This is a genomic window from Pseudomonas sp. GM55, from assembly GCF_000282395.1.
In the GTDB taxonomy this organism is placed as follows: Bacteria; Pseudomonadota; Gammaproteobacteria; order Pseudomonadales; family Pseudomonadaceae; genus Aquipseudomonas; species Aquipseudomonas fluorescens_CC.
The window spans coordinates 1-57,671 of the sequence record NZ_AKJJ01000063.1 but is presented as its reverse complement, the minus strand read 5'-3'; the positions used below and the strand labels follow the sequence as shown (position 1 = coordinate 57,671).

Below are 57,671 nucleotides of genomic sequence, written 5' to 3'. Positions count from 1 at the left end.
GGGTACATCTCGATAATCGCCGCCAGCCGAGCGGCAGCCTCAACGTCCAGATGAATCGAGTAGCCGGTGTCGGTCAGGCGACCCTTGGCGTTTTCTTCCCAGTGTCGGGCAAGCTCGCGGATTTTCATATTGACCTCATGGCGCTCCCGCTCGTGGCAGGCAGACAGGGTGAGTGTCCGGCGTTGGCCGGTGACAACCGTTGTACGGCTTATCTTCAGACTAGCTTCAACAGGCAAGGTTTAAAGGCCCTTCGTCGTCTTGCTTGTAAGAACCTGTCTGGGGCGGCACTCTCTAGGGTACTAGCCGCCCGGATTTTTGCTGGAGACCTGCTGATGACCGATATTGATGCACGCTTGCGCGAGGACGTTCACCTGTTGGGTGAGCTGTTGGGCAATACCATTCGTGAACAATATGGCGACGATTTTCTCGACAAGATCGAGCAGATCCGCAAGGGCGCCAAGGCAGACCGGCGCGGCTCCATGGACGCCGAACTCAGTGCCAGCCTCAACCAGTTGAGCGAAGACGAATTGCTGCCGGTAGCGCGGGCGTTCAACCAGTTTCTCAACCTGGCCAACATCGCCGAGCAGTACCAGTTGATTCACCGCCGCGAGGAATCCCAGCAAGCGCCGTTCGAAGCCCGGGTGCTCCCGGAATTGCTCGCCCGCCTGCGCGCCGAGGGGCATGGCGCCGAAGCGCTGGCCCGGCAACTGGGGCGACTGGAAATCGAGCTTGTACTCACCGCGCATCCCACCGAAGTCGCGCGCCGCACGCTGATCCAGAAGTACGATGCAATCGCCGCGCAACTGGCGGCTCAGGATCACCGTGACCTGACCAGTGCAGAGCGCGGGCAGATCAAGACCACCTTGCAGCGCCTGATCGCCGAAGCCTGGCACACCGAAGAAATTCGCCGCACGCGTCCGACGCCGGTGGACGAAGCCAAGTGGGGTTTCGCGGTGATCGAGCATTCGCTGTGGCAGGCCATTCCCAATTATCTGCGCAAGGCCGATCAGGCCCTGCACGCCGCCACCGGCCTGCGCTTGCCACTGGAGGCGGCACCGATTCGCTTTGCCTCGTGGATGGGCGGTGATCGCGACGGCAACCCGAACGTGACGGCGGCGGTGACCCGAGAAGTCTTGTTGTTGGCACGCTGGATGGCGGCTGATCTGTACCTGCGCGATGTCGATCACCTGGCGGCTGAACTGTCGATGCAGAAGGCCAGCGATGAATTGAAAGCCAAGGCGGGAGACAGCGCCGAACCTTACCGGGCAGTGCTCAAACAGCTGCGCGAACGCCTGCGGGCGACGCGCAACTGGGCGCACGCCTCGTTGTCGACGCCAACGCCGGCACCGGCCGATGTGTTGCAAGACAACCGCGAACTGCTCGATCCACTGGAGCTTTGCTATCACTCTTTGCACGAGTGCGGCATGGGCGTGATCGCCGACGGGCCGTTGCTCGACTGCTTGCGCCGGGCAGTGACGTTCGGTCTGTTCCTTGTTCGTCTGGATGTGCGTCAGGACTCCGCGCGGCACACCGCCGCCATGACCGAAATCACCGACTACCTTGGCCTGGGCCGCTACGAGGACTGGAGCGAAGAAGAGCGCATCGCCTTCCTGATGCGCGAATTGAGCAATCGTCGTCCCTTGCTGCCGACGTACTTCAAGCCCTCTGCCGACACCGCCGAAGTGCTGGCGACCTGCCGGGAAATCGCCGCTGCGCCGCAGGCATCCCTCGGTTCCTATGTGATTTCCATGGCCGGTGCGGCTTCCGATGTCCTGGCCGTGCAGTTGTTGCTCAAAGAGTCCGGCGTGTTGCGGCCGATGCGCGTGGTACCGCTGTTCGAAACCCTGGCCGACCTCGACAACGCAGGTCCGGTGATCGAGAAGCTGCTGCTGTTGCCGGGCTATCGCGCGCGCCTGCAAGGGCCGCAGGAAGTGATGATCGGCTACTCCGACTCGGCCAAGGACGCCGGCACCACCGCAGCGGCTTGGGCGCAATACCGGGCGCAGGAGCGACTGGTGGATATCTGCCGCTCGCACGCCGTTGAACTGCTGTTGTTCCACGGTCGCGGTGGCACCGTGGGGCGTGGCGGCGGCCCGGCTCACGCGGCGATCCTGTCACAGCCACCGGGTTCGGTGGCGGGGCGTTTCCGTACCACCGAACAGGGCGAAATGATTCGATTCAAATTCGGCCTGCCGGACATCGCCGAACAGAACCTCAACCTGTACCTGGCCGCCGTGCTCGAGGCGACCTTGCTGCCTCCGCCGCCACCGACGCCTGAGTGGCGCCATTTGATGGACGAGCTGGCTGCAGACGGTGTCAGCGCTTACCGCGCCGTGGTGCGGGAAAATCCGCAGTTCGTGGAGTATTTCCGCCAGTCCACGCCGGAGCAGGAACTCGGTCGTTTGCCACTGGGCAGTCGTCCGGCCAAGCGTCGGGCCGGGGGGATCGAAAGCCTGCGGGCGATTCCGTGGATCTTCGGCTGGACTCAGACGCGCCTGATGCTACCGGCGTGGCTGGGTTGGGAAGCCGCCCTGAGCAAGGCGCTGGAGCGTGGTGAAGGCGAACTGCTGGGGCAGATGCGTGAGCAGTGGCCGTTCTTCCGCACCCGCATCGACATGCTGGAAATGGTGCTGGCCAAGGCTGACGCAGATATCGCCCGGTCCTACGATGAGCGCTTGGTCGAGCCTGACTTGCTGCCATTGGGTGCGCACTTACGCGACCTATTGTCGCAGGCATGCTCCATCGTCCTCGGCTTGACCGGTCAGTCGCAGCTGCTGGCACATAGCCCAGCCACCCTGGAATTCATCCGTCTGCGCAACACCTACCTCGACCCACTTCATCTATTACAGGCCGAGTTACTGGCCCGTTCGCGGCAACCGGATGTGGCGCAGGACAGCCCGGTGGAACAGGCGCTGCTGGTGTCTGTGGCGGGGATTGCCGCCGGTTTGCGAAATACCGGCTAAGGTTTTTGCCGTGGGGACAGGCATCCGGTGCAGGTGTCGGATGCCATTCAATGGTGGGCAAAAAAGTGCTGCCAGGCGACAGTTAATGATGGGGTTGCGACTTGGGGAGCCGTGCCAAAAGGTCACATCAGACCACGGTTTCTCCGACTTTTGGCGGCTTGTGTGGGCGCAGCCTGCTGTGTATCTTGAGCAGCCTTTGGCCGTTTGGGCGGCCACGACCCTATTTTTGAGATTGGCCCCACGAGGCGAATCTGACGTTATCCATATAAAAAATTGAGGAGCACATCGATGCGCGTCATTCTGCTGGGAGCTCCCGGGGCCGGTAAAGGTACTCAGGCTAAGTTCATCACCGAAAAATTCGGCATTCCGCAAATCTCCACCGGCGACATGCTGCGTGCCGCGGTCAAGGCCGGCACCGAGCTGGGCATCAAGGCCAAGAGCATCATGGATGCCGGCGGCCTGGTGTCCGATGACCTGATCATCGCACTGGTCAAGGACCGCATCGCCCAGTCCGACTGCGCCAACGGTTTCCTGTTCGACGGCTTCCCGCGCACCATTCCCCAGGCTGAAGCCCTGGTGACCGCCGGCGTCGAGCTGGATGCAGTGGTTGAAATCGCCGTCGAAGACGAAGAAATCGTCCAGCGTATCGCCGGTCGTCGTGTTCACGAGGCCAGCGGCCGCGTGTACCACATCGTCTACAACCCGCCGAAAACCGCGGGCATTGACGACATCACCGGTGAAGAGCTGGTACAGCGCAAGGACGACACCGAAGAAACCGTGCGTCATCGCCTGTCGGTCTACCATTCGCAGACCAAGCCGCTGGTGGACTTCTACCAGAAGCTGTCGGCTGCCAATGGCAAGCCGCAGTACAGCCATATCGAAGGCGTCGGCTCGGTTGAAGCGATCACCGCCAAGGTACTTGAAGCGCTGAGCTGAAAAACCTGATCCGCTGCATCATCCACGGCCCGCTTGCGGGCCGTAGTTGTTTATACTGGCGCACTTTTTCTGACCTCTTTTACGGAAACATCGATGAGCACCTTGCTGGCCCTGGACACCGCGACTGAAGCCTGCTCCGTTGCCTTGCTGCATGACGGCAAGGTCACGAGCCATTACGAGGTGATCCCGCGCCTGCATGCGCAGAAGCTGTTGCCGATGATCCAGCAATTGCTGGCTGATGCTGGCACCACCCTGCAAGCGGTCGATGCCATCGCGTTCGGTCGTGGCCCGGGTGCCTTCACCGGTGTACGCATCGCCATCGGCGTGGTGCAAGGGCTGGCGTTTGCCCTGGATCGCCCGGTGCTGCCGGTGTCGAACCTGGCCGTGCTGGCGCAACGCGCGTTGCGCGAACACGGCGCCACCCAAGTCGCCGCCGCCATCGATGCGCGCATGGATGAAGTGTATTGGGGTTGCTACCGCGAAACGGCCGGGGAGATGCGCCTGGTGGGTGCGGAAGCGGTACTGCCGCCGGAGTCCGCTGCACTGCCGGCCGATGCCAGTGGCGAGTGGTTTGGCGCCGGGACCGGTTGGGGCTATGGCGAGCGTATCGCCGTCAGCCTGAGCGGGCAGGACGCGGGCATGTTGCCCCACGCCGAAGACTTGCTGACCCTGGCGCGATTTGCCTGGGAACGCGGTGAGGCGATCGTGGCCGACGAAGCGCAGCCGGTTTATCTGCGGGATAAAGTGGCGACGCCTAAAGCACGATAGATTCTCAGGATTGAGTTGGTTCAATCGCGGGCAAGTCGGATCGCCGTCAATTGTCATTTTCTAACCCCGGCTTTTAAACCTTTTGCCTTTTATGTGTTCTAGTTATCACTCGGCGGTTTGCGAAGTGGATATTGCGCCACTAAACTGCCATCACTGATTCCGAGTATGCACATATGCGTATAGACGGCGTTTCCTCTCAGTCCTACCCCATCAAGCGCAAACCGCGCAAAGACCGCGTGGTGGAAGACGATGCCATCGATATCGAAGGCGAACTGGAATTCCCGACTGAAGAGCAACTGGCTGCCCGCGCCGCCAAAGCCTCTGCGCAAAAACTGAGCAATCTTCCCGCCCGTCAGCAAGACTTGATTTACCACCGTGCCATGAGCAAAAGCGTGGCGACAGCCTTGGCCAGCTACCTGAGCACTGCCGGTTTCGTCGATTGGGAAGCGGATGTGCTGAGGCTCGACCTGTACATCTGATGTTGCTGCCGTATTACCTCGGTTGTCCGTCCTGGAGCGAGAACGCCTGGCGCGATTACCTGTATCCGCCAGACGCCAAAACCGCTGATTTTCTTGACCTCTATTGCCAGGTATTCAATGCCGTAGAAGGCAACACGACCTTCTACGCGAGCCCGGCTGCCAGCACCGTGCAGCGTTGGGCCGACACCATGCCCGAACATTTTCGTTTCACCGCCAAGTTTCCCGGCGAGATCAGCCACGGTGGCGATCTGCGCGAGCAACTGACCGCCGCCGACACCTTCCTGCAATTACTCAGCCCGCTCGGTGAACGGGTGTCGCCATTGTGGCTGCAGCTGTCGAAAAGCTTCACGCCGCAACGCTTGCCCGAACTGGCCGGATTTATCGATGCCCTGCAGCGGCCGCTGGCCGTGGAGGTGCGGCATGACGACTTTTTCGCCAGGGGAGACAGCGAGCGCATGCTCAATCGCCTGCTACTGGATCGCGGTGTCGAACGCATCTGTCTCGATCCCCGCGCACTGTTCAGTTGCACGTCTACCGAGGCTTCGGTGCTGCACGCCCAGTCGAAGAAACCCCGTGTGCCACCACGTCCGGCGGCATTCACGCAGTTCCCGCAGGTGCGTTTTATCGGCCACCCGATGCTGGAGGCCAACGATACGTTTCTGGAGCCATGGGTCGAGAAAATCGCGCTATGGATCGAAGAAGGCCGCACGCCGTACATCTTCCTGCACACGGCCGACAACCTGCTGGCGGCGAAACTGGCGCAGCGTTTTCATGCCCGACTGATGCTGCGTTTGCCTGGCTTGCCGGCGCTGCCTGAGCTATACAGAGAACCCGTCGCCGAGCAACTTGGCCTGCTCTGAGGCGGATTCTTTCCCCCTCTCCAGGAGCCTGCCCAATGGATGCGCAAACCCTTCGAGCCCAGGCGTTCAAAGCCCTTCATGAGCGCACCGGCGTTTTTGTGATTCCCAATCCGTGGGATGCCGGTTCGGCGAAAATGCTTGCCAGCCTCGGCTTCGAGGCGTTGGCGACCACCAGTGCCGGTTATGCCTTTTCCCAAGGTCGTGCCGATGGCGGATTGACCCTCGACGATACCCTGTTGAACGTTCGGGCAATTGTCGCCGCCAGCGACTTGCCGGTTGCCGTCGACCTGGAAAACGGCTTTGCCGACAACCCCGCGGATTGCGCCAAAAGTATCCTGCGTGCAGCAGAGGCCGGAGCCGTCGGTGGTTCGATTGAAGATGCCACCGGTCGCGAAGAAGGCCCGATCTATTGTTTCGAACACGCCGTGGCGCGAATCGAGGCCTCTGTCGCTGCCGCTCGCCGTTTGCCGTTCCCCTTCACATTGACCGCACGGGCCGAAAACTTCCTGCACGGCAATCCCGATCTGGACGACACCATCCGCCGCTTGCAGGCATTCGCCGAGGCCGGTGCCGATGTGCTTTACGCGCCTGGTCTGCGCAGCGCCGAGGAGGTGTTGGCCGTGGTGCGCGCCGTGGCGCCAAAGCCGGTGAATGTGTTGATGTCGGGCGGCTTGAAGCTGACGGTCGCGCAGTTGGGTGAAATGGGCGTCAAACGCATCAGCGTGGGCTCGGCGCTGGCTCTGGCGGCGTATGGAGAATTCTTTCGCGCCGCCGAAGAGATTCAGAAATCAGGCACGTTCGGTTTCACTTCGCGGTCGATGCCGTATCAGAAGGCCAATCAATTCTTCAAAGGCTGAACACGGGATTTGCAAGGGCGGCTGAGGATCAGGCGGCGATGCGCAGGTTCTGCAGGATGATCGGGCGGGCCCAGCCATTGTCGAAATCGAGTTGTTTCTGCTGTTCCACCCGTTCTTCTGGCGAGAATGGCGGGAACGGCTTGTCGAGCAGATCGAGTTCGAATTCGGCGATCGGCAGGTGCAGCGGACGTGGTTGCGGGGCAGGGCCGGCTTCTGGCAGCGGCTGACTGGCGTTCAGCACGATCGGGCGCACCCAGCCGCTTTCGAAGTCCTGTTGTTTTTGCTGGGCGACGATTTCATCCGCCGGGAACGCTGGGCGTGGTTTGTCTGCCAGGTCCATTTCGAATTCGGCAATCGGCAGGAACAGCGGCTCGGGCGGGCGGGCCGGGGTGTCCTTCACGTCGCATTCGCGCTGGGACACGATGTGCGCCAGCAGGTCGCTGCCAACGGTGGGTTCAACCGGGCTTTCGAGATCGACCGGTGGAAAGTTCAGCGATTTCGGCAGCACTTCACCCGACTGTTCGGCCAGCGCCCGGGCAAAGAAATCCTGCCAGATGTGGCTGACGCCGCTCAGTGCCTGGGTGTTTCGCAGGTTGTAGTCGCCGTAGGGCGAGATAAAACCTGTGATTGTGGGTTGAATGTCTGACATTTCTCTCGGTCGACGCTCAGCTCTGGCAAAATGCTCGATAGTTTTGTTATCGGCCGTTTTTGCCGATCATTAATTTTTTGAGCGTGTTTTCCGATGATTGATCAACCTGCGGCCTGCCGCATCCATGTCCAGGCCCTGGACGCGGCTTTCGAGCCACAAGCCGAGCAATGGGCCGAGCGTCTGGGCTTGCCGATGCAAGTGGCGGACGGCGAATTTGCCTTGCAGGTGGGTGACCAGGGTTTGCAGCTGCAACAGCTGGGGCCGGATGCACCGGGGCCGGTGCGGGTGGATTTCGTCGAGGGCGGTGCGGCCCATCGCCGGTTGTACGGCGGTGGCAGCGGGCAGATGATCGCCAAGGCCGTTGGCGTCGCCCAAGGCGTGCGTCCGCGGGTACTGGATGCCACGGCGGGGCTGGGCAAGGACGCGTTCGTGTTGGCCAGCCTTGGTTGCGAGATGAGCCTGATCGAGCGTCAGCCGCTGATCGGTGCCCTTCTGGAAGACGGCCTGGCCCGTGGCGCGGAAGATTTCGACGTGGCGCCGATCGTGGCGCGCATGCGCTTGCTCAAGGGCAATTCGATCGAGGTGATGCGCAACTGGGAGGGCGAGCCGCCGCAGGTGATCTACCTCGACCCGATGTTCCCGCACCGCGAGAAAACCGCGCTGGTGAAGAAGGAAATGCGCCTGTTCCGGCCGCTGGTCGGCGATGACCCGGATGCACCGGCATTGCTCGAAGCCGCGTTGGCCCTGGCCAGCCACCGGGTGGTGGTCAAGCGTCCGCGCAAGGCGCCTTGCATCGAAGGGCCGAAGCCGAGCCATGCGCTGGATGGCAAGTCCAGTCGGTATGACATCTATCCGAAGAAGGCGCTCAAGCCTTAAGACCGAGTCGCCTTCATCGCTGGCAAGCCAGCTCCTACAGAAAATCCGGCCCCCCGTAGGAGCTGGCTTGCCAGCGATGGCGTCAGTCCAGACACCAACAATCCATCAGGCTCACTCAGGCCGATAAGCCCGCATAAACAACCCCACCACCTCCCGCACATGGCTCTCCGCTGCCTCACCAACCGGTGGCTCGCCGCAGCCATACAGCAGTCGAAAATTCCCCGCGCCCTTGAGCAGGCAGAAGAAATGCTCGGCGGCGTTGTGCGGCTTGTCGATGCTCAGCACACCACTTTCATCGATCTTGCTCAGCAGGCGCTCCATGCCATGCAGCATGCGCTGTGGGCCGGCTTCAAAGAAGATCTGCGCGAGTTTCGGGTCCTGGCTGCCCAGGGTCATCATCAAGCGGTGCAGGTTCACTGATTCATCGCTGTTGATCAGCTGATGAAAACCGCGCGCGATGTTCAGCAGCACGGTTTCCACTGCCACGCCTTCCGGCAATTCGAAGAACAGCGGTGGCAACTGCTCCTCGCACTTGGCCATCACGGCAGCGGAGAACAGCGTCTCCTTATCGTTGAAGTGGCTATAGACCGTCAGCTTCGACACACCGGCCTCGGCTGCGACAGCATCCATGCTGGTATTGGCATACCCCTTACTCAGAAACAGCACTTTCGCTGCATCGAGAATTGCCTGGCGCTTGACCAGATCCTTGGGTCTGCCTGGGCCATTGGGTGCTGAAAGATTGTTTGGCATATTCGTTTTTATTACTGGACTGGTGAGTTTGCTATTAATAACATACTGCTCAGTATAATTATTCAAAGCACCATTAGCGAAAGGTCCTTCACCATGTTCCGCTATGCCTTGCCCCTCGCGTTGCCAGTCACCCTGGCTTTTTTATTGTCTGCGTGTGGTCACGAAGAGGCGCCGCAAGTCAGTGTGCGCCCGGCCATGGTGGTCCAGCCAGAGCCTTCGGCGCAGTCCATGGAAAGCTATCCAGGTGAAGTTCGTGCGCGTTATGAGCCGGATCTGGCGTTCCGTATCGGCGGCAAAGTCAGCCGACGACTGGTCGAGGAAGGGCAGCGGGTCAAGGCCGATCAACCATTGGCGGAGCTCGACCCTCAGGACGTGCGCCTGCAACTGGAGGCCACTCGCGCCCAAGTCGCCGCCGCTGAAGCCAATCTGAACCTGGTGCGTTCCGAGCGTGATCGCTACAAGACCCTGATGGAGCGCCAACTGGTCAGCCGCTCACAGTACGACAACGCCGAAAACCTCTATCGCTCCGGTGAAGCGCGCCTCAAGCAAATCAAAGCCGAATTCAACGTTTCCAATAACCAGGCCAGCTACGCCGTGTTGCGTGCGCCGCAGGACGGTGTCGTGGCCAAGCGTTTGGTGGAAGTCGGGCAAGTCGTGGCCGCCGGGCAAACGGTGTTCACCCTGGCCACCGATGGTGAGCGTGAAGTGTCGATCAGCCTGCCGGAGCAGAATTTCGGCCGTTTCAAGGTCGGTGAGCCGGTGTCGGTGGAGCTCTGGACTCAACCCGATCAGCGCTTCGAAGGGCGTATCCGTGAATTGTCGCCAGCGGCTGATCCCAAGTCGCGCACCTTTGCGGCGCGCATCGCTTTCAACACCGGCAAGGTGCCTGTCGAACTGGGCCAGAGCGCCCGAGTCTTCGTGCAGGCTGCCGACGCGGTCCCTCTGTCCGTTCCTCTCTCGGCGCTGACGGCGGAAAACGGCGTGACCTATGTCTGGGTCGTCAGCGCCAACAACACCTTGAAGAAGACTCCGGTGCGTGTCGGTGCCTTTGGCGAGAAAAGCGTACCGGTGCTTGAAGGGCTCAACGCCAGCGACTGGGTGGTGGCCGCGGGTGTTCATGTACTTCTCGAAGGGCAGCAGGTACGCCCGGTGGATCGTTCGAACCGCGTGGTCAATCTGGCGGACAAGGAGTAAGCCCCGATGCGCTTCAACGTTTCCGAATGGGCGCTGCGTAATCGCCAGATCGTCCTGTTTCTGATGCTGTTGCTGGCCATTGTCGGCGCACTCTCCTACACCAAGCTCGGCCAGAGCGAAGACCCGCCGTTCACTTTCAAGGCCATGGTGATTCGCACCAACTGGCCGGGAGCGACCGCCCAGGAAGTCTCGCGCCAGGTTACCGAACGCATTGAAAAGAAACTGATGGAAACCGGCGAGTACGAGCGCATCGTGTCGTTCTCCCGTCCGGGCGAATCCCAGGTGACCTTCATTGCACGCGACTCCATGCACTCGGTGGAGATCCCGGAGCTCTGGTATCAGGTACGCAAGAAGATCAGCGATATCCGTCACACCCTGCCGCCGGGGATTCAGGGGCCGTTCTTCAACGATGAATTCGGCACCACGTTCGGCAATATCTACGCCCTGACCGGCGAGGGTTTCGACTACGCCGTGCTCAAGGATTACGCGGACCGCATCCAGATCCAGCTGCAACGGGTCAAGGATGTGGGCAAGGTCGAGCTGCTGGGATTGCAGGACGAGAAAATCTGGATCGAACTCTCCAACGTCAAACTCGCCACGCTCGGTTTGCCGCTGGCTGCCGTCCAGCAAGCCCTTGAAGAACAGAACGCAGTGTCCACGGCAGGTTTCTTCGAAACCAGCAGCGAGCGATTGCAGCTACGGGTGACGGGGAATTTTCAGACGGTCGACGAGATCAGGAACTTCCCGATCCGCGTCGCTGATCGCACCTTCCGCATCTCCGATGTGGCCGACGTGCGGCGTGGTTTCAATGACCCACCGGCGCCGCGCATGCGCTTCATGGCGCAAGACGCCATCGGCCTGGCGGTGGCGATGAAAGACGGCGGTGACATTCTGGTGCTGGGCAAGGCTCTGGAAGTCGAATTCGCCCGCATTCAGAAAAACCTCCCGGCCGGCATGCAACTGCGCAAAGTCTCCGACCAACCGGCCGCAGTGAAAACCGGTGTTGGCGAGTTTGTGCAAGTGCTGGTCGAGGCGCTGGCCATTGTGTTGCTGGTGAGCTTCTTCTCCCTCGGCGTGCGTACCGGCATGGTGGTGGCCCTGGCGATTCCGCTGGTGTTGGCGATGACCTTCGCCTGCATGTATTACCTCGGTATAGGCCTGCATAAGATCTCCCTCGGCGCGCTGGTACTGGCGCTGGGCTTGCTGGTGGACGACGCGATCATCGCCGTGGAAATGATGGCGATCAAAATGGAGCAGGGCTTCGACCGGGTCAAAGCGGCGAGCTATGCCTGGACCAGTACCGCGTTCCCGATGCTCACCGGTACGCTGATCACCGCGGCCGGCTTCCTGCCGATTGCCACGGCGCAATCGGGCACGGGCGAATACACCCGTTCGATCTTCGAGGTGGTCACCATCGCGCTGTTGGCGTCGTGGGTCGCGGCCGTGGTCTTTGTGCCGTACCTGGGGGAAAAACTCCTGCCGGACCTGGCGAAAATTCACGCCGCCAAGCACGGTGCCGGCCAGCCCGATCCGTATGGCACGCCGTTTTATCAGCGCGTCCGGCGGCTGGTGGAGTGGTGCGTGCGCTGGCGCAAGACCGTGATCGTGGCGACCGTGCTGTTGTTCATCGCCTCCATCGTGCTGTTCCGTTTTGTCCCGCAGCAGTTCTTCCCGGCATCGGGTCGCCTGGAGTTGATGGTTGACCTGAAACTGGCCGAAGGCGCTTCGCTGAGCAACACCGCGGACGAGGTCAAACGCCTCGAAGCGCTGCTCAAGGACAAGGCGGGGATCGACAATTACGTGGCCTACGTCGGCACCGGTTCGCCGCGTTTCTACCTGCCGCTGGATCAGCAACTGCCGGCTGCGAGCTTCGCCCAGTTTGTCGTCCTGGCGAAAACCATTGAGGAACGCGAGGCCCTGCGCAGCTGGTTGATCGCAACCCTCAACGAGCAATTCCCTGCTCTGCGTTCGCGGGTCACGCGTCTGGAAAACGGTCCGCCGGTTGGCTATCCGGTGCAGTTCCGCGTGACCGGGGAGCACATCGAGGAGGTGCGGGCGCTGGCGCGCAAAGTCGCGGCCAAGGTTCGCGAGAACCCGCATGTGGTCAACGTCCACCTGGATTGGGAGGAGCCGAGCAAGGTGGTGTACCTGAACATCGATCAGGACCGCGCGCGGGCGCTGGGCGTGAGCACGGCGAACCTGTCGAGGTTCCTGCAAAGCTCCCTGACCGGTTCCAGCGTCAGTCAGTACCGCGAAGACAACGAGTTGATCGAGATCCTGTTGCGCGGCACCTTGCATGAGCGCACCGAGTTGTCATTGCTGCCGAGCCTGGCGGTGCCGACCGATAACGGTCGCAGCGTCGCGCTGTCGCAGATCGCGACCCTGGAGTACGGCTTCGAGGAGGGCATCATCTGGCACCGCAACCGTCTGCCCAATGTGACGGTTCGTGCCGACATCTATGGCAAGGAGCAGCCGGCGACGCTGGTGCAGCAGATCATGCCGACCCTCGATCCGATCCGCGCCGAACTGCCTGATGGCTACTTGCTGGATGTCGGCGGTACGGTGGAAGACTCCGCGCGCGGGCAGAATTCGGTGAAGGCCGGCGTGCCGTTGTTCATCGTGGTGGTGCTGACCCTGCTGATGCTGCAGCTGCGAAGTTTCTCGCGCACGGCGATGGTGTTTCTGACGGCGCCGCTGGGGTTGATCGGGGTGACGTTGTTCCTGTTGGTGTTCCGCCAGCCGTTCGGTTTCGTGGCCATGCTGGGGACCATCGCGTTGTCCGGGATGATCATGCGCAACTCGGTGATTCTGGTGGATCAGATCGAGCAGGATATTGCAGCGGGGCTCAAGCCCTGGCAGGCGATCATCGAGGCGACGGTGCGGCGGTTCCGGCCGATTGTGTTGACGGCGCTCGCGGCGGTGTTGGCGATGATTCCTCTGTCGCGCAGTGTGTTCTTTGGGCCGATGGCGGTGGCGATCATGGGGGGGTTGATTGTGGCTACGGCGTTGACGCTTTTGTTTTTGCCCGCCCTTTATGCCGCTTGGTTTCGGGTTCGCAAAGAGTCGGTTTGAGGGGTTGACCTTGGCGGCCTTCGGGCCGGCCAGGCTGTTTTTTGATGGTGTACATATCCGTTCCTGCGGTAACGGCGGCTGGCGGTTTCGCCCTTACGGCGAGTCACTTTTAACAAGCGCCTTAAAAGTAACCAAAAGCGCTCGCCCCGAACGTACGGCCCCTCGCCAGGGCTCGGGGTTCCTTCGCTCCGGCATTCATCCGGGGGCATTGCCCTCCGGTTGGCTTCGCTGCACCTACATGCAATGTGTTCGACTGCGTCGAACGGCGCTGCGCGCCCATCCCCGGATGAACACCTCCACTCAGCCTGCCGAGGGGGCGGGTGGATCAAGATCAAGAGCTGCAGGCGAGCTAACGCTCGGCCTGATGAGTGGTGAAGAGCATGGGTGTACGCCGATCAACTGTAGGAGCTGGCTTGCCAGCGAAGGCGGCCTGCCAGCCGACCAATCTCTTGCAGGCATACCCGGATCAACTGTGGGAGCGGGCTTGCCCGCGAAGGCGGCCTCACAGCCAACCAATCCCTCACAGATGTACCCAAACCCCGGTAGGAGCTGGCTTGCCAGCGATGGCGGCCTGTCAGCCAACCCATTCCTCACAGATGTACCCAGCCCAATTGTGGGAGCGAGCCTGCTCGCGATGACGGACTTACAGTCAACATTGTTTATCGCCCAAGCCATTCATTCAGACCATTCCCACAAGATTTTCAGCTTGCTCGTCGGAAGCCCGATCTCTAGCCTTTGCTCGTCGCTGTCAATTCAGCGACCGGGACTGCAAGCCCGCCAATAGTTTGTTAGGCGCCCACTGGCGCACCTATAATCGTGGCGCTTTTTTAGCGACCACCGATTTATGGTGGCTGTGTGCGGGAGATCTTCGGGTCTGCCGAGGTTGCCTAACGACTCGGTCTTGCAGACCTGCACACAGCTGCCACCCATCATCTGCAAGTGATGCTGGCTGCTCCAACTTTCGTTAGGAGCTTCACAATGATCAAACCCAGCCCAAACCCCCCGGGTTCAGAAACCGCAGAACCTATCGGCACTTCAAGTCACCCCTGCCCAATTTTCACCATCCGCCCAGGCGTCGATTCCGAAACCCTGCTGGTCCATGCCTATGAAACTCTCGCCTCAGCGAATGTAATGGCAACTGAATTGCCGTCCATCCTGACCGGCCCGACCTGCAATCTGGCACTCGGTATTCAGCAGATGATTGTCCTGGCGCAGTTATCAGTGAATCGCGTCCTGGATCAGCTGGATCCGCAGCAATAGCCAAAGGCAGAAGCCCGCTGAACCTTTACCAACCAGCAGGCCTTCATTGTTCCTACATTGATCTCGGACCCGTCTGATATTGAGGCTGAAAAACACAGGTGTTGTACTCAGAGCCCGGTTTTAAGCATGTTTGGGACAGCGCCATGAAAAATCCACCTACGTTGAGGGGGCGGTCCGATCCGGTGTTTGATCGGCTGTTGCGATCACCCCACAAGGAACGCCTTTCGCAATACCTCGCCTTGCTCAAGCCCCTGGACGATCAGGGGCGTTACCTGCCGTTCGATTCATTGCGCTACCGCTGGGCACCCGGGCTGGATTCGAACCTGTGCTGGGCCTTGGTCAAGAAAGCGCGGACTGCACAGTATTCGAGCCTTTTGCCATTGGGCGAGCCGGCAAGCTGGCTGAAATTCATGCTGACGCCGCAGGCGCAAAAAGCCATTTCCGTCGTGGATCGTCAGGCGACAACCGCAGTGCTGGAATACATGACTGGCCAGATTGGCGAGCGCGCTCATTTCAGCTTTTTGCTCAATGATCTGATCGAAGACGAGGCCATCAGCAGCAGCCAGCTTGAAGGTGCGGCCACCACGACGCGGGTGGCCAAGGACATGCTCAAGCGCCATCGCTCGCCGCGCACGCCGGATGAGCGAATGGTCATCGGTAACTTCAAGATGATGAACTTCGCCTGGGAGCAGCGTTACGAGCCACTGAGCGTTGAGCTGATTGCAGCCATGCATCGAGTTGGCGTTGAGGGTATCGACGATTCGCAGTATTCGCCTGGAGTCTTCAGGATCAACGATGACGTCGTAGTCCAGGATGGCGAGGGCAACACCGTGCATTCGCCACCGCCTGCAACAGGGCTCGTGTCCCGTTTGCAGTTGCTGGCCAAGTGGATCAACCAACCCCACAACAACCCTCATCAAGCGAACTACCTTCATCCATTGATCAAAGCCATCGCGCTGCATTTTGTCTTGGGTTACGAGCATCCTTTTCGCGACGGCAACGGTCGGGTCGCGCGCGCGTTGTTTTACTGGTTCATGTTCAAAAATGACTTCTCGGCGTTTCGCTACATCGCCATCAGTGTTTTGTTGCGCAATGCGCCTTTGAAATACGGGCGGTCGTATCTGAATACTGAGGCGGATGACCTGGATCTGACGTACTTCATCGATTTCCAGTGTTCGGTGGTGTTGCGGGCTGTGGGCAGTTTTACCGAGGCGTATCGGAAAAGTCTGGACGATGTGCAGCAATTTGATTGCTGGTTGCGTGAAAGTGGTTTTCTCGACCAGCTCACCGAGAAACAGCGGGCGTTGTTTCAAGTGGCCAGGAGCGGAATGGCCAAGGAGTTCACGGCGGTCAACGTGAAGGCGAATCTGGGTTGTTCCTACAACACAGCGTCAGCCACGCTAAATGGGCTGGTCGCGTTGAAGTTGTTCGAGAAACGCAGGATGGGGCGGGAGTGGGTGTTCTTTCTAAGGCCCGTATCAGCAGCCTGAACCTTTGTGGGAGCAAGCCTGCTCCCACAGGTTTTGTATTGCGACTCAGAGCGTACCAAACACCTTCTTCGCCAAACTGGTCGCCGCCGCCGCCGGGTTCTGGCGGATGGTTTCTTCCTGTTTGCCGATCATCTCGAACAAGCCATTCAGCGCTTGCTCGGTGACGTAGTTTTCGACGTTGGCGTTTTTCGCATCCACTACGCCCATGGTCGCCGCTTGCCCGGCGAACGAGTTGTACTGCTGGGCCAGGCCAACCTTGTCGGTGGCTTGCTTGACGATGGGCAGGAACTTGGCGCGGATCTGTTCGCGGCTGGTCTTGTTCAGGTATTGGGTGGCCGAGTCATTGCCGCCGCTGAGGATGCCCTTGGCGTCTTCCACGGTCATTTTCTTCACGGCATCGACGAGGATCGGCTGGGCCTGGGTGACGGCGGTTTCCGCCGCTTTGTTCATGCTGGCTTCCAGCTCATCGACCTGGTCACCCATGCCGAACTGTTTCATCTTGCTCGCGACTTTACCCAGTTTGCCCGGCAGTTCGATTTTCACGTCCGGGTTGTTGCTGAAGCCACCCGGGGTACCAAGTTGTTTGACGGCCAGTTGCGCGCCTTGGGTCAGCGCGTCCTTGAGCCCGCCGGTGGCGTCTTTCTGCGACAGGTCGCTGAGGGACAGTGCGAGTGCGCTCGCGGAAATCATCAGGCCTGCGCACAGGCCGGCAAAGCGAAGGGTAGGGCGGAACATGGCAACTTCCTTTTTCAAAAAGACACTTAACGGGCCGCGTCGACGCGAACCTTCAATGGCTGTGGATCGGTGCCGTCCAGACGCACGGCGTGATTCTCTGTGGTGATGAACAGCAGTTTGCCATCGACTTCAATGCGTGCGTTCACCGAGTAACGATGGTTGGGCTCGACCTGCAACGGGTCGTAGCTGAGGTGAAACGGCAGGGGCACCTGGCCTTTGACCGGGCCGCGTTGTTCGTCGATGACCTTCGCCGGGGCATCGGCGAGTGAGATGTCTTGCAGGCTGACACTGAGGACCGCCGTTGGTGGCAGTGCGATGCGTTGCAGGTAGAAGACTTCACCATTGAGGGTGGCCTTGGGCGCCGGTGTCGGGTGCTGGCAGGCTGCCAGTAGCGCGGCGGCTGCGATCAGGGACAGTTTTTTCATCGGACTATCTCCATGTCTGGGGCACCAGAACCGACTGGTGCCCTGATCAATCTAGACGGTTTGAATGGGTTGGTCGGCTGCATCCTCACTACGATGCAACGCCACCTGCCGGATCGACAGACGAATCTCCGCCGGCAACACCCGCTTGGCCGCGCCTTCGGCCAGTTCGCCGAGCAGTTCGTGATAGCCCAGTTTGCCAGCCTCGTCACGCTTGAGCACTTCGAGATCGAGCATGGTCTGGATGAAGTGGCGGAACAGGCTTTTGTCGAAGAATTCCGGAGCGTTCAGGCCATGCAGGATCGACAGGCGCTGGGCCATGACCGTGCACAGATCTTCCAGTTCTTCGGCGCTGATGCTGTTCTGGCCGCTGTTGAGCAGCAGGGACACGGTCATGTAGAAGCGCTGCAGGGTCTGGGCGATGCTTTTCGACAGCAGCGTCAGCAGCACGAAATGCCGTGAGCTTGGTGCCGGACGCAGGTACACAGCGTTCTCGAAACGCAGCAGGCCTTGCTCGACGAACGCTTCCAGCCACTGGTCGATCACGGCATCCAGTTCGTCCAGCGTCCAGCGGATGAACAGCTCTGCTTGCAGGTACGGATACAACGCGCGGGTGTAGCGCAGGATCTGTTCGCGGCTCATGCGCGAGGCGCTCTGGAAGAAGCTCGCCAGCAACGCCGGCAGCGCGAAGATGTGCAGCACGTTGTTGCGGTAGTAGGTCATCAGGACGGCGTTCTGCTCGTCCAGATACAGGATCTTGCCAAGGGCGTCACTCTGCTCGGACAGCAGGTGCATGTCCTTCACGTGCTCGATCAATGCTCGGCCATCACCTTCCGGCAGGGTGGTGTGCGGCGAATACGGCACCTTGCGCAACAGCGCCAGATACAAGTCGAGGACCCGTGCCATGGCGCGATCGTCCAGGGCCAGACGGCTGGTGGACAACAACGCCAACGCCACCAGGTTGACGGGGTTGATCGCTGCAGCCTCGTTCAGATGCTGTGCAACTTTCTCGCCGAGACGGTTGGTGGTTTCGTTGAGCCAGGCGGGTCTGAACTGCGGGCCGAGTTCCTGTTTGCGCCAGTCAGGTTGTTCGCTGTCGAGGAATTCCGCCAGTTTGATCGGCTCGCCGAAGTTCACCGCCACCTGGCCAAAACGCTGCTTGAGCGCGCCGATGACTTTGAAGATGTCGAAGATCGATTCTTTCTTCTTGCTCGCGCCGCGCAGTTCGCCGAGGTAGGTGCGGCCTTCCAGCACGCGCTCGTAGCCGATGTACACCGGCACGAAGACGATGGGCATGCGCGACGAACGCAGGTAGCTGCGCAGGGTGATCGCCAGCATCCCGGTCTTCGGTTGCAGCATGCGCCCGGTGCGCGAACGGCCGCCTTCGACGAAGTACTCCACCGGGAAGCCTTTGGTGAACAGGGTGTGCAGGTATTCGTTGAACACCGAGGTGTACAGCGGGTTGCCCTTGAAGGTACGGCGCATGAAGAACGCGCCGCCGCGACGCAGCAGGCCGCCGATCCCCGGCATGTTGAGGTTGATCCCGGCGGCGATGTGCGGCGGGGTCAGGCCATTGCGGAACAGCAGATAGGACAGCAGCAGGTAGTCGATGTGGCTGCGGTGGCAGGGTACGTAGATCACTTCGTAACCCGGTGCGACCTTCTGTACGCCTTCGATGTTGTTGACCTTGATGCCGTCGTAGATCTTGTTCCAGAACCAGCTCAGCACAACTTCCATGAAGCGGATCGCGGTGTAGGTGTAGTCCGAGGCGATCTCGTTGCCGTAGCGCAGGGCCTGGGCCTTGGCTTTTTCCGCGGAAATGTTTTCGCGCTCGGCTTCGTCGAGGATCGCTTGCTTGACCAGCGGTTGGTTGACCAGGCCCTTGACCAGGTTGCGCCGGTGGGAAATGTCCGGGCCGATCACCGCAGCCTTCAGGTTGCGGAAATGCACCCGCAGGATGCGTTGGGCCATGCGCACGGTGCGCTCGTGGCCCTTGTCGTGTTCGATCAGCTCGCGCAGGTGGATCGGCGCGGAGAACTGCACGCGGGTCTTGCGTCCCAGCACGATGATGCTGAGCAGGCGACGCAGGCGCCCGGTCACCGCCCAGCTATCGGCGAACAGCAGTTTCCATGGGCTGTTTTCGCTGTCCGGCGACTGGCCCCAGAACACGCTGACCGGAATGATCTGCGCATCTTCAGCGGCGTTCTGGCTCAGGGCTCTGACCAGGCGGGTCAACGTCGGCGGCGCGCCGCGCTTGTCCTGGCGGCCGAGCCAGTCCGGGTCCGGCGTCAGGTAGAAGAACGCGGCAGGTTCCAGCAGGTTGCCCACCGAAACCGGCAGCACCGGACGTGGCAGTCCGGCCTTGCTGCACTCGGTATCGACCACGGCGAGGTCGGTCAGCGAAGGGTTTTGCAGGACGTAGAACACCGGACGACTGCGGTCGAGGTTAAGGGTGAACGACGACTGGTTGATCGTCTCCGAGCGAACCCAGAGGTACAACAGTCGGCGCAGGGTGCCAAACACAAGACGGCGGAACGGGGAACGGGTCATACGGCTTCTGCGTGAGTGGATAAAACCAAGCGTTTGCTCGGGAGGCCGATAGTGTGCCGGATTCGCTGAAAATCGGCAAAAAAGCGGCAATCAAAGTGCTATTGAGAGATTAAATGTCTGACATATACTCGGCGCACTGTCGCCGTTGCCCTCATGGGACCGGTATGCGCAGGCTGACGTTCCCGAGGCTTTCCTGCGAAAAGCCCGATCAATAATAAAAAGGGAGTATGAACAAATGGCAACACGCGAAACCGGCAACGTGAAGTGGTTCAACGACGCCAAGGGCTACGGCTTCATCCAGCGCGAAGACGGGGTGGACGTGTTCGTGCACTACCGCGCGATTCGTGGCGAAGGCCACCGCTCGCTGACCGAAGGCCAGCAGGTCGAGTACGCGGTGGTGCAAGGGCAGAAGGGCTTGCAGGCTGAGGATGTTGTAGGTCTGTAATACGGTCCTGTAGGAGCTGGCTTGCCAGCGAAGGCGGCAATCCTGATGCACCGAGGTGCATGGATCGCCAGCAAGCCGGCTCCTACAGGTTCACGTTACATCCAACAATGTCAGGCAGTCTTCCAGGTAATTTCTTCTTCACCATCGGCGCTGATGCGAATCCAGCGGTCTGCTGTTTCCTCACCTTCCTCCTCGACCCAGCTACCCGGTGCGCAACGCACTTCGACGTTGAGCGCGGCAAAGGCTGCGCGGGCGCAGGCGATGTCGTCGTCCCATGGGGTCTGGTCGCTTTCCAGGTACAGGCTGTTCCACTTGCCGACCGCTTTTGGCAGCCAGGTCACGGGCACGTTGCCAGCCTTGCACTTGTAGGTCTGGCCCTTCTGGACCCAATCCGTGCACGGACCCAATGCCGCACCGAGCCAGGTGGAAATGGCTTTGTGGTCGACGTCGGCGTCTTTCAGGTAAATCTCGATATCGGGCTGGCGCATGGATGTCCTCGCTGCGGGTCTGAAAAATCCATTCGCGGATTTAGCCGGTCTTGAGCCGTTGCCCAAGACCAAAAATTAAAGTTGGTCTCTAGTGGCTACTGCAGAACGAAATAATCGTAGCGCATCGACACGGTGACCTCGAACGGCTCGGCCTGCTCGATAACGGCCGCACGGCGTTCGGCACTGGCGCGCCAGCCGTGAGGCGTCATGGCCAGCAGATTCGCCCGGTCCTGACCGCTTGCCAGCGTCAGTTTGTATTCCAGGGTTTCGCTGTGTTCAAGCGCCATGCCTTCTGGCACCAGGGCCAGATGCTTGTCGTCGGTGTATTCACGGACTTCGTCGTACAACCGCTCACGCAGTTCCATCAGGTGGCCGCTGGTCGGCCCGACTTTCATCAGGCCGCCGCCGACGCTGAGCAGGCGTTTGGCCTCTTCCCAATCCAGCGGGCTGAAGACGCTCGCCAGGAATTGGCAACTGCCGGAAGCCAACGGCACCCGCGCCATGCTGGCGATCAACCAGGTGAGCTTCGGGTTGCGTTTGCAGGCGCGCTTGACCGCTTCACGGGAGATGTCCAGGGCATAACCTTCGGCATCAGGCAGCGCCTCGGCGATTTGTGCGGTGTAGTAACCCTCGCCGCACCCGATGTCCAGCCAGCGCTGTGGTGCGTAACTGGCCGCCAGTTCCGCCAGACGCCTGGCCACCGGGGCATAGTGCCCGGCATTCAGGAAGTCGCGGCGGGCTTCGACCATCGCCTGGTTATCCCCAGGATCGCGGCTGTTCTTGTGCTGCACCGGCAACAGGTTCAAGTAACCCTGGCGCGCACGGTCGAAACGATGCCCGGCGGGGCAGACCACGCCGTTGTCGACCGCATTCAGCGGTTCACTGCAGATCGGGCACGCCAGCATCAGGCGAGCAACTTGATCAGGGTCTGGTAATAGATCTCGGTCAGTACGTCGAGATCCGCTGCCAGCACGCGCTCGTTGACCTGGTGGATGGTCGCGTTGACCGGGCCCAGCTCAACCACCTGGGTGCCCATGGTCGCGATGAAGCGGCCGTCGGAGGTGCCACCGCTGGTGGACGCCTTGGTTTCACGACCGGTGATGTCCTTGATGCTCGACGATACGGCGTCCAGCAGCGCACCCGGTTCGGTGAGGAACGGCAGGCCGGACAGGGCCCAGTCGACGTGCCAGTCCAGGCCATGCTTGTCGAGGATGTCGGCGACGCGCTTTTGCAGGCCTTCGACGGTGGACTCGGTGGAAAAGCGGAAGTTGAACACCGCCACCAAGTCACCCGGGATCACGTTGGTCGCACCGGTGCCGGAGTTGACGTTGGAGATCTGGAAACTGGTCGGCGGGAAGAAATCGTTACCGTGGTCCCAGTGCTCGGCAGCCAGTTCGGCCAGGGCCGGGGCAGCGAGGTGGATCGGGTTCTTCGCCAGGTGCGGGTAGGCCACGTGGCCTTGCACACCGCGCACGGTCAGCTTGGCGCCGAGGGAGCCACGACGGCCGTTCTTGACCACGTCACCCACCAGGGTGGTGCTCGACGGTTCGCCGACGATGCACCAGTCCAGACGTTCCTTGCGCGCGGCGAGGCGTTCGACCACCGCCTTGGTGCCGTGATGCGCCGGGCCTTCTTCGTCGCTGGTGATCAGGAACGCGACTTTGCCCTTGTGATTCGGGTAGTCGGCGACAAAGCGCTCGGACGCGACAGTCATGGCGGCGAGGCTGCCTTTCATGTCGGCGGCGCCACGGCCACAGAGCATGCCGTGTTCGTCGATCAGCGCGTTGAACGGTTCGATCTGCCAGGCTGCCACCGGACCGGTCGGGACCACGTCGGTGTGGCCGGCGAAGCACAGCACCGGACCGTCGTCCTGGCCGTGGGTGGCCCAGAAGTTATCCACATCTTCGATGCGCATCGGTTCCAGAGTGAAACCGGCATCGCCCAAGCGTTGCATCATCTGCTTCTGGCAATCGGCGTCGATCGGCGTCACGGACGGACGGCGGATCAGGTCGATGGCGAGTTGGAGGGTCGGCGAAAGGTCGGCGTGGGCCGTCATGGGAGAACTCCGGTGCAAGGCATTTCGTAGGAGCCGGCTTGCCGGCGATAGCGGTGCATCAGGCGAACCGCGTGGTTTTGATCGCTGGCAAGCCAGCTCCTACAGTGTTGGGATGGCGCGCGCAAAATGGCGGTTATCTTAAAGCAAAACGACGGCCATTGGCCGCCGTTTAGTGCATCCGCAGAGATTTAGACGACAGGTGCCGTTTCAGGCTCGGCGGCCGGTTTCGGCAGCGATGACAGGAACGCCATGATCAGCGCCGCGACGTACGGCAGCGACTGCACCAGCAGCATGGTGATCCAGAAGCGCATGTCGTTGCTCGGCAGGCCCTGCACCAGGAAGATCCCCAGCGCCGCGCCCCACAACAGCAGCATGATGAACATCTCTTCCCGGGCTTCCGAAATCGCTACCCAGAAGCCGTGGTTATCGGCGTTTTTCGGGGTGCGGAAGAACGGAATGCTGCTGGTGAAGAAACCGTACAACACCGCTTTGGCGATGGTATGGGACAACGCCAGACCGGCCAGTGCCGCGCAGAAGGCATCCTTCAGGTTGACCCCGACCGCACGACGGTAGAGGAAGATGATCTTGGCGACCTTGAACACAAACAGCGCCAACGGCGGGATCGCGAAAATCAGCAGCGGTGGATCGACCCGGTGCGGCACGATGATCATGGCCGCCGACCACAACAGGGCGCCGACGGTGAAGAAGATGTTCATGCCGTCCGCCACCCACGGCAACCAGCCCGCGAGGAAGTGATAACGCTGGCCACGGGTCAGCTCGGTGTCCTTGCCGCGCAGCAGGCTGGCGGTATGACGCTTGATGATCTGAATCGCTCCGTAGGCCCAGCGGAAACGCTGTTTCTTGAAGTCGATGAAGGTATCGGGCATCAGGCCCTTGCCGTAGCTGGAGTGGTAATACGCCGCCGACAGGCCTTTCTCGAATACCCGCAGGCCCAGTTCGGCGTCTTCACAGATGCACCAGTCGGCCCAACCCAGCTCCTCGAGCACCGAGCGGCGGGTCATGGTCATGGTGCCGTGCTGGATGATCGCGTCGCGGTCGTTGCGGGTGACCATGCCGATATGGAAGAAGCCTTTGTATTCCGCGTAGCAGAGCTTCTTGAAGGTGCTTTCGTTCTGGTCGCGGTAATCCTGCGGCGACTGCACCACGGCGATTTTCGGGTCGGCGAAGTGCGGCACCATGTGCTTGAGCCAGTTTCGGTCGACGCAGTAGTCCGAGTCGATCACGGCAATGACTTCGGCATCCTTGGCAGTGTGCGGTATCAGGTAGTTCAGCGCGCCGCCCTTGAAGCCGGCCAGGGGTGCCACGTGGAAGAACTTGAAACGCGGGCCGAGGGTTGCGCAGTAGTCACGCACCGGTTCCCAGACCGCCGGGTCCTTGGTGTTGTTGTCGATGATCAGGACTTCGAAGTCCGGATAGTCGAGGTTGGCCAGGGCGTTGAGGGTCTGTTTGACCATCTCCGGCGGCTCGTTGTAGCAGGGTACGTGAATCGACACTTTTGGGCGGTAGCCGGAATCGCCCACCACCGGCAGGAATTCGCGACGACGCTTGTGTACCCACACGGCTTCAGCCAGTTCGTGGGCTTCGGTCAGCAGCACGATAAACACCCCGAGCGCACCGAGGGCGAGCAAAAAGCCCACCGTCAGGCTGAACCAGGTGCTGTATTGCTGGCTGTAGTCGTAACCGATCCACACCAGCACCGAACCGCACAGGAACGCAATGAAGGTCAGGAAGGTACGGCCACGCTGGCGCAGGGCCGAGCCGTCGATCATCAGCAGGGTCAGCGACAACAGCGCCAAGACCACCGAACCAATGGCCAGTACGCGCCACTGCGGAATCGCCACTACCGGGCCTTCGAAGTTGAACTTCTGCTGGCGTGCGGCGTTGAACACGCCCCAGTAGGCGCCGACGGAACCTTCGTCACTGGCTTTCCACGGTTGGTCAAACGCTTCGATCACGAAGTAGTTGAAGCCCTGGCGGTTGAGCTTGTTGACCAGGGTTCGCAGGTAGATCGCCTGGTCCGCCGGTGAGGCATCGGCGCCACCGCGCATGCGGCCGTTGCTCGGCCAGCCCACTTCGGACAGCAGCAGCGGCTTTTTCGGGAACATCTTTTTCAGGTCGCGGGCGCGGTCGAGGACGAACTGCCCGGCCTTGTCCATCGGGATGAATTCCCAGTAAGGCAGGATGTGCGCGGCGATAAGGTCGACGTGTTTGGCCAGTTCCGGGTGTTCTTCCCAGACGTGCCACTGCTCGGACGTGGTCACCGGAACCTTCACGGCGGCACGCACGCGATCGAGCATGACGCTGAGTTCCTGGGCGGTAATTTCCTTGCGGAAGATCGCTTCGTTGCCGACCACCACACGAACCACGCTGCGTGAGGAGTTGGCAATTTCAATGGCGCGGGTAATTTCCCGTTCGTTGCGTTCCTGGTCCGGGCTGATCCAGATCCCCAGGGTCACCCGCAAGCCGAACTCTTCCGCCAGTTTCGGGATGTCTTGCAGGGTGCCATCGACCGAGTAGATGCGGATGTTGTCCGTCAGCTTGCTCATGATTTCCAGGTCGCGACGCATCTCATCGTCGGTCGGATACTGTTCCTTCTGTGGGAATTGTCCTTGCTGGAACGGTGAGTAGGAGAAACCGGAGATCTGCTCCGGCCAGTTGGGGGCTGTGACCGGGCGATTGATCAGCGCCCAGAAGCCGGTAAACAAGGCAGCGATGGCGAGCACCACGACCAGGTTGAGTCCAAATTTACGCGATGACATGGTTATTTCTGGTTCCAAAGGCTGTGGAACGAAGGAACGGTTGGCTACCGCCAAGGGGCGCGCATCCTACACCGGGCCTTCCCTGACCGTACAGCAGACAGGGAAATGCCTGACGTTGGGCAATTGGCTTTCACATAAGTTCTTGCACTTGTCGCTTGAAACTTAAATCTTGTTGCTGCGTAGGTGTCCTGCCTCGCAGACACGTTTCTTTTTTGACGAGTGGCTGTTGTCGTCAGGCAACGCAGCATGAGGGCAACAGACGCCGTCAAAAAGGAACAGTGTTTGTGAGGCAGGACACCCTTTATAATGCGCGCCGGTTTTTGGGGTAATGGTCATGAGTACAGAAGATCCGCGGTTTGCAGGCATCGCCCGTTTGTATGGCATTGAGGGCCTTGAGCGCCTGCGTGCTGCCCATGTGGCGATCGTCGGCGTCGGTGGTGTCGGTTCCTGGGCGGCGGAAGCCATGGCCCGCTGTGGCGTGGGCGAGATTTCGCTGTTCGACCTGGACGACGTTTGCGTCAGCAACGCCAACCGCCAGCTGCATGCGCTGGACAGCACGGTGGGCAAGCCCAAGGTCGAGGTGATGGCCGAGCGTCTGCGCGGGATCAACCCGGACTGCACGGTGCACGCGGTGCCTGACTTCGTTACCCGCGACACCATGGCCGAGTACATCACGCCGAACATCGACTGCGTGATCGACTGCATCGACAGCGTCAACGCCAAGGCTGCGCTGATCGCCTGGTGCAAGCGGCGCAAGATCCAGATCATCACCACCGGCGGCGCGGGCGGGCAGATCGACCCGACGTTGATCCAGGTCTGCGACCTGAATCGCACGTTCAACGACCCGCTGGCGTCGAAAGTGCGCTCTACCTTGCGCCGCGACTACGGTTTCTCCCGTACCGTGACCCGCCACTACAGCGTGCCGTGTGTGTTTTCCACCGAGCAACTGCGCTACCCGAAACCGGATGGCAGCATTTGCCTGCAGAAGAGTTTTGTCGGCGATGGCGTGAAGCTCGACTGCGCGGGCGGGTTTGGCGCAGTGATGATGGTGACGGCGACCTTCGGCATGGTCGCGGCGACCAAGGCGGTGGACAAGATCGTGGCGGGCGTGCGGCGGCCGGCGGATCGGGTCAAGCCTGAGGCCTGAAACACAGTCCCTGTAGGAGCTGGCTTGCCAGCGAAGGCGGCATCCCTGACACACCGCGGTGTCTGGATCGCCAGCAAGTCGGCTCCTACAGAGTTAACTCGCGCATGCGCTGTAATACGGCATTCAAGCCGTTACTGCGAGACTCGGACAACTGCCGTCCCAACCCCAGCTGATTGAACCAGTCCGCCAAATTCACCTGCCGCAACTCAGCCGCCGATAACCCGTTGACCCGCGCCAGCAGCAACGCCACCAGCCCGCGAATCAGGCGTGCATCGCTGTTGGCGCTGAACTGCCAATGACCGTCGCGCAGTTCGCCCACCAGCCACACCTGGCTTTCACAGCCGTGCACGCGGTTGGCGTCGCACATCTGCGTATCACTCAACGCTGGCAGACGCTCGCCCCATTGCATCAACAGGCGTGCGCGTTGTTCCCAGCCGGCAGCTTTCTGAAAGGTGTCCAGTGCCGTCACGGCATCGGCAGGCAAGCTCATCGCAGCAACTCCAGCGCCTGATCCAGGGCTTCAAAGAACCGCTCCAAATCTTCGGAATCGTTGTACAGCGCCAACGACACCCGAATCGCCCCAGTCAGTTCGAAGTGTTTGAGCAGCGGCATGGCACAGTGATGACCGGCGCGCACCGCGATCCCTTGTTCGGTGAGCAAATGCGCGAGATCGGAGTTATGCACACCCTCGACGGTAAAACTGGCCAGTGCCACTTGCGGCCTGGCCAGCAGGCGAATGCCATTACGCGCCTCAAGGCCCTTGAGCAGACAGGCATGCAGCGCCGCTTCATGGGCGGACACGGCGTCCTGATCGAGTCCGGCGAGGTAATCCAGGGTCGCTCCGAGGCCGATCACACTGGCAATCGGCGGTGTCCCGGCCTCGAAACCCAACGGTGCCGGGCGAAAGCGTGCGTCGTGATAATTGGCATCGAGCACCATTTCGCCGCCGAACTGCCAGGGACGCAGCTGTTGCAGCGCTGTATTGCGCCCGAACAGCACGCCCAGGCCATCGGGGCCGTAGAGCTTGTGGCTGGAGAACACATAAAAATCGCAGCCCAGCGCCTGCACGTCGTGGCGGCCATGGACCACGCCCTGGGCGCCGTCGATCACGGTCAGTGCGTTGTGCGCCTTGGCCAGCGCCAGCAATTGCGGCAGAGGCTGCCATGCGCCAATCACGTTGGACAGTTGACTGACCGCCAACAGCCGTGTGCGCGAGCCAATCAGGCTGGCTGCGGCTTCAAGGTCGATCACGCCGTCGGCATCCAGCGGCAGAATCACCAGTTTCAGGTCGCGGCGGTGCGCCAGTTGCTGCCACGGCAACAGGTTGGCGTGATGCTCCAGGGCGCTGATGACAATCTCGTCGCCCGGATTGAAAAGATGTTCCAGGCCGTAAGCCAGGAGATTCAGCGCGGATGTCGCGCCATGGGTAAAGATGATCTGACCGCAATCGCCCGTATTGAGCCATTGCGCGACTTTGCGGCGGCTGTCCTCGAACGCCTGGGTGGCGTGAGCGCCGGGCAAGTGTTGCGCCCGATGCACGTTGGCCGCGCCGTTGGCGTAGTAATGCGCCAGGGCATCCAGCAGGGCTTGAGGTTTTTGCGTGGTGGCGGCGTTGTCCAGATAGGTCTGGCCTTGCCGTTGCAGGGCGGCGATGGCCGGAAAATCGGCGCGCCAGGGAGAGAGAATCATCATGTTGTTCGCCTGTACGCCTGCCCCCTTGTAGGAGCGAGCTTGCTCGCGATGGACGTCAACGATAACGCGTTGCACCAGACAGCACGTGTCGCCTAATCGTCCTTCGCGAGCAAGCTCGCTCCTACACAGGTGCGGGTGGTCGTGTGGCTTAGTTGTGAGCGTGCAGCGCTTCGTTCAGTTCGATGGCCGATTTGTGGGTTTTGCATTCCACGGCACCGGTCTCCGAATTGCGACGGAACAGCAGGTCCGGCTGGCCGGCCAGTTCACGGGCCTTGACCACTTTGACCAGCTGATTGTTCTCGTCCAGCAGCGCCACTTTGGTGCCAGCGGTCACGTACAGGCCCGACTCGACGGTGTTGCGGTCGCCCAACGGGATACCGATACCGGCGTTGGCGCCGATCAGGCAGCCTTCGCCGACCTTGATCACGATATTGCCGCCGCCCGACAGGGTGCCCATGGTCGAGCAGCCGCCGCCCAGGTCCGAGCCCTTGCCGACGAATACGCCAGCGGATACGCGGCCTTCGATCATGCCCGGGCCTTCGGTGCCGGCGTTGAAGTTGATGAAACCTTCGTGCATCACGGTGGTGCCTTCGCCCACGTAAGCGCCAAGGCGCAGACGTGCGGCGTCAGCGATACGCACGCCGGCCGGAACCACGTAGTCGGTCATTTTCGGGAACTTGTCCACCGAGAACACTTCCAGCAGCTCGCCGCGCAGGCGGGCTTCGAGTTGCAGTTCGGCCAGCTCGCTCAGGTCGACCGCGCCCTGGCTGGTCCAGGCCACGTTCGGCAGCAGCGGGAAGATCCCGGCCAGGTTCAGGCCGTGTGGCTTGACCAGGCGATGGCTCAGCAGGTGCAGCTTGAGGTAGGCCTCCGGGGTGGACGACAGCTGGGCGTCTTCAGCCAGCAAGGTGGCAACCAGCGGCTTGTGGCTTTCGGCCAGGCGGGTCAGCAGCTTGCCTTGTACCGCGTCGATGCCTTTCACGGCTTCAGCCAGTTGCGCGGCCTGCGCGGTGGTGAAGGTGATGGCCTGGTTGCCTTCGCTGTAACCGAGGATCGGCGCAATGGCAGCGACCAGTTCGGCGGACGGATTGAGCAGCGGCTGGGCATAGAACACTTCCAGCCATGCGCCTTGACGGTTTTGAGTGCCGACACCAAAGGCCAGGCTGAACAGGGTAGTAGACATGTTGATACCTCTAGCAAATTGAAACGGGCTGCTTAGTTGAGCGCGGCCGCGTAGATATCTGGCTTGAAGCCAATCAGGGTTCGGTCACCGAGATCAAGCACCGGGCGCTTGATCATCGAGGGTTGTGCGAGCATCAGTTCGATGGCTTTCGTCTGGTCGAGATCGGCTTTGCGTTCGTCGTCGAGCTTGCGAAAGGTCGTGCCTGCACGGTTCAACACCACATCCCAGCCGTGCTCGTTGCACCATTGGGTCAGGTGTTCACGGTCGATACCGACTGCTTTGTAATCATGAAAGTCATAACTGACAGCGTGTTCATCGAGCCAGGTGCGCGCCTTTTTCATGGTGTCGCAGGCTTTGATGCCGAAAAGGTGCAACGTTTTGCTTGAAACGGTCAAGGAATTGCCCCCTTTGCAGGTTCTGGAATTAAAAGGTGAAGGATTATGCCATGACCGGACGGTTTCGCGGCGGCTGTGGTCGGGTTTGTATTTGTGTCATGCCATTAAACCTTTGTAGGAGCGAGCTCGCTCGCGATGGTCGTCAACGATAACGCGGGGCACCAGATAGCCCGCGACGTCCTTGCGTTCATCGCGAGCAGGCTCGCTCCTACAGAGGGTGCGGCGTTTCCGGGTGCGACATTGGTGCAAGGGTCAGCAGACAGTCTAGGCGGCTAATATGGCACTTCAATGCTGTCGATTGTCTGGGAACCGCGCTTTATGCAAACCGCTTACACCGTCCTGATCCTGTTGATGCTGGTCGGCGTTTCGCGCCTGATCGGACGGGTGATTCCGTTGCCGTTGCCACTGGTGCAAATCGCTGCAGGGGCCTTGCTTGCCTGGCCAACGCTCGGGTTGCATGTGGCCCTTGATCCCGAACTGTTCCTGTTTCTGTTCCTCCCGCCGCTGTTGTTCTCCGACGGCTGGCGCATGCCCAAGCGCGAACTCTGGCGTCTGCGCGGACCGATCCTGACCCTGGCGGTGGGGCTGGTGCTGTTTACCGTGGTCGGCGCCGGGTATTTCATCCACTGGCTGCTGCCCGGTGTGCCGTTGCCGGTGGCGTTTGCCCTGGCGGCCGTGCTGTCGCCGACAGATGCGGTGGCGGTGTCGGCCATTTCCCGCAATAGACTGCCCACACCCTTGATGCACATCTTGCAGGGCGAGGCGCTGATGAACGATGCCTCGGGCCTGGTGACGTTCAAGTTTGCGCTGGTGGCAGCGGTGACCGGCGTGTTCTCGCTGGCCAATGCCAGCCTGACATTCATGCTGGTCGCCGTCGGTGGCCTGGCCGTCGGGGTGGCCTTGAGCTGGCTGGTCGGCCGTCTGCGGGCGTGGATGATCGCGCGCGGCTGGGATGATCCGGCGACGCACGTGGTGTTCATGTTGCTGCTGCCGTTTGCGGCCTACGTGCTGGCCGAGCGCATGGAAGTGTCGGGCATTCTGTCGGCGGTGGCGGCAGGGATGATGCAGAGCTGGCTCGATCTTCTGCCGCGGCAGACCAACACCCGCTTGCTCAATCGCAGCGTCTGGTCATTGCTCGAGTTCGCTTTCAACGGCTTGATTTTCCTGCTGTTGGGCCTGCAGTTGCCGGACATCATCAAGGCTGTCGCCAGTCACGAAACCTCGCTATGGCCGACGTTGCTGTATCGCGGGCTGGACGTGCTGGCGATATTCCTGGTGCTGCTGGCCTTGCGCTTCGTCTGGGTGCAGAGCATTTGGCGACTGTCGGTGTTGCTGCGCCGCCTGCGCGGCAAGGGTGAAGTGACTCGGGTACCGACGGCGCGATCCTGTTGGTTGCTGACCGTCGGCGGCGTGCGCGGGGCCGTGACGCTGGCGGGTGTGATGTCAGTGCCGATGCTCATGGGGGACAGCGCATTTCCCGAGCGGGACTTGCTGATCTTTATTGCTGCCGGGGTGATTCTGCTGTCGTTGATTGCGGCCTGCATCGCTCTGCCACTGTTGTTGCGTGGCATCGAAGCCAGTCCGGACGACAAGCGGCGTAATGAAGTGCGTGACGCCTGGCGCAAGACCGCCGAAGCGGCCATTCATGCGCTTGAGGCAGAAGAGGTCAACCCGCAGGACGCCGCCCAATCCGCGCTGGCTGCCGAACTCAAGGCGCGGATCATGTCGGAGTACCGACATCAGTTGGAGGTGTTCAACGACTCCGCTGAAGCTCAGGCCCTGGCCTTTCAGATGGACTTGCTGGAGCGGCGTTTGCGTGTGAAGGCGCTGCGGGCGCAACGCCTGGAGTTGTACAGCCTCAGTCGTCAGCACCAGATTGGTGATGATGTATTGCGTGAAGTGCTGGGTGAGCTTGATTTGAGCGAGGCCAAGCTGGGCCAGGTGAAGTAAACCTGGCCGTCACCGGATGGGGGGGTTATTTGCGGCGCTGGATGAAATCGCGAATCCGCTCGGCGGCTTCAACGCACTCCGCCAATGGCGCAACCAGTGCCATGCGCACGCGGCCCGCCCCTGGATTGACGCCATCGACATCCCGCGACAGGTAAGAGCCCGGCACCACGGTCACGTGCTCCTGTTCGAACAGATCGCGGCAGAACGCTGCGTCGTCACCCGCCACATTCGGCCACAGGTAGAAACTGCCATCCGGGCGCTGCACGTCCAGCACCGGGCTGAGGATGTCCAGTACTGCATCGAACTTCTCGCGATACAGCGCACGGTTGGCCCGTACATGCACTTCGTCATTCCATGCGGCAACACTGGCCAGCTGCGTCTGAACCGGCATCGCGCAGCCGTGGTAAGTGCGATAGAGCAGGAAGCCCTTGAGGATGTCGGCGTCACCGGCGACAAAACCCGAACGCAGGCCTGGCAGGTTCGAACGCTTGGACAGGCTGTGGAACACCACGCAGCGCTTGAAGTCCTTGCGGCCCAATTCCATGCAAGCGCTGAGCAGGCCAGGTGGCGGGGTTTGTTCGTCGAAGTAGAGTTCGCTGTAGCACTCATCGGCGGCGATCACGAAGTCGTACTCGTCGGTCAGTGCGATCAGCTTTTTCAGGGTTTCCACCGGAATCAATGCACCGGTCGGGTTGCCTGGCGAGCACAGGAACAGGATCTGGCAGCGTTTCCAGATGTCCGGCGACACGGCGTCGAAATCCGGGTTGAATCCGTTTTCGTCCAGGCACGGCAGGTAATGCGGCTTGGCGCCGGCGAGGAACGCCGCGCCTTCGTAGATCTGGTAGAACGGGTTCGGGCTGACCACCAGTGCGTCATCGCCACGGTTGACCACGGTCTGGGTGAAGGCGAACAGCGCTTCGCGGGTGCCGTTGACCGGCAGCACATTGCGTGCCGGGTCGATCCAGCCTTTGGGGACGTCGAAGCGACGCTCGCACCATGCCGCGATGGCTTCACGCAGAGCCGGAATGCCGAGGGTGGTCGGGTACACCGCCATCTGATCCAGGTTGCTGGCCAGGGCTTCGGCGACGAAGCTTGGCGAGCGGTGTTTCGGCTCGCCGATGGACAAGGCGATCGGGCGTTTGTCCGGGTTCGGCGTGACACTGCCGAGCAGGGCGCGGAGTTTCTCGAACGGGTAGGGCTGCAGCTGGGTCAGAGCGTTGTTCATCTGTAGATCTCGATCGGTGTGGGGGCTGACAAACCCTGTAGGAGCTGGCTTGCCAGCGATGGTCGTTAACGATGACGCGTTTTTACGGGGTAAACGCGGTGCTCTTTGGTCCATCGCTGGCAAGCCAGCTCCTGCAGGGGCGGGCTCCACAGGGGCAAATTTGTTAAGTCAGATGCTGATGCGCGACAGTTTGATGTCCGGTTCCTGGTTGACGCTCAGTTGTTCGACGATCGCATCCTGCAGGCGGCTGCACAGCAGTGGGTCGGACAACGGGTGATTGTTGGCGTCGGTGATGAAGAATACGTCTTCCACGCGCTCGCCGAGGGTGGCGATCTTGGCGTTCTGCAGCGACAGGTCGAACTCCAGGAAAATCGTGCCAATGCGCGCCAGCAAGCCCGGGCGGTCAGGTGCCGTGAGTTCCAGCACCGTCACCTGGCGCTGGGCGTCGTTGTGGATCGTCACCTGTGGCGCAAAGGCGAAATGCTTGAGCTGACGCGGCACCCGGCGCTGGATGATGGTCGGGTAGTCGTCCGGGTTGCGCAGGGCTTCGGTCAGGCCGTCGCGGATTTGCTTGATCCGTGCCGGGTTATCGCCAATCGAGTCGCCGTCGGTGTCGAGCACGATATAGGTGTCGAGGGTGAACTGGCTGGTGGAGGTGATGACCCGGGCGTCGTGAATGTTCAGGTTGAGCTGGTCCATCGCCGCCACGGTCACGGCAAAGAAGTCATGCTGGTCGGGGGCGTAGATGAAGATCTGTGTACCGCCTTCGAACTCGCGCTGGGTGGTTTCCTTGATCAGTACCAGTGGCCCGCCGTCGGCCGGTTGCTGGAGGATCGCGTCGCTGTGCCAGGCCACATCGCCGGCGGTGTGACGCAGGAAATAGTCGTCACCCAACTGCGCCCACAGTTGCTCGACATCGTCCGGGTCGGTGCCGCCGCGCACCAGGATATCCAGGGCGGCGCTCTGGGTCTGGCGGATCTGCTCTTCGCGATCCACCGGGTTCTCCAGGCCACGACGCAGGGCGCGCTTGGTCTCGGTGTAGAGCTGGCGCAACAGGCTGGCACGCCAGGAGTTCCACAGCGTCGGGTTGGTGGCATTGATGTCGGCGACGGTCAGCACATACAGGTAGTCGAGACGGGTTTCGTCGCCGACGATCTGTGCGAAATCGTGGATCACCTGCGGGTCGGACAGGTCCTTGCGCTGGGCGGTTGTCGACATCACAAGATGGTTTTGCACCAGCCACACGATCAGGCGGCTGTCCCACGTGGGCAGTTGATGACGCTGGCAAAAGGCCTCGGCATCCACGGCACCGATGTCCGAGTGATCGCCATGCCGGCCTTTGCCGATGTCGTGGTACAGGCCGGCCATGTAAATCAGCTCGGGCTTGGGCAGCTTGCCCATGAGCTTGCTGGCCAGCGGGAATTTTTCCGACACCTTGGTGTACTGCAACTTACGCAGGTGCTTGATCAGGTTCAGGGTGTGGGCATCGACCGTATAGATGTGGAACAGGTCATGTTGCATCTGCCCGACGATAAAGCCGAATTCGGGCAGGTAACGCCCAAGGATGCCGTAACGGTTCATTCGCCGCAGGTTGCGGTGGATGCCGATCTTGCACTTGAACAGCTCGATGAACAGGCTGGTGTTGCGAATATCGTTGCGGAAGTCGTCGTCGATCAGGTGACGGTTTTCCCGCAACAGACGAATGGTGTCGGCGCGCACGCCCTTGATTTCCGGCTGCTGGGCCATCAGCACGAAGATTTCGAGCATGGCGAACGGCGTGCGGCGGAAGACATTGTTGTTGCGTGCTTCGATGTAGCCGTCATGCAACTGGAAGCGCGAGTTGATCGGTTGTGGCGGCGCCTCGTCTTCCGGTGCGAGGATGACTTCCTCGAAGTGCTGGATGATCAGGTCGCTGAGCTGGGCAATGCTCATCACCACCCGGTAATACTGCTGCATGAAGTTTTCGACGGCTTGCTTGGCGTCGTCGCCCTTGAAGCCCAGCAGCCCGGCAATGGTGCGCTGGTGATCGAACAGCAGGCGGTCTTCGGCACGACCGGCGAGCATGTGCAGGGCATAGCGAACCTTCCACAGGAACTCCTGGGAAGAGGCGAGCAGGGCGTTTTCACTCTCGACCAGGAATCCTTCGCCAGCCAGCGCCCGCAGGTTCAGGGTGCCGTACTCGCGACGGGCCACCCAGAGAATCGTCTGGATATCCCGCAAGCCGCCGGGTGAGCCTTTGACGTTGGGTTCCAGGTTGTATTCGGTGTCGTTGTACTTGTGGTGGCGGGCCTTTTGTTCGGCACGCTTGGCCAGGAAGAAGTCTTTGCTCGGCCACATGTGCGCGGTGCTGGTGACCTCCAGCATGCGCTGGCGCAAATGCTCGGGGCCGGCGATGGTGCGGCTTTCCATCAGGTTGGTGACGACCGTCAGGTCGGCGCGGGCCTCGACGGCGCACTCGTCGATCGAGCGAACGCTCTGGCCGACCTCCAGGCCGATGTCCCACAACAGCGTCAGAAAACGCTCTATGGAATCGCGGAAAACTTCGTGGTCGGCGCTATCCAGCAGGATCAGCAAGTCGATATCGGAATAAGGGTGCAATTCGCCGCGGCCGTAGCCACCGACCGCGACCAGTGCAATGTCGGCGTCCTCGCTCCAGCTGAACTGGTTCCAGGCCTTTTGCAGGATGTTATCGACAAACCAGGCGCGATCCTCGATCAGCCGGCGAATGTCCCGTCCGCTGCGAAAACGCTCGTCGAGCACCTCGCGGGCCTGACGGATCGCCTTCTTGAAGGCCGCGATCGGGCTTGCCTTCAGGGCCAGCTCCGCCTGGAACTGGCCGCGGTCGAAGAGTTCGGGATCCACCTGCGGCATCGATTGGCTTTCCTTTCTATAGGCGATGTACGGTAACGGGATCAGGCCGAAACGCGAGGGATGGTGTCATCGCTGCGCAGGGTGAAGATCTCGTAACCGGTTTCGGTCACCAGCAGGGTGTGTTCCCACTGTGCCGAGAGCTTGCGGTCCTTGGTGATCGCGGTCCAGCCGTCGCCCAGTACCTTGGTGTCGGCCTTGCCCTGGTTGATCATCGGCTCGATGGTGAAGGTCATGCCGGCCTTGAGTTCCATGCCGGTGCCAGCGCGGCCGTAGTGCAGGATCTGCGGCTCTTCGTGGAACACCTTGCCGATCCCGTGACCGCAGAATTCGCGAACCACCGAGAAACCGTTCTTTTCAGCGTGCTTCTGGATGATTTCGCCGATGTCGCCCAGGCGGCAGCCAGGCTTGACGATTTCAATCGCCTTGTACATGCATTCCTGGGTCACCTGGGACAGGCGCTCGGCCCAGACCGGCACGTTGCCGACATGGAACATGCGGCTGGTGTCGCCGTGGTAGCCGTCCTTGATGACGGTGACGTCGATGTTCAGGGTGTCGCCATCTTTCAGTGGCTTGTCGTTCGGGATGCCGTGGCAGACCACATGGTTGATCGACGTGCAGATCGACTTTGGATAGCCCTTGTAGTTGAGCGGGGCAGGGATGGCTTTCTGCTCATTGACGATATAGTCGTGGCAGATCTGGTTCAGTTGATCGGTGGTAACGCCCGGCTTGACATATTCGGCAATCATTTCCAGCACATCGGCGGCCAGTTTGCCGGCGATACGCATTTTGGCGATATCCTCGGGGGTTTTGAGGGTGACGGTCATACAGGCTCTCTCTGCGCTCGATGGCGCTTTCCAAACGAAAAGGGCGTTGCGCGATCGATCTTCGCAGCCCTGAAAAATGCGATTCTACCAGACGATCAGCGCAAATCTGCGCCTGTGTGCATCGCTTCTCTTTATAGAATGGTGCATTCTTGGCGGATTCCAAGGGGTAGAGCAAAGTGCCCGCCAGGATTTCAGAATCCGGGTTCCGTTTTGCCCTGCCTTGTGGTATAAAATGCGCCGCTTTCCGGGGATGTCCCGAAAAGCCTAAATCCACACACGTGTCGACACGATGACCTGGGTGCCTTCAGCTGATGCTGCTGGTTGGTCATTGGGATACGTGGAGGCCAAACCCGACTTATTAAGGAACTATCATGTCCCAAGTCAACATGCGCGATATGCTGAAGGCCGGTGTGCACTTCGGTCACCAGACCCGTTACTGGAACCCGAAAATGGGCAAGTACATTTTCGGCGCGCGTAACAAGATCCACATCATCAACCTTGAAAAAACCCTGCCAATGTTCAACGAAGCTCTGACTTTCGTAGAGCGTCTGGCCCAGGGCAAAAACAAGATTCTGTTCGTCGGCACCAAGCGTTCCGCTGGCAAGATCGTTGCTGAAGAAGCAGCACGTTGCGGTTCGCCGTACGTCGATCACCGCTGGTTGGGCGGCATGCTGACCAACTTCAAAACCATCCGTGCTTCCATCAAGCGTCTGCGTGACCTTGAAGTTCAAGCCGAAGACGGTACTTTCGCCAAGCTGACCAAGAAAGAAGCGCTGATGCGCACTCGTGACCTGGAAAAGCTGGATCGTTCCCTGGGTGGTATCAAGGACATGGGCGGTCTGCCAGACGCTCTGTTCGTTATCGACGTTGATCACGAGCGCATCGCGATCACCGAAGCCAACAAGCTGGGCATCCCGGTTATCGGCGTAGTCGATACCAACAGCAGCCCGGAAGGCGTTGACTACATCATCCCAGGCAACGATGACGCAATCCGCGCTATCCAGCTGTACATGGGTTCGATGGCTGACGCTGTAATCCGCGGTCGCAACAACGTTGCCGGCGGCACCGAAGTATTCGTTGACGAAGCTCCGGTAGCAGCCGCTGAGTAATTGACGCCTTGGCGTTGACTCAGTAAGCAAAAAGGGGGCTTGGCCCCCTTTTTGCCACCTCGAAAACCATTTGTCGGCGCCCACTGCTCTATCTGTAACGTGCGGCAGCTAACAAGGGTGGTTCGGGAAGAATTGATCGCCCGTTCGATCGGGTGGAATGGTTGAAAACCTATCCAAGAGGATTTTGAAATGGCAGAGATTACTGCAGCGTTGGTCAAAGAACTGCGCGAGCGTACCGGCGAAGGCATGATGGATTGCAAAAAGGCCTTGACCAAGGCTGGCGGCGACATCGAGAAAGCCATTGATGACATGCGTGCTTCGGGCGCCATCAAGGCTGCCAAGAAAGCTGGCAACGTTGCCGCTGAAGGCGCTATCGCCATCAAGGCCGACGACAAGTCCGCCGTACTGCTGGAAGTCAACTCGCAGACCGACTTCCTGGCCCTGCAAGACGACTTCAAGAACTTCGTTGCTGCCAGCGTAGAAAAAGCCTTCGCCGAAAAACTGACCGACGCAGCCCCGCTGATCGCTGCTCAGGAATCGGCTCGTGAAGCCCTGGTGGCCAAGGTTGGCGAGAACGTCAACATTCGTCGTCTGGTACGCGTAGAGGGTGACGTTGTCGGCACCTACCTGCACGGTAACAAGATCGGTGTTGCTGTTGTTCTCAAGGGCGGTGATGTTCAGCTGGCCAAAGAGATCGCCATGCACGTGGCTGCAAGCAACCCTGAGTTCCTGCTGCCATCGCAGGTTTCTGCCGAAGCCATCGAGCGCGAGAAGGCTGTATTCCTGCAGCTGAACGAAGACAAGATGAAAGGCAAGCCTGCTGAAATCGTCGAGAAGATGATTGCCGGCCGTATCACCAAGTTCCTGGCTGAAGCCAGCCTGGTTGAGCAAGCTTTCGTGATGAACCCGGAACTCACCGTTGGTGCCCTGGCCAAGAAAGCCGGCGCTGAAATCGTTTCCTTCACCTACTTCAAAGTCGGCGAAGGCATCGAGAAGCCAGTGGACAACTTCGCCGAAGAAGTTGCTGCCCAGCTGGCTGCCGCCAAGCAATAAGACGGTTTTTAACTGTCGCCCAGAAGAGGCTGCCCGCTCACGCGCGCAGCCTCTTTTCAGATGGGGCACCAATTTTTAATTGGTTTCCTTTTGGAACTGGCTTACAAAGCCATGTTCCGATGGCGCTGAAGCAGCGCCAAGCTAGATTGAACAGCCAGCTGTAAACAGCTCGCAAAGAATTTTTAAAATACGCCGCAGGAGAGATTCGCAATGGCTCAGCAGGGCAGTGGTTATCAGGCTCGCTATAAACGCATTCTACTCAAGCTTAGCGGCGAGGCCCTGATGGGCTCGGAGGAGTTCGGGATCGACCCGAAAGTTCTGGATCGCATGGCATTGGAAGTTGGCCAACTGGTCGGCATCGGTGTTCAGGTCGGTCTGGTTATCGGTGGTGGCAACCTGTTCCGCGGTGAAGCGCTGAGCAAGGCTGGCATGGACCGGGTCACGGGCGACCACATGGGCATGCTGGCCACTGTGATGAACGCCCTGGCCATGCGCGACGCTCTTGAGCGTGCCAACATCTCGGCCATCGTGATGTCCGCTATTTCCATGGTTGGCGTGACCGATCACTATGATCGCCGCAAGGCCATGCGCCACTTGAACTCCAAGGACGTGGTGATTTTTGCGGCCGGTACCGGCAACCCGTTCTTTACGACGGATTCGGCTGCCTGCCTGCGTGCAATCGAAATCGATGCCGATGTCGTGCTCAAGGCGACCAAGGTCGATGGCGTCTATACCGCTGACCCATTCAAAGACCCGCATGCCGAGAAGTTCGATCATCTGACTTACGATGAAGTGCTGGATCGCAAGCTGGGTGTGATGGATCTGACGGCCATTTGCCTGTGCCGCGACCACAAGATGCCGCTACGCGTATTTAACATGAACAAGCCCGGCGCCCTGCTGAACATCGTGCATGGCGGCGCTGAAGGAACCCTGATCGAGGAAGGCGAACAATGATCAACGAAATCAAGAAAGACGCTAAAGAGCGCATGCAGAAGTCTGTGGAGTCCCTGTCGCACAACTTCGGCCGCATCCGTACCGGCCAGGCGCACCCGAGTATCCTGGAAGGCGTGATGGTGCCTTACTACGGCGCTGACACCCCGATCAAGCAAGTGGCCAACATCACCGTCAAGGACGCCCGTACCCTGCAGGTCGTTGCGTTCGAGCGCAACATGCTGGGCGCTGTCGACAAGGCGATCGGTAGTGCAGGTCTGAACCTGAACCCGACCAACCTCGGCGAGCTGCTGTTGATCAGCATGCCGGCCCTGACCGAAGAAACCCGCCGCGGTTTCACCAAGCAGGCCCGTGACGTGGCTGAAGACGCTCGTGTTGCCGTGCGCAACATCCGTCGCGATGCCAACAGCTCGTTGAAAGACCTGGTCAAGGAAAAAGAGATCAGTGAAGACGAAGAGCGTCGCGCCACTGGCGAGATCGACGATCTGACCAAGAAGTTCGTGGCTGAAATCGACGCGAAGCTGGCAGAGAAAGAAAAAGACCTGATGGCCGTATAAGGGTCGCGTTTTCATGGAAAAGACCAAGCAGACTGCACCTTCCGCGGTGCCGCGCCATGTCGCGATCATCATGGATGGTAACAATCGCTGGGCGAAAAAACGCTTTATGCCGGGTGTCGCCGGGCATAAAGCGGGTGTGGATGCGGTGCGTGCGGTCATTGAAGTCTGCGCCGAGGCCAAGGTCGAAGTGCTGACCCTGTTCGCCTTTTCCAGCGAGAACTGGCAGCGTCCGGCCGATGAGGTCAGTGCCTTGATGGATCTGTTCTTCAAGGCGCTACGTCGTGAGGCCAGGCGCCTCAACGACAACAACATCAGCCTGCGCATCATTGGTGACCGCTCGCGCTTTCATCCCGAGCTGCAGGCTGCCATGCGCGAAGCTGAAGCCATGACGGCTGGCGCCAATCGTTTTATCCTGCAGATCGCCGCCAATTACGGTGGTCAGTGGGATATCGCGCAAGCTGCGCAACGACTGGCGCGAGAGGTTCAGGCCGGACACTTGCGTCCGGAAGACATCACGCCTGATCTGCTGCAGACCTGCCTGGCCACGGGCGATCTGCCGTTGCCGGACCTGTGTATCCGTACCGGTGGCGAGCACCGCATCAGCAACTTCCTGCTCTGGCAGCTGGCCTATGCCGAGTTGTATTTCTCCGACCTGTTCTGGCCGGACTTCAAACACGATGCCATGCGCAATGCGCTGGCCGATTTCGCTTCCCGCCAGCGCCGCTTCGGTAGAACGAGCGAGCAGGTCGAGGCTGGAGCCCGGGTTTAATGCTTAAACAACGAATCATCACCGCACTGATCCTGCTGCCGATTGCCCTGTGCGGATTTTTCCTGCTTGAAGGTTCCGGTTTTGCACTGTTCATCGGGCTGGTCGTAACCGTCGGTGCCTGGGAGTGGGCGCGTCTGGCGGGTTTCGCCGGTAAAGCGTTCCGCGTCGGCTATGCCGCTGTGGTCGCTTTGATGCTGTTCCTCATGTACATCCTGCCCGGCCTCGCGCCTTGGGTATTGGGTGCTTCGGTATTGTGGTGGACGGTGGCGACGTATCTGGTGCTGACCTATCCGCGGTCGAGCGAACGCTGGTCCAGTGCGGCGACCAAGTTGGTGATCGGCCTGTTGATTCTCCTGCCGGCCTGGCAAGGTCTGGTGCAGATCAAGCAATACCCGCTGGGTAACTTGCTGATCCTGGCGGTGATGGTGTTGGTCTGGGGTGCCGATATTGGTGCCTACTTCTCCGGTCGTGCTTTCGGCAAGCGCAAGCTCGCACCGCAGGTCAGTCCGGGCAAAAGCTGGGAAGGCGTGTACGGTGGTCTGGCGCTGAGTCTGGTCATTACCACATTCGTTGGCCTGGTGCGCGACTGGACAGTGGCCGAGCTGTTCAAAGGGTTGATCGGTGCCGCGTTGATCGTGTTCATTTCGGTGGTGGGCGATCTCACTGAAAGCATGTTCAAGCGCCAGTCCGGGATCAAGGACAGCAGCAACCTGCTTCCGGGTCACGGTGGCGTGCTGGATCGTATCGACAGCCTGACGGCAGCGATTCCGCTGTTCGCTGTACTGTTGTGGATGGCGGCCCCATGAGCCGCCCACAACAGATTACCGTTCTGGGTGCGACCGGCTCGATTGGCCTGAGTACGCTCGACGTCATCGCTCGCCATCCTGATCGATATCAGGTCTTTGCCTTGAGTGGCTTTACGCGCTTGAGCGAATTGCTGGCCCTCTGCGTGCGCCATGTCCCGCGGTTCGCGGTCGTGCCTGAAGTCGCTGCTGCCCGCACCTTGCAGGATGACTTGCGCGCGGCGGGTCTTTCGACCCGTGTTCTGGTGGGGGAGGAAGGTTTGTGTCAGGTCGCTTCCGATCCGGAAGTCGATACGGTCATGGCGGCCATCGTCGGCGCAGCGGGATTGCGCCCGACACTGGCGGCAGTCGAAGTTGGCAAAAAGATCCTCCTGGCCAACAAGGAAGCGCTGGTCATGTCCGGCGCGCTGTTTATGCAGGCGGTACGCAAGAGTGGCTCGGTGTTGCTGCCGATCGATAGCGAGCACAACGCGATTTTCCAGTGCATGCCGCTCGATTATGCCCGTGGCCTTGAGGCGGTCGGCGTACGTCGGATTTTACTGACGGCTTCCGGCGGTCCGTTCCGGCAGACGCCACTGGCTGAACTGGCGCATGTTTCACCTGATCAGGCGTGTGCGCACCCGAACTGGTCCATGGGGCGAAAAATCTCCGTTGACTCGGCCAGCATGATGAACAAGGGGCTTGAGTTGATCGAAGCCTGCTGGCTGTTCGACGCCCGGCCATCGCAGGTCGAGGTGGTGATTCACCCGCAAAGTGTGATCCATTCGCTGGTCGACTACGTCGATGGTTCTGTCTTGGCGCAGCTGGGTAATCCGGACATGCGCACGCCCATCGCCAATGCCCTGGCCTGGCCAGAGCGGATCGACTCGGGTGTGGCGCCGCTGGATCTGTTTGCCATTGCACGGCTGGACTTCCAGGCGCCCGATGAAGAGCGTTTCCCTTGCTTGCGCCTGGCCCGTCAGGCGGCCGAGGCGGGTAACAGCGCACCGGCGATGCTTAATGCGGCGAATGAAGTGGCAGTGGCGGCATTTCTCGACGAGCGGGTTCGATATCCGGAAATCGCGAGTATCATCGAGGAAGTACTGAATCTTGAGCCCGTAGTGGCAGTGGATGATCTCGATGCAGTGTTCACGGCAGACGCGAAGGCGCGATTGCTGGCCGGACAATGGTTGAGCCGTCACGGGCGGTAAGTGCTGCGGATAGTTGATCCAGGCAGCAGCGGACAGGTTTGCGGAGAAAGTAGATGAGCGCGCTCTATATGATTGTCGGCACCCTGGTCGCTCTGGGTGTGCTGGTTACCTTCCACGAGTTCGGCCATTTTTGGGTCGCGCGTCGCTGTGGGGTCAAGGTGCTGCGCTTCTCCGTTGGCTTCGGCATGCCGTTGCTGCGCTGGCACGACAAGCAAGGCACCGAATTTGTCGTTGCAGCCATCCCGTTGGGCGGCTACGTGAAAATGCTCGACGAGCGCGAAGGTGAAGTAGCGCTCGATAAGCTTGATCAAGCCTTCAATCGCAAATCCGTTCGTCAGCGCATTGCCATCGTAGCGGCGGGGCCGATTGCCAACTTCCTGCTGGCATTGGTTTTCTTCTGGGGGCTGGCAATGCTCGGTAGCGAGCAGGTGCGTCCGGTCATCGGGGCTGTCGAGTCCGGCAGTATCGCGGCCAAGGCGGGATTGAGCCCGGGCGAGGAGATCGTGGCCATTGATGGCGAAGCGACTTCCGGCTGGGGGGCGGTGAACTTGCAACTGGTTCGTCGTCTGGGCGAAAGCGGCTCGTTGCAGATAATGGTTCGCGAACAAGGCTCCACGACCGATTCTCCTCGTGAACTTGTGCTGGACAAATGGCTTAAGGGGGCTAATGAACCCGACCCTATCCATTCGTTGGGGATTCGCCCGTGGCGTCCGGCATTGCCGCCTGTGCTGGCCGAACTCGATCCAAAGGGGCCGGCCCAGGCTGCCGGCCTGAAAACCGGTGACCGGCTGCTGGCACTCGATGGTCGTACGCTGGATGACTGGCAGCAGGTCGTCGATACCGTGCGTATGCATCCTGGTACCAAAATCATGCTGCGGGTCGAGCGTGACGGTGCTCAAATCGACGTCCCGGTGACACTGGCCGCTCGCGGCGAGAGCAAGTCACCCAGCGGTTACCTGGGGGCAGGGGTGAAGGCTGTCGATTGGCCGCCGGAGATGATTCGCGAGGTCAGTTACGGGCCATTGGCAGCGATTGGCGAGGGGGCTCGACGCACCTGGACCATGAGCGTGCTGACCCTCGATTCACTGAAGAAAATGTTGTTCGGTGAGCTCTCGGTAAAAAACTTGAGTGGACCGATAACCATTGCTAAAGTGGCGGGCGCTTCGGCCCAGTCGGGTGTTGCTGATTTCCTGAATTTCCTTGCTTATCTGAGTATTAGCCTGGGTGTTCTGAATTTGTTGCCCATTCCGGTACTGGATGGGGGGCATTTGTTGTTTTATCTGATCGAGTGGGCGCGTGGTCGTCCCTTGTCGGATCGGGTGCAAGGTTGGGGGATACAGATCGGTATCAGTTTGGTGATCGGAGTGATGTTGCTTGCTCTGGTCAATGATCTGGGTCGTCTGTAACGTCGCTGAATTGCGAATCTGCCGCATTTTGCGGCAGTTTGTTTATTGCCAGTTGGAATAAGAAAGGACTTCATGAAACGTCTGCTGCTAACTGCGGTTCTCACCGTATTGATGATCGCCGAAGTTCACGCCGAGTCCTTCACTATCTCTGATATTCGCGTCAATGGCCTCCAGCGGGTCTCCGCGGGTAGCGTCTTTGGTGCTTTGCCGTTGAACGTCGGTGAACAGGCGGATGATCGTCGCCTGGTGGAATCCACTCGTGCGTTGTTCAAAACCGGTTTCTTTCAAGATATCCAGCTGGGCCGCGATGGCAACGTCCTTGTCATCACTGTAGTCGAGCGCCCGTCTGTCGCCAGTATCGAGATCGAAGGCAACAAGGCGATCTCTACCGAAGACCTGATGAAAGGCCTCAAGCAATCCGGTCTGGCCGAAGGCGAGATCTTCCAGCGTGCCACCCTTGAAGGTGTGCGTAACGAACTGCAGCGCCAGTACGTCGCCCAGGGTCGCTACTCGGCCACCGTCGATACCGAGGTGGTGCCGCAGCCGCGTAACCGCGTTGGCCTGAAGGTCAATATCAACGAAGGTACCGTTGCAGCCATCCAGCACATCAACGTGGTGGGCAACACGGTTTTCCCCGATGAAGACCTGATCGACCTGTTCGAACTCAAGACCACCAACTGGTTGTCGTTCTTCAAGAACGACGACAAGTACGCCCGTGAAAAACTGTCCGGTGACCTGGAGCGCCTGCGTTCCTACTACCTGGACCGTGGCTATATCAACATGGATATCGCTTCGACTCAGGTATCCATTACGCCGGACAAGAAACACGTCTACATCACCGTCAACGTCAACGAAGGCGAGAAATACACCGTTCGTGACGTCAAGCTCAGCGGCGACCTGAAAGTCCCTGAAGACCAGGTCAAGTCCCTGCTGCTGGTGCAAAAAGGCCAGGTGTTCTCGCGCAAGCTGATGACCACCACCTCCGAACTGATCACCCGTCGTCTGGGTAACGAAGGTTATACCTTCGCCAACGTCAACGGCGTGCCTCAACCGCACGATGAAGATCACACCGTAGACATCCTGTTTGCGGTCGATCCGGGCAAGCGTGCTTACGTGAACCGCATCAACTTCCGTGGCAACACCAAGTCCGAAGACGAAGTGCTGCGTCGTGAGATGCGTCAGATGGAAGGCGGCTGGGCTTCGACCTACCTGATCGACCAATCCAAGACCCGTCTGGAGCGTCTGGGCTTCTTCAAGGAAGTCAACGTCGAGACACCGGCCGTGCCGGGTGTCGATGACCAGGTGGACGTCAACTACAGCGTTGAAGAGCAGGCTTCCGGTTCGATCACCGCCAGCGTCGGTTTTGCCCAGAGCGCCGGCCTGATCCTCGGTGGTTCGATCACCCAGAACAACTTCCTGGGTACCGGTAACAAGGTCAGCGTCGGCTTGACCAAAAGCCAATACCAGACCCGCTATAACTTCGGTTTCGTCGACCCCTACTGGACCGCCGATGGCGTGAGCCTGGGTTACAACGCGTTCTATCGCACGACTGACTACGATGAGCTCGATACCGACGTCGCCAGCTACGCTGTAGACAGCCTGGGTGCCGGTGTGAGTGTCGGTTATCCAATCAGCGAGACTTCGCGTCTGACCTTCGGCCTGAATGCGCAGCAGGACAAGATCAAGACTGGCGTTTTCACCGTCGACGAGATTTTCGACTTCGTTAACAAGGAAGGCGATCAGTACCTGAACTTCAAGGCTTCGGCCGGCTGGTCCGAGTCCACCCTGAACAAGGGCGTGCTCGCCACCCGTGGCCATTCCCAGAGCCTGGTGCTGGAATCCACGATTCCAGGCAGCGACCTGTCGTTCTTCAAGCTCGACTACCGTGGCCAGCTGTTCCAGCCATTGTCCGAGAGCTACACCATGCGCCTGCATACCGAGTTGGGTTATGGCGATGGTTACGGTTCGACCGACGGCTTGCCATTCTATGAAAACTACTATGCTGGTGGTTTCAACTCGGTACGTGGTTTCAAGGACAGTTCCCTGGGGCCTCGCAGTACACCAAGTACCGGCAAGAACCCTGGCACCCAGTTTGACCCGGACCAGGATCCACTGCCGTTCGGTGGTAACGTCCTGATCCAGGGCGGTGTGGAAGTCCTGTTCCCGCTGCCGTTCGTCAAGGATCAACGCTCCCTGCGCACCTCGGTATTCTGGGATGTGGGTAACGTATTCGATTCATCTTGCTCGGATACCACAAACGCGGATGGCACGAAGTCCAACACCAAGTGCAACGACATTAGTCTGAGCAACATGGCCAGTTCTGTTGGTGTAGGTGTGACCTGGGTCACCGCACTGGGTCCTCTGAGTTTCGCGTTGGCCACGCCAGTCAAGAAACCGGATAACGCTGAGACTCAAGTGTTCCAATTTTCCCTCGGCCAGACGTTCTAAGCGTCTGACCCAAGATAACGACAATGAATTTTGTAGGAGTGCATCGTGCGTAAGTTGACTCAATTGGTTCTCCTGGCCAGCGTACTGGTCGCTGGTCCGGCATTTGCCGACATGAAAATTGCCGTTTTGAACTATCAGATGGCTCTGCTGGAGTCCGATGCGGCCAAGAAATACGCCGTGGATGCCGAGAAGAAGTTCGGTCCTCAGCTGACCAAGCTCAAGACGCTGGAAAGCAGCGCCAAGGGCATTCAGGACCGCCTGATGGCTGGTGGCGACAAAATGCAGCAGGGCGAGCGCGAGCGTCTGGAGCTTGAATTCAAGCAAAAGGCCCGTGACTTCCAGTTCCAGTCCAAGGAACTCAACGAAGCCAAAGCCGTTGCCGACCGTGAAATGCTGAAGCAGCTCAAGCCGAAACTGGACAGCGCTGTGGAAGAAGTCATCAAGAAAGGTGCTTATGACCTGGTCTTCGAGCGTGGCGCAGTGATCGATGTCAAGCCTCAGTACGACATCACTCGCCAGGTTATCGAGCGCATGAATCAGCTGAAGTAATCCATGACTGTGACCATTAAGCTCGGCCAGTTGGCCGAGTTCCTCGGCGCCACGTTACGTGGCGACCCCGAGAAAGCAATTACTGGGCTAGCCACCTTGCAGGAGGCTGGCCCAGCTCAGTTGAGCTTTCTTGCAAACCCCCAATACCGTAAATACCTGGCAGGCAGTCAGGCGGCGGCCCTGTTGCTGAAAGCCGCTGATGCCGAAGGGCATTCCGGGGATGTACTGGTGGTGCCGGATCCTTACGCGGCCTACGCACGTGTTTCCCACCTGTTCGATCCAAAGCCCAAGGCCGCCGCCGGCATACATCCGACGGCGGTGATCGCCGCGGATGCGGTGGTCGATCCTGCGGCGAGTATCGGTGCGTTTGTGGTGATCGAAAGTGGTGCGCAGGTTGCAGCCGGTACGACTGTCGGCGCGCATTGCTTCATCGGCGCTCGCAGCGTGGTGGGTGAGGGTGGCTGGCTCGCGCCGCGTGTGACCTTGTATCACGACGTTCGCGTCGGCAAGCGGGTCGTCATTCAGTCCGGTGCGGTGCTCGGCGGCGAAGGCTTCGGCTTTGCCAATGAAAAAGGCATCTGGCAGAAAATCGCCCAGATTGGTGGTGTGCTGATCGGCGATGATGTGGAAATCGGCGTTAACACCGCTATAGACCGCGGTGCGTTGGCCGATACCATCATCGGCAACGGCGTGAAGCTCGATAACCAGATTCAGATTGCCCACAACGTTCAGGTTGGTGATCACACCGCCATGGCGGCGTGCGTCGGGATCTCCGGCAGCACCAAAATCGGCAAGCATTGCATGCTCGCCGGTGGTGTAGGCCTGGTGGGGCATATTGAAATTTGCGACAACGTTTTCATCACCGGGATGACCATGGTGACCCACTCGATTACCGAGCCAGGCGCCTATTCTTCCGGTACGGCCATGCAGCCGGCAGCCGAGTGGCGCAAAAGCGCGGCACGCATTCGTCAGCTCGATGACATCGCGCGACGTTTGCGCCAGCTGGAAAAGCAGGTAGGGGAAGTGACCCCTGACGGTAATGCTTCATCAGATGGCTGATACCATTTCCATATCAAGTGCGCGCAGCCGCTAGACTGCGTCCCTGATTTGCTAGTGGAGCGTGCGCCAGTCGCGCGCCCCCAATCTTTACATAGGCTTCCCCCCGAAATGATGGACATCAACGAGATTCGCGAATACCTGCCTCACCGTTACCCGTTCCTGCTGGTGGACCGGGTAGTGGAGCTGGATGTTGAAGGCAAGCGCATTCGCGCCTACAAGAATGTCAGCATCAACGAGCCGTTCTTCAATGGTCACTTCCCTGCGCATCCAATCATGCCGGGCGTGTTGATCATCGAGGCCATGGCTCAGGCTGCCGGGATCCTTGGTTTCAAAATGCTCGACGTGAAACCGGCCGACGGCACTCTTTATTACTTCGTCGGCTCCGACAAGCTGCGCTTTCGCCAGCCGGTGCTGCCAGGCGATCAGCTGATCCTTGAAGCCAAGTTCATCAGCTGCAAGCGTCAGATCTGGAAATTCGAGTGCCAGGCTTCGGTCGATGGCAAGCCTGTCTGCTCCGCTGAAATCATCTGTGCGGAACGCAAGCTATGAGTTTGATTGACCCTCGTGCAATCATCGATCCGACAGCCGTTCTGGCTGAGGGCGTCGAGGTCGGCCCGTGGTCGATCGTTGGCGCAGGTGTGGAAATCGGCGAGGGGACAGTCATCGGGCCACACGTAATCCTCAAGGGCCCGACCCGTATCGGTAAGCACAATCGCATCTACCAGTTTTCCTCGGTGGGTGAAGACACCCCTGACCTGAAGTACAAGGGCGAGGAAACCCGCCTGGTGATAGGTGATCACAACGTCATCCGTGAAGGCGTGACGATTCACCGTGGCACCATCCAGGACCGCTCGGAAACCACCCTGGGCGATCACAACCTGATCATGGCGTATGCCCACATCGGCCACGACAGCGTAATCGGCAACCACTGCATTCTGGTGAACAACACCGCACTGGCGGGCCATGTGCACGTGGAGGACTGGGCGATCCTCTCCGGCTTCACCCTGGTTCATCAGTATTGCCACATTGGCGCCCACAGCTTCTCAGGCATGGGTACCGCGATCGGCAAGGATGTTCCTGCGTATGTCACGGTGTTCGGCAACCCTGCCGAAGCCCGTAGCATGAACTTCGAGGGCATGCGCCGTCGAGGCTTCAGCGAAGATGCGATCCACGCGCTGCGTCGCGCCTACAAAGTGGTGTACCGCCAGGGCCTGACCGTGGAACAGGCGCTCGCCGAACTGGCCGAACCGTCGGCCCAGTATCCGGAAGTGGCGGTGTTCCGTGATTCCATCCAGTCTTCGACTCGCGGCATCACCCGCTGATCATGGCCAATCTGCGTATTGCGCTGGTAGCGGGTGAGGCTTCCGGTGACATTCTGGGTGCGGGCCTCATGCGCGCGCTCAAGGCTCGTCACCCGGCCGTCGAGTTCATCGGTGTTGGTGGTCCGCTGATGCAGGCCGAGGGCCTGACCCCGTACTTCCCGATGGAGCGCCTGTCAGTGATGGGGCTGGTGGAAGTCCTGGGCCGCCTGCGCGAGTTGCTGGCGCGGCGCAAAAAGCTGGTCGCCGACCTGATCGCCGCGAAGCCGGACGTGTTCATCGGGATCGATGCACCGGACTTCAACCTCAATATCGAACTCAAACTGCGCCAGGCCGGGATCAAGACCGTGCATTACGTCAGCCCGTCGGTCTGGGCCTGGCGGCAGAAACGCGTGCTGAAGATTCGCGAAGGCTGCGACCTGATGCTCACGCTGTTCCCGTTCGAAGCCAGATTCTACGAAGAGAAAGGCGTACCGGTGCGGTTCGTCGGCCATACCCTGGCCGATGCCATTCCACTCGAAGCCGATCGCGCTGCTGCGCGGGCCGAACTCGGTTTGCCCGACGGGCCGCTGGTGGCGTTGATGCCCGGCAGCCGTGGTGGTGAAGTGGGTCGGCTCGGTGCGTTGTTTCTCGATACCGCGCAGCGCCTGCGGGCGTTACGCCCCGGGGTGCGGTTTGTCATGCCATGCGCCAGTCCACAGCGTCGCGCACAGCTCGAAGAACTGTTGGCCGGTCGTGATCTGCCGCTGACCCTGCTCGATGGACAGTCTCATCTCGCCCTGGCAGCGTGCGATGCGGTGTTGATTGCCTCCGGCACCGCAACGCTTGAAGCATTGCTCTACAAGCGGCCGATGGTGGTCGCCTATCGCCTGGCGCCGCTGACGTTCTGGATTCTCAAGCGCATGGTGAAAAGCCCTTACATTTCGTTGCCGAACTTGTTGGCCCAGCGTCTGTTGGTGCCCGAGTTGTTGCAGGACGATGCCACGGTCGAAGCGCTGGCCCAGACGTTGTCACCATTGATCGGGGGTGGGGAAGAGCAGACCCGCGGATTTGATGAGATTCACCGGACCCTGCGTCTGGATGCCTCCAACCAGGCTGCGGACGCAGTGCTGAACCTGATCGGCCAAGAAAAATGAGTAAAACGAACATGCAGATGGGGCTGGATTTCACCCTGGTGGCGGAAGTCGAAGAGTTGGTTGCCGGCGTCGATGAAGTCGGTCGCGGCCCGCTCTGTGGCGCGGTAGTGACGGCGGCGGTGATTCTTGACCCGAATCGCCCGATCCTCGGCCTGAACGATTCGAAGAAGCTCACCGAGGCCCGTCGCGAAAAGCTCTACGACGAAATCTGCGAAAAAGCCCTGAGCTGGTGCATCGCTCGCGCCGAAGTCGAAGAAATCGACGAACTGAATATCCTGCACGCCACCATGCTGGCGATGCAGCGTGCAGTGGCGGGGCTGCACATTCAACCGAAACTGGCGATGATCGACGGCAACCGTTGCCCTAAGCTGCCAATGCGCTCCGAGGCGGTGGTCAAGGGTGACAGCAAGGTACCGGCCATCGCGGCGGCATCGATTCTGGCCAAGGTCAGTCGCGACCGGGAAATGGCCGCGTTCGAACTGATATATCCGGGTTACGGCATCGGCGGGCATAAAGGCTACCCGACACCCGTTCATCTGGAAGCGCTCGCCCGTCTTGGCCCGACCCCGATTCACCGGCGATCGTTTGCTCCGGTGCGGCTGGCGTATGAGGCGCGGGAAGGTCTCATCGAGAGTTAGTCGCAAGGCTGATTTTTTCTACCAAGGCCCGGTACAATCCGGGCCTTGTTGTCTTCACGCTCACAGACAGGATCACTATGCCGGCTTCATTCGTTCACCTACGCCTGCACACTGAATACTCCCTGGTCGACGGTCTGGTGCGGATCAAGCCGCTGGTCAAGACCCTGGTCGGCATGAACATGCCTGCCGTAGCGGTCACCGACCAGAACAACATGTGTTCCCTGGTCAAATTCTATAAAAACGCCATGGGTGCCGGGATCAAGCCGATCTGTGGCGCCGACCTGTGGTTGTCGAACAAGGATCCGGACAATCCGCTGAGCCGGATCAGCCTGCTGGTGATGAACGCCGAAGGCTACCGCAACCTCACCGAGCTTATTTCCCGCGGCTTTATCGATGGTCAGCGCAATGGCGCGATCATCATCGAGCGCGAATGGGTCGCTGAAGCCAACGCCGGCCTGATCATGCTGTCAGCGGCCAAGGAAGGCGAAATCGGCCAGGCCATGCTCAGCGGCAACCCCGCCGAGGCCGAAACCCTGGCCCGCGAATGGATGGAAGTGTTTCCGGATCGTTTCTACCTGGAAATCCAGCGCACCAACCGCCCCAACGATGAAGAACAACTGCACGGCGCCGTGGCCCTCGCCGAGAAGCTCGGCGCGCCGCTTGTGGCGACCAATGACGTGCGCTTCATCAAGCAGGAAGACTTCGCCGCCCACGAAACCCGCGTTTGCATCGGTGAGGGCCGTGCCCTCGACGATCCGCGGCGTTCGAAGAATTACAGCGATCAGCAGTACCTCAAAAGCGCCGAGGAAATGGCCGAGCTGTTCAGCGACATTCCCGAGGCGCTGGAAAACACCGTCGAGATCGCCAAGCGCTGCAACATCGAAGTGAAGCTGGGTACGCACTTCCTGCCCAACTTCCCGATACCCGATGGCATGACCATCGACGAATACTTCCGCAAGGTCTCGTTCGAAGGTCTGGAGGAGCGGCTGGCGGTACTGCTGCCCAAAGACACCACCGAAGACTACGAGGCCAAGCGTCAGGTCTATGTCGACCGGCTGAATTTCGAGCTGGATATCATCATCCAGATGGGCTTCCCCGGTTACTTCCTGATCGTGATGGACTTTATCCAGTGGGCCAAGAACAACGGCGTGCCGGTGGGTCCTGGCCGTGGATCGGGTGCCGGATCGCTGGTGGCCTATGTGCAGAAGATCACCGACCTCGATCCGCTGGAATACGACCTGCTGTTCGAACGTTTCCTCAACCCGGAACGGGTATCGATGCCCGACTTCGACGTCGACTTCTGCATGGACGGTCGTGACCGGGTGATCGACTACGTGGCCGAGAAGTACGGCCGCAACGCGGTAAGCCAGATCATCACCTTCGGTTCCATGGCCGCCAAGGCTGTGGTCCGCGACGTGGCGCGGGTGCAGGGCAAGTCCTATGGCCTGGCGGACCGTCTGTCGAAGATGATTCCGTTCGAAGTCGGCATGACCCTGGAAAAGGCCTACGAGCAGGAAGAGATCCTGCGCGACTTCATCAAGGTCGATGAAGAAGCCGCGGAAATCTGGGAAATGGCCCGCAAGCTCGAAGGCGTTGTGCGTAACGTCGGCAAGCACGCCGGTGGTGTGGTTATCGCGCCAACCAAGCTGACCGACTTCTCGCCGATTTATTGCGACGAGGCCGGTGACGGTCTGGTAACCCAGTTCGACAAGGACGACGTCGAGGCGGCCGGCCTGGTGAAGTTCGACTTCCTCGGCCTGCGAACCCTGACGATCATCGACTGGGCGCTGAAAACCATCAACCGTGACCGCGCCAAGGTCAACGAGCCGCCGCTGGATATCGCGTTCATCCCGCTGGACGACAAGCCGACCTACACTTTGCTGCAAAAAGCCGAAACCACGGCCGTGTTCCAGCTTGAATCCCGGGGCATGAAAGAGCTGATCAAAAAGCTCAAGCCCGACTGCCTGGAAGACTTGATCGCACTGGTGGCGCTGTTCCGTCCGGGCCCGCTGCAATCGGGCATGGTGGACGACTTCATCAACCGTAAGCACGGTCGCGCCGAGCTGGCGTACCCGCACTCGGACTACCAGTACGAAGGCCTCAAGCCAGTACTGGCACCGACTTACGGCATCATCCTGTATCAGGAACAGGTGATGCAGATTGCCCAGGTCATGGCTGGTTACACCCTCGGTGGTGCGGACATGCTGCGTCGAGCCATGGGTAAGAAAAAACCCGAGGAAATGGCCAAGCAGCGCGGTGGCTTCATTGAAGGTTGCGCCACCAACAATATCGACGCGGACCTTGCCGGTAACATTTTCGACCTGGTGGAAAAATTCGCCGGTTACGGCTTCAACAAGTCGCACTCCGCTGCTTATGGCCTGGTGTCGTACCAGACCGCGTGGCTGAAGGCGCACTACCCGGCGCCGTTCATGGCCGCGGTACTGTCGGCGGATATGCATAACACCGACAAGGTCGTGACCTTGATCGAAGAAGTGCGGACCATGAAGCTGCGTCTCGACGCGCCGGACGTGAACACTTCCGAATTCAAGTTCACGGTGAACGACGAAGGCCGGATCATCTACGGCCTGGGCGCAATCAAGGGCGTGGGTGAGGGCCCGGTCGAGGCGATTACCGAAGCGCGTCTGGCCGGTCCGTTCAAGGATCTGTTCGATTTCTGCGCGCGGGTCGACCTCAAGCGTATCAACAAGCGCACCCTCGACGGTTTGATCCGCAGCGGTGCCCTGGATCGCCTCGGGCCGTATTTCCACGATGAGCAAAAAGCCTACCAGGCCAACATCGACCGCAATCGCGCAGTGCTGCTGACGGCCATGGAAGAAGCGATCAAGGCGGCCGAACAGACTGCGCGCACCCAGGACAGTGGTCACTCCGACTTGTTTGGCGGCCTGTTTGTCGAAGAAGACGCCGACGTCTATGCCAATCACCGCAAGGCCAAGGAGCTGACCCTCAAGGAGCGCCTGAAGGGGGAGAAAGACACCCTCGGCCTGTACCTGACCGGTCACCCGATCGACGAATACGAAGGTGAAATCCGTCGCTTCGCCCGTCAGCGCATCATCGATCTGAAACCTGCGCGTGATACCCAGACGGTCGCCGGGATGATCATCGCCTTGCGGGTGATGAAGAACAAAAAGGGCGACAAGATGGGGTTCATCACCCTTGACGACCGCTCTGGACGGATCGAGGCCTCGCTGTTTTCCGAGGCATTCCATTCTGCGCAGTCACTGTTGCAGACCGACGCGATGGTGGTGGTCGAAGGTGAGGTCAGCAACGACGACTTCTCCGGTGGCCTGAAGTTGCGGGTCAAGCGGGTGATGAGCATGGAAGATGCGCGCACCAATCTGGCCGAAAGCCTGCGTCTGAAGCTGCATGCCAAGGATCTGAAAGGCGATCAGCTACGCTGGCTGGGCGAACTGTTGAAGCGTCACCGCGGTGCATGCCCGATCACCATGGACTACACCAGCCCTGATGCGAAGGCCTTGTTGCAGTTCGGCGAGGGCTGGCGGATCGACCCGGCGGATGCGTTGATTCAAGCCCTGCGTGACCAGTTCGGGCGAGACAACGTCTTCCTCCAATACCGTTGACGGTCAGTGCTATCAGATTGCCCTGACCTTGACCTGAATTTTTAATCTCGACCTCAGCGCGCCTGTCCCTTAAGGTAGGGCGCGAATAGACAACCGGCCGGCCCAAGATCACTTGGGACTCGACCCAAGACGGACGCCTATGAACCCGAATTTTCTAGATTTCGAACAGCCGATCGCCGACCTGCAAGCCAAGATCGAAGAGTTGCGCTTGGTCGGTAATGACAATTCGCTGAATATCGGCGATGAGATCTCCCGCCTGCAGGATAAGAGCAAAACGCTGACCGAAGATATCTTCGGCAAGCTGACCAGCTGGCAGATCGCACGTCTGGCGCGTCATCCGAAACGTCCGTATACCCTGGACTACATCGAACACATCTTCACCGAGTTCGACGAACTGCACGGTGACCGTCACTTCTCCGACGACGCTGCAATCGTTGGCGGTATTGCCCGTCTGGATGACAAGCCGGTGATGGTTATCGGTCACCAGAAAGGCCGTGAAGTGCGCGAGAAGGTTCGCCGTAACTTCGGCATGCCGCGTCCGGAAGGCTACCGCAAGGCTTGCCGTCTGATGGAAATGGCCGAACGATTCAAAATGCCGATCCTGACCTTCATCGATACCCCGGGCGCCTACCCTGGCATCGACGCTGAAGAGCGCAACCAGAGCGAAGCGATTGCCTGGAACCTGCGGGTAATGGCGCGCCTGAAAACCCCAATCATCGCCACCGTGATCGGTGAGGGTGGTTCCGGTGGGGCACTGGCGATTGGCGTCTGCGACCAGTTGAACATGCTGCAATACTCGACCTACGCGGTGATTTCGCCGGAAGGTTGCGCTTCGATTCTGTGGAAAACCGCCGAGAAAGCACCGGATGCCGCAGAAGCGATGGGCATCACCGCCGAGCGCCTCAAAGGCCTGGGCATCGTGGACAAGGTGATTGGCGAGCCATTGGGTGGCGCGCACCGTGACCCGGCCGCTGCAGCTGCATCGATCCGCGCCGAACTGAGCTCGCAACTGGCGATGCTGAAAAAGTTCGACAACGATGCGCTGCTGAAGCGCCGTTACGATCGTCTGATGAGCTACGGCCTCTGATCTGACGCCGTTTCGGCCAACGACAGAAAACACTGTGGGAGCGGGCTTGCCCGCGAAAGCGATGTAACATCCAACGAATATGTTGGCTGTTCTACCGTCTTCGCGAGCAAGCCCGCTCCCACATTTGTATGGCGTAAAGTGATCGACATGAATCAGCCCTCGCGTGATCTGCCCACACGGCTTTTGCTGAATCTTGCCCCGTGGCGCAATGCTGCGACCTGGCGCATCGCCTTCTCGGGAGGCCTGGACTCCACCGTCCTGCTGCACCTCCTGGCACACCTCGCAAAAACCGAATCCCTGCCGGTGCTGAGCGCCATCCATGTTCATCACGGTCTTCAAGCTGTGGCCGATGCGTGGCCGGAGCATTGTCGTTCGGTGTGTGCTGCGCTGGGCGTCCCGTTGCAGATCGTTCGTGTACAGGTACAGCCCGGAGCGAGTCTGGAGCGGGCGGCCCGGGATGCGCGCTATCGCGCGTTCAGCGAAATGATTCGGCCTGGTGAAGTACTGCTGACCGCCCAACACCGTGACGATCAGGCGGAAACCCTGTTGTTCCGCTTGCTGCGTGGAGCCGGAGTGAGAGGTTTGTCGGGCATGCCACGACAGCGTCCGCTGGGTAAAGGGCATCTGCTGCGGCCTTTGCTCGATGCGACCCGCGCCGAACTGGAAGCCTATGCGGCGGAGCATCAACTGCGCTGGATTGAGGACCCTTCCAATCGGGACCGACATTTTTCGCGCAATTTCCTGCGTCATCAGGTGTTCCCGGTGTTGACCTCGCGCTGGCCACAGGCGATGGCGACCATGGCTCGCAGTGCTGCGCATTTTAGTGAAGCCCAAGGGCTGCTTGATGAGTTGGCACAGATTGACTTGAACCAGGCGCGCACCGTCAGTGAATTCGATTGGCTGGGTCTGCCGTCGCTTGAACTGGCTTCACTGGAAAAACTCTCCGCCGCGCGTCAGCGCAATGCGCTCAGCCACTGGCTGGAACCGCTGACCCGCCTGCCGGACACCGACCATTGGTCGGGTTGGGAGGATTTGCGCGACGCCACCGGCGATGCCTGCCCGGTGTGGCGGCTGGCCGATG

Annotated in this window: 49 protein-coding genes (1 of these 49 running past the window's edge); 32 read left to right on the top strand and 17 right to left on the bottom strand. The window is 60.2% G+C overall.

The genetic code is table 11. The annotated features are described in order from the left end of the window. Positions 1–128: the start of a hypothetical protein gene (locus PMI31_RS17800; protein ID WP_008019591.1), read on the bottom strand. The gene continues 217 nt to the left of window position 1, outside the view; 128 of the gene's 345 nt are visible here — the first part of the coding sequence; the start codon lies at positions 126–128; its stop codon lies beyond the left edge, outside the window. Positions 129–332: 204 nt separating this feature from the next. Here PMI31_RS17800 and ppc point away from each other — a divergent pair, with 204 nt between their 5' ends. The 6 genes from ppc (at position 333) to PMI31_RS17770 (ending at position 6,863) form a co-directional block, all read left to right on the top strand. Further along, complete coding sequence (gene ppc, locus PMI31_RS17795) at positions 333–2,963, top strand: phosphoenolpyruvate carboxylase (RefSeq protein WP_008019590.1); 2,631 nt, start codon at positions 333–335, stop codon at positions 2,961–2,963. Between the two features lie 288 nt (positions 2,964–3,251). Next, the gene (adk, locus tag PMI31_RS17790; protein ID WP_008019588.1) at positions 3,252–3,899 is read left to right on the top strand and encodes an adenylate kinase; all 648 of its coding nucleotides are present in this window, start codon (positions 3,252–3,254) and stop codon (positions 3,897–3,899) included. A gap of 93 nt (positions 3,900–3,992) precedes the next feature. After that, positions 3,993–4,667, top strand: a complete 675-nt coding sequence (tsaB, locus tag PMI31_RS17785; protein ID WP_008019587.1) for a tRNA (adenosine(37)-N6)-threonylcarbamoyltransferase complex dimerization subunit type 1 TsaB — start codon at positions 3,993–3,995, stop codon at positions 4,665–4,667. Between the two features lie 173 nt (positions 4,668–4,840). Continuing rightward, the gene (locus PMI31_RS17780) at positions 4,841–5,146 is read left to right on the top strand and encodes a hypothetical protein (protein ID WP_008019586.1); all 306 of its coding nucleotides are present in this window, start codon (positions 4,841–4,843) and stop codon (positions 5,144–5,146) included. Then, positions 5,146–6,006: a DUF72 domain-containing protein gene (locus tag PMI31_RS17775; RefSeq protein WP_008019585.1), complete on the top strand. Its 861-nt coding sequence runs from the start codon at positions 5,146–5,148 to the stop codon at positions 6,004–6,006. Before PMI31_RS17780 ends, PMI31_RS17775 begins: the two co-directional genes overlap by 1 nt. A gap of 35 nt (positions 6,007–6,041) precedes the next feature. After that, positions 6,042–6,863: an isocitrate lyase/PEP mutase family protein gene (locus PMI31_RS17770; RefSeq protein ID WP_008019584.1), complete on the top strand. Its 822-nt coding sequence runs from the start codon at positions 6,042–6,044 to the stop codon at positions 6,861–6,863. Positions 6,864–6,891: 28 nt separating this feature from the next. Here PMI31_RS17770 and PMI31_RS17765 read toward each other — a convergent pair whose 3' ends face one another. After that, positions 6,892–7,512, bottom strand: a complete 621-nt coding sequence (locus PMI31_RS17765) for a hypothetical protein (RefSeq protein ID WP_008019583.1) — start codon at positions 7,510–7,512, stop codon at positions 6,892–6,894. A gap of 93 nt (positions 7,513–7,605) precedes the next feature. Between PMI31_RS17765 and PMI31_RS17760 the strand changes: the two genes are divergently transcribed. Further along, entirely contained in the window at positions 7,606–8,388 is a 783-nt protein-coding gene (locus tag PMI31_RS17760) for a class I SAM-dependent methyltransferase (protein WP_008019582.1), read from the top strand. A 111-nt stretch (positions 8,389–8,499) separates the two neighbouring features. Here PMI31_RS17760 and PMI31_RS17755 read toward each other — a convergent pair whose 3' ends face one another. After that, on the bottom strand, positions 8,500–9,138 hold the full coding sequence (locus PMI31_RS17755; protein ID WP_008019581.1) for a TetR/AcrR family transcriptional regulator: 639 nt from the start codon (positions 9,136–9,138) through the stop codon (positions 8,500–8,502). Positions 9,139–9,231: 93 nt separating this feature from the next. Between PMI31_RS17755 and PMI31_RS17750 the strand changes: the two genes are divergently transcribed. From PMI31_RS17750 to PMI31_RS17735, 4 genes are all read left to right on the top strand, one after another. Then, positions 9,232–10,332, top strand: coding sequence for an efflux RND transporter periplasmic adaptor subunit (locus PMI31_RS17750; RefSeq protein WP_008019580.1), 1,101 nt, complete (start codon positions 9,232–9,234; stop codon positions 10,330–10,332). 6 nt (positions 10,333–10,338) lie between these two features. Continuing rightward, positions 10,339–13,404: an efflux RND transporter permease subunit gene (locus tag PMI31_RS17745; RefSeq protein WP_008019579.1), complete on the top strand. Its 3,066-nt coding sequence runs from the start codon at positions 10,339–10,341 to the stop codon at positions 13,402–13,404. A 978-nt stretch (positions 13,405–14,382) separates the two neighbouring features. Continuing rightward, entirely contained in the window at positions 14,383–14,664 is a 282-nt protein-coding gene (locus tag PMI31_RS17740; RefSeq protein ID WP_008019576.1) for a DUF6124 family protein, read from the top strand. A gap of 143 nt (positions 14,665–14,807) precedes the next feature. Then, positions 14,808–16,154, top strand: coding sequence for a Fic family protein (locus PMI31_RS17735; RefSeq protein ID WP_008019574.1), 1,347 nt, complete (start codon positions 14,808–14,810; stop codon positions 16,152–16,154). A gap of 45 nt (positions 16,155–16,199) precedes the next feature. Here the strand turns inward: PMI31_RS17735 and PMI31_RS17730 are convergent, their stop codons facing one another. From PMI31_RS17730 to plsB, 3 genes are read right to left on the bottom strand one after another with little or no spacing between them, the layout of a single operon-like run. Continuing rightward, complete coding sequence (locus PMI31_RS17730; RefSeq protein WP_008019573.1) at positions 16,200–16,889, bottom strand: DUF4197 domain-containing protein; 690 nt, start codon at positions 16,887–16,889, stop codon at positions 16,200–16,202. A 26-nt stretch (positions 16,890–16,915) separates the two neighbouring features. Next, entirely contained in the window at positions 16,916–17,314 is a 399-nt protein-coding gene (locus PMI31_RS17725; RefSeq protein ID WP_008019572.1) for a YbaY family lipoprotein, read from the bottom strand. Positions 17,315–17,365: 51 nt separating this feature from the next. Next, a complete protein-coding gene (plsB, locus tag PMI31_RS17720) occupies positions 17,366–19,861 on the bottom strand; it encodes a glycerol-3-phosphate 1-O-acyltransferase PlsB (protein WP_008019571.1) in 2,496 nt (831 codons plus the stop codon). Between the two features lie 235 nt (positions 19,862–20,096). On the opposite strand from plsB, the gene PMI31_RS17715 reads away from it, so the two are divergent. Next, positions 20,097–20,306 carry a cold shock domain-containing protein gene (locus PMI31_RS17715; protein WP_008019570.1) on the top strand — a complete coding sequence of 70 codons (210 nt, stop codon included), beginning with the start codon at positions 20,097–20,099 and terminating at the stop codon, positions 20,304–20,306. Positions 20,307–20,416: 110 nt separating this feature from the next. Here PMI31_RS17715 and PMI31_RS17710 read toward each other — a convergent pair whose 3' ends face one another. The 4 genes from PMI31_RS17710 to PMI31_RS17695 form a co-directional block, all read right to left on the bottom strand. Beyond that, positions 20,417–20,794, bottom strand: a complete 378-nt coding sequence (locus PMI31_RS17710; RefSeq protein ID WP_008019569.1) for a hypothetical protein — start codon at positions 20,792–20,794, stop codon at positions 20,417–20,419. 95 nt (positions 20,795–20,889) lie between these two features. Then, positions 20,890–21,699, bottom strand: a complete 810-nt coding sequence (locus PMI31_RS17705; RefSeq protein WP_008019567.1) for a putative RNA methyltransferase — start codon at positions 21,697–21,699, stop codon at positions 20,890–20,892. Further along, a complete protein-coding gene (dapE, locus tag PMI31_RS17700; RefSeq protein WP_008019565.1) occupies positions 21,699–22,850 on the bottom strand; it encodes a succinyl-diaminopimelate desuccinylase in 1,152 nt (383 codons plus the stop codon). The genes PMI31_RS17705 and dapE overlap by 1 nt, the downstream gene beginning before the upstream one ends. A 188-nt stretch (positions 22,851–23,038) precedes the next feature. Beyond that, the gene (locus PMI31_RS17695) at positions 23,039–25,630 is read right to left on the bottom strand and encodes a glycosyltransferase (RefSeq protein ID WP_008019564.1); all 2,592 of its coding nucleotides are present in this window, start codon (positions 25,628–25,630) and stop codon (positions 23,039–23,041) included. Positions 25,631–25,958: 328 nt separating this feature from the next. On the opposite strand from PMI31_RS17695, the gene tcdA reads away from it, so the two are divergent. Then, a complete protein-coding gene (tcdA, locus tag PMI31_RS17690; RefSeq protein ID WP_008019563.1) occupies positions 25,959–26,777 on the top strand; it encodes a tRNA cyclic N6-threonylcarbamoyladenosine(37) synthase TcdA in 819 nt (272 codons plus the stop codon). Positions 26,778–26,862: 85 nt separating this feature from the next. On the opposite strand, the gene PMI31_RS17685 is transcribed toward tcdA, so the two are convergent. From PMI31_RS17685 to PMI31_RS17670, 4 genes are all read right to left on the bottom strand, one after another. After that, positions 26,863–27,267, bottom strand: coding sequence for a SufE family protein (locus tag PMI31_RS17685; protein ID WP_008019561.1), 405 nt, complete (start codon positions 27,265–27,267; stop codon positions 26,863–26,865). Further along, positions 27,264–28,469, bottom strand: coding sequence for an aminotransferase class V-fold PLP-dependent enzyme (locus tag PMI31_RS17680; RefSeq protein ID WP_008019560.1), 1,206 nt, complete (start codon positions 28,467–28,469; stop codon positions 27,264–27,266). The genes PMI31_RS17685 and PMI31_RS17680 overlap by 4 nt, the downstream gene beginning before the upstream one ends. Positions 28,470–28,617: 148 nt before the next feature. After that, positions 28,618–29,652: a 2,3,4,5-tetrahydropyridine-2,6-dicarboxylate N-succinyltransferase gene (gene dapD / locus PMI31_RS17675; protein WP_008019559.1), complete on the bottom strand. Its 1,035-nt coding sequence runs from the start codon at positions 29,650–29,652 to the stop codon at positions 28,618–28,620. 32 nt (positions 29,653–29,684) lie between these two features. Next, positions 29,685–30,047 (bottom strand): ArsC family reductase, encoded by a 363-nt coding sequence (locus PMI31_RS17670; RefSeq protein WP_008019558.1) that lies wholly within the window; start codon positions 30,045–30,047, stop codon positions 29,685–29,687. Positions 30,048–30,365: 318 nt separating this feature from the next. Here PMI31_RS17670 and PMI31_RS17665 point away from each other — a divergent pair, with 318 nt between their 5' ends. Beyond that, positions 30,366–31,997, top strand: coding sequence for a Na+/H+ antiporter (locus PMI31_RS17665; RefSeq protein ID WP_008019557.1), 1,632 nt, complete (start codon positions 30,366–30,368; stop codon positions 31,995–31,997). 25 nt (positions 31,998–32,022) lie between these two features. Here PMI31_RS17665 and dapC read toward each other — a convergent pair whose 3' ends face one another. The 3 genes from dapC to map form a co-directional block, all read right to left on the bottom strand. Beyond that, positions 32,023–33,222 carry a succinyldiaminopimelate transaminase gene (dapC, locus tag PMI31_RS17660; protein WP_008019556.1) on the bottom strand — a complete coding sequence of 400 codons (1,200 nt, stop codon included), beginning with the start codon at positions 33,220–33,222 and terminating at the stop codon, positions 32,023–32,025. A gap of 168 nt (positions 33,223–33,390) precedes the next feature. After that, positions 33,391–36,093 (bottom strand): [protein-PII] uridylyltransferase, encoded by a 2,703-nt coding sequence (locus PMI31_RS17655; RefSeq protein WP_008019555.1) that lies wholly within the window; start codon positions 36,091–36,093, stop codon positions 33,391–33,393. Positions 36,094–36,134: 41 nt separating this feature from the next. Next, entirely contained in the window at positions 36,135–36,917 is a 783-nt protein-coding gene (gene map / locus PMI31_RS17650; protein ID WP_008000050.1) for a type I methionyl aminopeptidase, read from the bottom strand. 371 nt (positions 36,918–37,288) lie between these two features. Between map and rpsB the strand changes: the two genes are divergently transcribed. The 18 genes from rpsB to tilS all read left to right on the top strand — a co-directional run. Further along, entirely contained in the window at positions 37,289–38,026 is a 738-nt protein-coding gene (gene rpsB, locus PMI31_RS17645) for a 30S ribosomal protein S2 (RefSeq protein ID WP_008019554.1), read from the top strand. Between the two features lie 189 nt (positions 38,027–38,215). Next, positions 38,216–39,079: a translation elongation factor Ts gene (gene tsf, locus PMI31_RS17640; protein WP_008019553.1), complete on the top strand. Its 864-nt coding sequence runs from the start codon at positions 38,216–38,218 to the stop codon at positions 39,077–39,079. Between the two features lie 210 nt (positions 39,080–39,289). After that, positions 39,290–40,033: a UMP kinase gene (gene pyrH / locus PMI31_RS17635; protein ID WP_008000043.1), complete on the top strand. Its 744-nt coding sequence runs from the start codon at positions 39,290–39,292 to the stop codon at positions 40,031–40,033. Beyond that, positions 40,030–40,587 carry a ribosome recycling factor gene (gene frr, locus PMI31_RS17630; protein ID WP_008019552.1) on the top strand — a complete coding sequence of 186 codons (558 nt, stop codon included), beginning with the start codon at positions 40,030–40,032 and terminating at the stop codon, positions 40,585–40,587. The genes pyrH and frr overlap by 4 nt, the downstream gene beginning before the upstream one ends. Positions 40,588–40,600: 13 nt before the next feature. After that, positions 40,601–41,356 carry a polyprenyl diphosphate synthase gene (uppS, locus tag PMI31_RS17625; RefSeq protein WP_008019551.1) on the top strand — a complete coding sequence of 252 codons (756 nt, stop codon included), beginning with the start codon at positions 40,601–40,603 and terminating at the stop codon, positions 41,354–41,356. Beyond that, complete coding sequence (locus PMI31_RS17620; RefSeq protein ID WP_008019550.1) at positions 41,356–42,162, top strand: phosphatidate cytidylyltransferase; 807 nt, start codon at positions 41,356–41,358, stop codon at positions 42,160–42,162. The genes uppS and PMI31_RS17620 overlap by 1 nt, the downstream gene beginning before the upstream one ends. After that, a complete protein-coding gene (gene ispC, locus PMI31_RS17615) occupies positions 42,159–43,349 on the top strand; it encodes a 1-deoxy-D-xylulose-5-phosphate reductoisomerase (RefSeq protein ID WP_008019549.1) in 1,191 nt (396 codons plus the stop codon). Before PMI31_RS17620 ends, ispC begins: the two co-directional genes overlap by 4 nt. Positions 43,350–43,402: 53 nt before the next feature. After that, positions 43,403–44,755, top strand: a complete 1,353-nt coding sequence (gene rseP, locus PMI31_RS17610) for a sigma E protease regulator RseP (protein WP_008019548.1) — start codon at positions 43,403–43,405, stop codon at positions 44,753–44,755. A gap of 72 nt (positions 44,756–44,827) precedes the next feature. Then, the gene (gene bamA, locus PMI31_RS17605; protein ID WP_008019547.1) at positions 44,828–47,203 is read left to right on the top strand and encodes an outer membrane protein assembly factor BamA; all 2,376 of its coding nucleotides are present in this window, start codon (positions 44,828–44,830) and stop codon (positions 47,201–47,203) included. Positions 47,204–47,248: 45 nt separating this feature from the next. Next, the gene (locus PMI31_RS17600) at positions 47,249–47,752 is read left to right on the top strand and encodes an OmpH family outer membrane protein (protein ID WP_008000031.1); all 504 of its coding nucleotides are present in this window, start codon (positions 47,249–47,251) and stop codon (positions 47,750–47,752) included. Positions 47,753–47,755: 3 nt separating this feature from the next. After that, complete coding sequence (lpxD, locus tag PMI31_RS17595; protein ID WP_008019546.1) at positions 47,756–48,811, top strand: UDP-3-O-(3-hydroxymyristoyl)glucosamine N-acyltransferase; 1,056 nt, start codon at positions 47,756–47,758, stop codon at positions 48,809–48,811. A gap of 108 nt (positions 48,812–48,919) precedes the next feature. After that, positions 48,920–49,360 (top strand): 3-hydroxyacyl-ACP dehydratase FabZ, encoded by a 441-nt coding sequence (gene fabZ, locus PMI31_RS17590; protein WP_007978374.1) that lies wholly within the window; start codon positions 48,920–48,922, stop codon positions 49,358–49,360. Then, positions 49,357–50,133, top strand: coding sequence for an acyl-ACP--UDP-N-acetylglucosamine O-acyltransferase (gene lpxA / locus PMI31_RS17585; RefSeq protein WP_008019545.1), 777 nt, complete (start codon positions 49,357–49,359; stop codon positions 50,131–50,133). Before fabZ ends, lpxA begins: the two co-directional genes overlap by 4 nt. Before the next feature lie 2 nt (positions 50,134–50,135). Beyond that, positions 50,136–51,266 carry a lipid-A-disaccharide synthase gene (gene lpxB, locus PMI31_RS17580; RefSeq protein WP_008019544.1) on the top strand — a complete coding sequence of 377 codons (1,131 nt, stop codon included), beginning with the start codon at positions 50,136–50,138 and terminating at the stop codon, positions 51,264–51,266. A gap of 11 nt (positions 51,267–51,277) precedes the next feature. Beyond that, a complete protein-coding gene (rnhB, locus tag PMI31_RS17575) occupies positions 51,278–51,904 on the top strand; it encodes a ribonuclease HII (RefSeq protein ID WP_008019543.1) in 627 nt (208 codons plus the stop codon). Between the two features lie 77 nt (positions 51,905–51,981). Further along, entirely contained in the window at positions 51,982–55,503 is a 3,522-nt protein-coding gene (gene dnaE / locus PMI31_RS17570) for a DNA polymerase III subunit alpha (RefSeq protein ID WP_008019542.1), read from the top strand. 139 nt (positions 55,504–55,642) lie between these two features. Continuing rightward, the gene (locus PMI31_RS17565) at positions 55,643–56,590 is read left to right on the top strand and encodes an acetyl-CoA carboxylase carboxyltransferase subunit alpha (RefSeq protein ID WP_007978369.1); all 948 of its coding nucleotides are present in this window, start codon (positions 55,643–55,645) and stop codon (positions 56,588–56,590) included. Between the two features lie 147 nt (positions 56,591–56,737). Then, positions 56,738–57,671: tRNA lysidine(34) synthetase TilS (tilS, locus tag PMI31_RS17560; protein ID WP_008019541.1), on the top strand; the 934-nt coding region annotated here is incomplete at its 3' end.

What these genes read in the sequence shown, in the direction of transcription:
- ispC (WP_008019549.1), top strand. Translation starts at nt 42,159, where the DNA reads ATGAGCCGCCCACAACAGATTACCGTTCTGGGTGCGACCGGCTCGATT.
- pyrH (WP_008000043.1), top strand. Translation starts at nt 39,290, where the DNA reads ATGGCTCAGCAGGGCAGTGGTTATCAGGCTCGCTATAAACGCATTCTA.
- PMI31_RS17745 (WP_008019579.1), top strand. Translation starts at nt 10,339, where the DNA reads ATGCGCTTCAACGTTTCCGAATGGGCGCTGCGTAATCGCCAGATCGTC.
- PMI31_RS17710 (WP_008019569.1), bottom strand. Translation starts at nt 20,794, where the DNA reads ATGCGCCAGCCCGATATCGAGATTTACCTGAAAGACGCCGACGTCGAC.
- PMI31_RS17620 (WP_008019550.1), top strand. Translation starts at nt 41,356, where the DNA reads ATGCTTAAACAACGAATCATCACCGCACTGATCCTGCTGCCGATTGCC.
- rseP (WP_008019548.1), top strand. Translation starts at nt 43,403, where the DNA reads ATGAGCGCGCTCTATATGATTGTCGGCACCCTGGTCGCTCTGGGTGTG.
- tcdA (WP_008019563.1), top strand. Translation starts at nt 25,959, where the DNA reads ATGGTCATGAGTACAGAAGATCCGCGGTTTGCAGGCATCGCCCGTTTG.
- fabZ (WP_007978374.1), top strand. Translation starts at nt 48,920, where the DNA reads ATGATGGACATCAACGAGATTCGCGAATACCTGCCTCACCGTTACCCG.
- tsaB (WP_008019587.1), top strand. Translation starts at nt 3,993, where the DNA reads ATGAGCACCTTGCTGGCCCTGGACACCGCGACTGAAGCCTGCTCCGTT.
- rnhB (WP_008019543.1), top strand. Translation starts at nt 51,278, where the DNA reads ATGCAGATGGGGCTGGATTTCACCCTGGTGGCGGAAGTCGAAGAGTTG.
- ppc (WP_008019590.1), top strand. Translation starts at nt 333, where the DNA reads ATGACCGATATTGATGCACGCTTGCGCGAGGACGTTCACCTGTTGGGT.
- PMI31_RS17725 (WP_008019572.1), bottom strand. Translation starts at nt 17,314, where the DNA reads ATGAAAAAACTGTCCCTGATCGCAGCCGCCGCGCTACTGGCAGCCTGC.
- PMI31_RS17760 (WP_008019582.1), top strand. Translation starts at nt 7,606, where the DNA reads ATGATTGATCAACCTGCGGCCTGCCGCATCCATGTCCAGGCCCTGGAC.
- bamA (WP_008019547.1), top strand. Translation starts at nt 44,828, where the DNA reads ATGAAACGTCTGCTGCTAACTGCGGTTCTCACCGTATTGATGATCGCC.
- lpxA (WP_008019545.1), top strand. Translation starts at nt 49,357, where the DNA reads ATGAGTTTGATTGACCCTCGTGCAATCATCGATCCGACAGCCGTTCTG.
- PMI31_RS17780 (WP_008019586.1), top strand. Translation starts at nt 4,841, where the DNA reads ATGCGTATAGACGGCGTTTCCTCTCAGTCCTACCCCATCAAGCGCAAA.
- lpxB (WP_008019544.1), top strand. Translation starts at nt 50,136, where the DNA reads ATGGCCAATCTGCGTATTGCGCTGGTAGCGGGTGAGGCTTCCGGTGAC.
- PMI31_RS17755 (WP_008019581.1), bottom strand. Translation starts at nt 9,138, where the DNA reads ATGCCAAACAATCTTTCAGCACCCAATGGCCCAGGCAGACCCAAGGAT.
- PMI31_RS17705 (WP_008019567.1), bottom strand. Translation starts at nt 21,699, where the DNA reads ATGCTGGCGTGCCCGATCTGCAGTGAACCGCTGAATGCGGTCGACAAC.
- rpsB (WP_008019554.1), top strand. Translation starts at nt 37,289, where the DNA reads ATGTCCCAAGTCAACATGCGCGATATGCTGAAGGCCGGTGTGCACTTC.
- plsB (WP_008019571.1), bottom strand. Translation starts at nt 19,861, where the DNA reads ATGACCCGTTCCCCGTTCCGCCGTCTTGTGTTTGGCACCCTGCGCCGA.
- uppS (WP_008019551.1), top strand. Translation starts at nt 40,601, where the DNA reads ATGGAAAAGACCAAGCAGACTGCACCTTCCGCGGTGCCGCGCCATGTC.
- PMI31_RS17770 (WP_008019584.1), top strand. Translation starts at nt 6,042, where the DNA reads ATGGATGCGCAAACCCTTCGAGCCCAGGCGTTCAAAGCCCTTCATGAG.
- PMI31_RS17680 (WP_008019560.1), bottom strand. Translation starts at nt 28,469, where the DNA reads ATGATGATTCTCTCTCCCTGGCGCGCCGATTTTCCGGCCATCGCCGCC.
- adk (WP_008019588.1), top strand. Translation starts at nt 3,252, where the DNA reads ATGCGCGTCATTCTGCTGGGAGCTCCCGGGGCCGGTAAAGGTACTCAG.
- PMI31_RS17750 (WP_008019580.1), top strand. Translation starts at nt 9,232, where the DNA reads ATGTTCCGCTATGCCTTGCCCCTCGCGTTGCCAGTCACCCTGGCTTTT.
- PMI31_RS17715 (WP_008019570.1), top strand. Translation starts at nt 20,097, where the DNA reads ATGGCAACACGCGAAACCGGCAACGTGAAGTGGTTCAACGACGCCAAG.
- lpxD (WP_008019546.1), top strand. Translation starts at nt 47,756, where the DNA reads ATGACTGTGACCATTAAGCTCGGCCAGTTGGCCGAGTTCCTCGGCGCC.
- PMI31_RS17765 (WP_008019583.1), bottom strand. Translation starts at nt 7,512, where the DNA reads ATGTCAGACATTCAACCCACAATCACAGGTTTTATCTCGCCCTACGGC.
- PMI31_RS17740 (WP_008019576.1), top strand. Translation starts at nt 14,383, where the DNA reads ATGATCAAACCCAGCCCAAACCCCCCGGGTTCAGAAACCGCAGAACCT.
- PMI31_RS17775 (WP_008019585.1), top strand. Translation starts at nt 5,146, where the DNA reads ATGTTGCTGCCGTATTACCTCGGTTGTCCGTCCTGGAGCGAGAACGCC.
- PMI31_RS17735 (WP_008019574.1), top strand. Translation starts at nt 14,808, where the DNA reads ATGAAAAATCCACCTACGTTGAGGGGGCGGTCCGATCCGGTGTTTGAT.
- PMI31_RS17665 (WP_008019557.1), top strand. Translation starts at nt 30,366, where the DNA reads ATGCAAACCGCTTACACCGTCCTGATCCTGTTGATGCTGGTCGGCGTT.
- PMI31_RS17655 (WP_008019555.1), bottom strand. Translation starts at nt 36,093, where the DNA reads ATGCCGCAGGTGGATCCCGAACTCTTCGACCGCGGCCAGTTCCAGGCG.
- dapC (WP_008019556.1), bottom strand. Translation starts at nt 33,222, where the DNA reads ATGAACAACGCTCTGACCCAGCTGCAGCCCTACCCGTTCGAGAAACTC.
- PMI31_RS17695 (WP_008019564.1), bottom strand. Translation starts at nt 25,630, where the DNA reads ATGTCATCGCGTAAATTTGGACTCAACCTGGTCGTGGTGCTCGCCATC.
- dapE (WP_008019565.1), bottom strand. Translation starts at nt 22,850, where the DNA reads ATGACGGCCCACGCCGACCTTTCGCCGACCCTCCAACTCGCCATCGAC.
- dapD (WP_008019559.1), bottom strand. Translation starts at nt 29,652, where the DNA reads ATGTCTACTACCCTGTTCAGCCTGGCCTTTGGTGTCGGCACTCAAAAC.
- frr (WP_008019552.1), top strand. Translation starts at nt 40,030, where the DNA reads ATGATCAACGAAATCAAGAAAGACGCTAAAGAGCGCATGCAGAAGTCT.
- PMI31_RS17685 (WP_008019561.1), bottom strand. Translation starts at nt 27,267, where the DNA reads ATGAGCTTGCCTGCCGATGCCGTGACGGCACTGGACACCTTTCAGAAA.
- tsf (WP_008019553.1), top strand. Translation starts at nt 38,216, where the DNA reads ATGGCAGAGATTACTGCAGCGTTGGTCAAAGAACTGCGCGAGCGTACC.
- PMI31_RS17565 (WP_007978369.1), top strand. Translation starts at nt 55,643, where the DNA reads ATGAACCCGAATTTTCTAGATTTCGAACAGCCGATCGCCGACCTGCAA.
- dnaE (WP_008019542.1), top strand. Translation starts at nt 51,982, where the DNA reads ATGCCGGCTTCATTCGTTCACCTACGCCTGCACACTGAATACTCCCTG.
- PMI31_RS17730 (WP_008019573.1), bottom strand. Translation starts at nt 16,889, where the DNA reads ATGTTCCGCCCTACCCTTCGCTTTGCCGGCCTGTGCGCAGGCCTGATG.
- map (WP_008000050.1), bottom strand. Translation starts at nt 36,917, where the DNA reads ATGACCGTCACCCTCAAAACCCCCGAGGATATCGCCAAAATGCGTATC.